Here is a 47,068-nt window from a genome sequence, read left to right as displayed (position 1 = left end):
GGGGCGGGGCCCCCCCCCGGCGGGGGGGGCCCGCCCCCGTCACCCGGCCCCCCCCCCCGCGGGGGCTTCCCCGGGGGGGGGGGCCGCCCCGGCGGGCCCCCCCCCCGCCTCCCGTCTCCCCTGCCCCGATCCCTCCAGGAGAACCCACCCGTGTCCGAGCAGACCACCACCCGGGCGCCGCAGCCGGCGCCCCCGCCCTCCGGCGCGCCGACCGCGCCCGTCCGGGCCTCCGCCGCCGGCGGCCGCAACACCCTGGCCCGGCTGGGCCCGTGGCCGTGGATCGGCCCCTGCGTCGCGCTGATCCTGCTGGTCGTGGTCTGGCCGGTGGTCGAGATGGTGATCACCTCCACCCACAAGATCAGCGGCCTGGGCATCGACGCCGGCTACAACGGCTTCGGCCGCTACCAGAAGCTCTTCGACGACGCCCGGCTCGGCCCGGTGATGGTGTGGACCCTGGTCTGGACCGTCCTGGTCGTCACCTTCACCATGGTGATCTCGCTGGCCCTGGCCCAGCTCTACAACCAGAACTTCCCCGGCCGCCGCCTCACCCGCTGGGCCCTGATCATCCCCTGGGCCTCCTCGGTGATCGTCACCTCGATCGGCTTCCGCTGGATGCTGGACGAGGTCGCCGGCGTGCTCAACCGCGCGATGATCGACCTCGGGCTGATCTCCTCCGCCGAGAACTGGACCGGAGACGCCGCGCACGCCAAGCCCTGGCTGATCCTGGTCGCCGTCTTCGTCTCCCTCCCCTTCACCACCTACACCCTGCTCGCCGGCCTCCAGACCGTCCCCGGCGAGGTCTACGAGGCCTCCAAGGTCGACGGAGCGGGCAAGTGGCAGACCTACTGGCGGATCACCCTGCCGCTGCTGCGCCCCTCCTTCCTGGTCGCCCTGGTGATCAACCTGATCAACGTCTTCAACTCCTTCCCCGTCATCTGGGGCATGACCCAGGGCGGGCCCAACACCGACACCTCGACCTCCACGGTGTTCATGTACATCCTCGGCCAGACCGACGTCGGCGAGGCCGCCGCGATGTCGGTGGTCAACTTCGCCGTCGTGATCGTCATGGTGCTGCTCTTCCTCAAGGTCAGCCGCTTCAACGAGGAGAACTGACGCCATGTCAACTGCCGCTCTCAAGCCCGCCTTCACCGTCAAGAAGGCAGTCGTCACCGCCACCGCCTGGCTGCTCGCCCTGGTCTTCCTGGCCCCCTACCTGGAGATGGTGGTCACCGCCGCCCGCCCCGCCAACGAGCTGCGCGACAACGGCTACCTGCCACACCACTTCGCCTGGAACAACTTCCTGGACGTCTGGTCCAGGACCACCATCGGCACCAACCTGGAGGTCTCCCTCCTGGTCGCCGGCGGCGCCACCCTGCTCACCCTGCTGATCGCGCTGCCCGCCGCCTACTACACCGCCCGCATCCGCTACCGCGGCCGCACCGCCTTCCTGCTGCTCGTCCTGGTCACCCAGATGTTCCAGCCCACCGCCCTCCAGGTCGGCCTGGCCCGCGAGTTCACCTCGCTGAACATGATGGACTCGGACCTCACGCTGATCGTGGCCAACGCCGCCTTCAGCCTTGCCTTCGCCGTCTGGATCCTCTCCGCCTACATCTCCTCCATCCCCGCCGAGTTGGAGGAAGCCGCGATGATCGACGGGACGAGCCGGGTCGGCGCGCTCTTCAAGGTCACTCTTCCGCTCGCCCTGCCCGGCGTCGTGACCTGCGTGATCTTCACCTTCATCACGGCCTGGAACGAGTTCGTGATGGGCCTGATCCTCGTCAACAGCCCGTCCAAGCAACCCCTCACCGTCGGCATCGACTCCATGATCGGCGCCTACCACCCCCAGTGGCACTACATGTTCGCCGCCTCCCTGGTCGCGATCGTCCCGGTCGTCATCCTGTTCGCAGCGATCGAACGCCATGTGGTCTCCGGGCTCACCGCCGGCTCCGTCAAGTAGCGGGGCCGCCGTGACCACCCACACCCGGCGCACCCGGCTGCTGGACATGCTCGGTGACCGCCACCGCATCGACGTGGCCGACGCCGCCCGCCAACTCGGCGTCTCCGCCGCCACCGTCCGGCGCGACCTGCGCGAACTCGCCCACCAGCAGCTGCTCACCCGCACCCACGGCGGAGCCGTCCAGGCCGGCGTCAGCTACGACCTGCCGCTGCGCTACAAGTCCACCCGCCGGGCCGAGGAGAAGCTGCGGATCGCCAAGGCCGCCGCCGCGCTCGTCCCGGCGGGCGCCGTGGTCGGCCTCACCGGCGGCACCACCACCTCCGAGGTGGCCCGCGAACTCGTCACCCGGCCCGACCTGATGACGGAGGACGAGGTCTCGCTGACCATCGTCACCAACGCCATCAACATCGCCGGCGAACTCGCCGTGCGGCCGTACGTGAAGACCGTGGTGACCGGCGGCATCGCCCGGCCCGCCTCCTTCGAACTGGTCGGCCCGCTGGCCGCGCTGGTCCTCGACTCGGTCTCGCTGGACTTCGCGGTGCTGGGCGTCAACGCGCTCGACGCCGTGGTCGGGGCCTCCACCTGTGAGGAGACCGAGGCCGGCATCAACCAGGCGATGGCCCGCCGGGCCCGCACCGTGGTGATCGTCGCCGACTCCAGCAAGCTCGGCCGGCGCGCCTTCGCCACCGTCTGCCCGCCGGAGGGGATCGACGTGCTGGTCACCGACACCGACGCACCCGCACCGCTGGTCGCGGCGCTGCGCGAGCACGGCATCGAGGTGCACTGCGTCTGAGATCCCCTTGCCCCCGTACCGGATCGACCAGCCGGGGCGGGGGTGGCGCACGCCGGGTCGGCGCCCCGCCCGCGCCACGCGCCCTACCGCACGCCTGCGGCCGCGGAGATGATGAGCAGACCGCAAGTGATCCACACGACGGCGCGGGCCGGCCCGCGGCGAAAGGAGTCCACGGTGTTGCTCCTGATCTCCCCGGACAGCGTCGAGGAGGCCCTCGACTGCGCGAAGGCCGCCGAGCACCTGGACATCGTCGACGTGAAGAAGCCGGACGAGGGCTCGCTCGGCGCCAACTACCCGTGGGTGATCCGGGAGATCCGGGAGGCGGTGCCGGCCGACAAGCCGATCTCCGCCACGGTCGGCGACGTGCCGTACAAGCCCGGCACGGTGGCCCAGGCGGCGCTCGGCGCGGCGGTCTCCGGCGCGACCTACATCAAGGTAGGCCTCTACGGCTGCAGCACGCCCGAGCAGGCGATCGAGGTGATGCGCGGCGTGGTGCGGGCCGTCAAGGACTACCGGCCGGACGCCTTCGTGGTCGCCTCCGGCTACGCCGACGCGCACCGGATCGGCTGCGTCAATCCGCTGGCGCTGCCGGACATCGCCGCCCGCTCGGGCTCGGACGCGGCGATGCTGGACACGGCGATCAAGGACGGCAGCCGGCTCTTCGACCACCTGCCGCCCGCGCTCTGTGCGGAGTTCGTCGAGCGGGCCCACCAGGCGCGGCTGCTGGCCGCGTTGGCGGGCAGCGTCAAGGCGGTGGACCTGGCCGAGCTGACCGCGATGGGTACCGACATCGTGGGCGTGCGCGGCGCGGTCTGCAGCGGCGGCGACCGCACGGCGGGCCGGATCCAGCCGCACCTGGTGGCCGCCTTCCGTGCCGAGATGGACCGCCATGCCGCCAACCCGGCAGGCTGACCGCGATCATGACGAAGCGTCACTTCGCCGTGGTCGACCCCGCCACCGGCGAGCCCTTCGCCGAGGCTCCCGACCAGCACCCCGACGAGCTGGATGCGATCGTCGAGCGCAGCCGCCGGGCCTGGCTGGGCTGGCGCGCCGACCCCGGCGCGCGCACCGCCGCGCTGCTGGCGGCGGCCGCGGCGGTGGAGGCGGCCGAGGCCGAGCTCGCCCCGCTGCTCACCCGCGAGCAGGGCAAGCCGCTGGCCGAGTCCCGGGCCGAGGTGGCCCGCACGGCCGCCCGGCTGCGCTACTTCGCCGAGCTCGCGCCCGGCCCGGCCCCGCAGCCGGTCGAGGACGGCCGCCCGGTGCGCAGCGAGCTGCGCTGGCGCCCGCTGGGCCCGGTCGCGGCGATCGTGCCGTGGAACTTCCCGCTGCAGCTGGCCTCGTCGAAGCTCGCGCCCGCCCTGGCAGCGGGCAACACGGTGGTGCTGAAGCCCTCGCCGTTCACCCCGCTGGCCACCCTCCGGCTGGCCTCGGCGCTGGCGGAGGCCCTGCCGCCCGATGTGTTCACGGTGGTCACCGGCCGGGAGCCGCTGGGTGCCCGGATGGCGGCGCACCCGGGGTTCCGGCACGTCACCTTCACCGGTTCGATCCCGACCGGCCGGGCGGTGGCGGCGGGCGCGGCGGCCTCGCTGGCCCGGGTGACCCTGGAGCTGGGCGGCAACGACGCGGCCGTGCTGCTGGACGACGTGGAGGTGCCGGCCGTCGCGGAGCGGTTGTTCTGGGCGGCGTTCCGCAACTGCGGGCAGGTCTGCATGGCGGTCAAGCGGGTCTATGTGCCGGACCGGCTGCACGGCGAAGTGGTGGACGCGCTCGCCGGGTTGGCGAAGGCGGTGGAGGTGGGCCCGGGCCTGGATCCGGCGAGCCGGCTGGGCCCGGTGAACAACGCGCCGCAGCTGGCCCGGGTCGAGGAGGTGACCGCCCGCGCGCTGGCGGACGGCGCCCGGGCGGCGGCGGGCGGCCACCGCCTGGACCGGCCCGGGTACTTCTTCGCGCCGACCGTCCTGACGGAGGTGCCGCCGGACAGTCCGGTGGTGGCCCGGGAGCAGTTCGGCCCGGTGCTGCCGGTGCTCCCCTACCGCGATCTGGAGCAGGCGTTGGCGGCCGCCAACGGCACCGGCTACGGTCTGGGCGGCTCGGTCTGGGGCAGCGACCCGGACCGGGCGCAGGCGGTGGCGGAGCGGCTGGAGTGCGGCACGGCCTGGGTCAACCACCACGCCGAACTGTCGCTGGCCCAGCCGTTCGCGGGCGTCAAGGAGAGCGGTCTGGGCGTCGCCGGCGGCCCGTGGGGGCTGCTGGGCAATCTGCAGCCGTTCGTCCTCCACCGCCCGGAGCGGCCGTGACCGGGCGGCGGTTCGCGGCGGCGGTGCTGCGCTCCTCCGACGGGCCGTTCGCCGTCGAGCAGGTGGAGTTGCGCGAGGGGCCGGGTCCGGGCGAGGTGGTGGTGGAGATCGCGGGCTGCGGGATGTGCCGGACGGATCTCGCGGTGCGCCGCTCGGCGGGGCGCTCGCCGCTGCCGGCGGTGCTCGGGCACGAGGGGTCGGGGGTGGTGGTGGAGACCGGCGGTCCGGGGACGGGGCTGGCGGTGGGCGACCACGTGGTGCTGAGCTTCGACTCCTGCGGCCGGTGCCGCGGCTGCCTGGCGGCTGCTCCCGCCTACTGCGACTCCTTCGCCGAGCTCAACCTGTTCGGCGGCCGGACGGCGGATGCGGGCCGGCTGGTCGACGCGGCCGGGCGGCCGCTGGCGCCGCGCTGGTTCGGCCAGTCCTCCTTCGCCGCATACGCGCTGGTGTCGGCCCGCAACGCCGTCCGGATGGATCCGGCGCTGCCGCTCGATCTGCTGGGTCCGCTCGGCTGCGGCTTCCTGACCGGCGCGGGGGCGGTGGTGAACACCTTCCGGCTGGGGCCCGGTGACACCTTCGCGGTGTTCGGCGCGGGCGCGGTGGGCCTGGCGGCGGTGCTGGCGGCCTCGGCGGCGGGGGCGGTGACGGTGGCGGTGGACCGCCGGCCGGCCCGGCTGGAGCTGGCGGAGCGCTTCGGCGCCGTCCCGCTGCCCGCCGACACGGCCGCACTGGCGGAGCGGATACGGAAGCTGACGGACGGCGGCGCGCGGTTCGCGCTGGACACCACGGCGAGCGTGCCGCTGATCAACGACGCCCTGCGCGCGCTGCGGCCCGCCGGCCAGCTGGCGCTGGCGGCCCGGCTGCCCGGCGAACTGCCGTTGCAGCCGGGCACCTTGGACCGCGGCCGGCGCCTTTCGCACCTGTGCGAGGGCGATGCGGTGCCGGCCCTGCTCGTCCCCCGGCTGGCCGCGCTCTGGCAGGCCGGGCGGTTCCCCTTCGACCAGTTGGTCCGGCGCTATCCGCTGGCCGACATCCGGCAGGCCGAACTCGACTGCGAGGCCGGGCTGGTGGTCAAACCCGTGCTGGTTCCGGAGCGTTGACCGGCCGCTTGGCGGCGAACACCCAGCGGTTGCCGCCGAGCGCGTCGTGCCGTTCGGGCAGCGGGCCGCGCCCGTGCCGGCGGGTGAACTCGAAGGGGGTGTGCACCGAGGTGGTCCAGCCCCGGCCGGCGAGGCTGCCGGCCGAGTCGGGGCGGGCGCCGAGGTCGAAGAGGGTCAGCAGGTCGATGCCGATCTGCCGGGTGGTCTCGGTGTAGATCGGGCTGTCCCGGTAGTCCAGCAGGTTCTTCTCCAGCTTGACCTCGAAGGCCAGTGCGCTGCCCTCGGCGCTCAGCCGGTCCACGGTGTCGATCAGGAAGGTCTCGGCGGCGCTGGTCAGGTAGAAGAGCAGGCCCTCGGCCAGCCAGACGCTGGGGGCCGCCGGGTCGAAGCCGGCGCCGGTGAGCGCCGTGACCCAGTCGGCCCGCAGGTCGACCGGGACGGGGACCCGCCGGGCCCGCGGGGCGGCGTCCAGCCCGGTGAGCACCCGCTCCTTGAAGTCCAGCACGCCGGCCCGGTCGACCTCGTAGACCGCGCAGCCCTCCGGCCAGTCCAGCCGGTACGCGCGCGAGTCCAGTCCGGCGCCGAGCAGGACGACCTGGCGGGCGCCGTCGCCGACCGACCGGAGCAGGAAGTCGTCCAGCACCCGGGTGCGCAGCCCGAAGTAGCGGGCGAACCGGCCCCAGAGCGGGTTGGTGTCGCCGTCCGGCACCTGGTGGATGCGCACCGGCCAGCCGGCGGCGGCCGGTGCGGCGAGCACGAAGTGCTCCGCGAAGTCGTCGCGGGCCAGGCTGTCGTGGCGGTGGGTCTCGATCGCGCGGGCGGCGGCCACCAGCAGCGCCGTCATGCCGACCCCGCCTTCCACGCCGTCCGTGCCGGTGTTGCGATGGGCTGTGCCGACCATCTGTCCTCCGCATTCCCGATCCGATGCCGAACCCGGACGTCCTGAAGCAGGATCCAACCGGTGCCCGGGGGCCGCCCGACCCGCCAGCCGAGTTCACTCGATCGAGTGAACTCGGCCCAACTCGCTTGCCGGATACCGATGATCAGATCCGCCACAGCGCTCCCTCGGCCCGCAGGTCGGCCAGCGCCGGGTAGCCGTCCACCGCCATGATCAGGTCGGCCTCGGCGAGCAGCGTGCGCAGCACGTGCACCACTCCCTCGATGCCCGCCAGCGCCAACCCGTAGGCGTAGGGCCGGCCGACGCCCACCGCCGTGGCCCCGAGCGCGAGCGCCTTGACGGCGTCGGCGCCGCTGCGCACCCCGGAGTCGAAGAGCACCGGCAGCCCGTCGGCGGCCGCCACCACACCGGGCAGCGCCTCCAGCGCGGGCAGCCCGCCGTTGGCCTGCCGCCCGCCGTGGTTGGAGCAGTAGACCGCGTCCACCCCGCCGTCCCTGGCCCGCCGCACGTCCTCCGGGTGGCAGATGCCCTTGAGCACGATCGGCAGCTCGGTGAGCGAGCGCAGCCAGGGCAGGTCCGCCCAGGTCAGCGGGTTGCCGAAGACCCGGACCCACTCCAGCACGGCGGCGCCGGGGTCCTCCTCGGGCGTCTTCGCCAGCCGGGCCCGGAAGACCGGGTCGCTGGTGTAGTTGGCCAGGCAGTGGCCGCGCAGCTGGGGGAAGTTGCCGGCCGCCAGGTCGCGCGGCCGCCAGCCGGTGATCCAGGTGTCCAGGGTCACCACGATGCCCTTGAAGCCGGCCGCCTCGGCCCGGCGCACCAGGCTCTCGGCCAGCGCCCGGTCGGTGGGCGTGTAGAGCTGGAAGAAGCCGGGCGTGTCGCCGAACTCGGCCGCCACCCGCTCCATGGGGTCGACGGTCAGGGTGGAGGCGACCATCGGCACGCCGGTGCGGGCGGCGGCCCGCGCGGTGGCCAGGTCGCCGTGCCCGTCCTGGGCGCAGAGCCCGATCACCCCGACCGGGGCCATGAAGAGCGGGGTGGGCAGCCGCAGGCCGAACAGCTCCACCGAGAGGTCGCGCCGGGTGGCGCCGACCATCATCCGCGGCAGCAGTCCCCAGCGTTCGAAGGCGCTGGTGTTGGCCCGCTGGGTGGTCTCGTCGCCCGCGCCGCCCGCCACATAGGAGAGCACGGAGGGCGGCAGCGCGGCCTGCGCCCGGGCCTCCAGCTCGCTGTGGTTCATCGGCAGGCTCGGCAGCACGCCGGCCAGGCCGTTGAAGTAGATCTCGTTCTGGTAGTCGCCGAACTGTCCCTGCGGCTTCTCGTGCACGGCTCTCTCCGTCGTCTGGTCCGACCGGTGGCAGCCCCAGCCTGCCTCCCGCGCGGCGCGGGAGCCAGGTCCGGGGTGCCCGGGGTCAGGCCAGCAGGGCGGCGCCGAAGGTGTCGGTCGGGCTGCTGACGCCGGGCAGCGCGAAGAAGTAGCCGCCGCCGGTGGGTGAGATGTAGTCGACCAGCGGCTCGCCGGCCAGCCGCTGCTGGACGGCGGCGAACTGGCGCTCCACGTCCTGCTGGTAGCAGCAGAAGATCAGGCCGACGTCCAGGTTGCCGGCCAGGTCGAGTCCGCGCTCGTAGGTGTAGCCGCGGCGCAGGATCTGCGAGTCGGCGCTGTCGGGCGTGCGGGGGTTGGCGAGCCGGATGTGGGCGGTGTTCGGGATGATCAGGCCCAGCTGGTCGCCCTGGTAGTCGGGCAGGTCGGTCTCCTTCGTGCCGGTCAGCGGGGCGCCGGAGTCGCGGCGGCGGCCGATCATCTGCTCCTGCTCGTGCTGCGAGACCCGGTCCCAGAACTCGACCAGCATCCGGATGATCCGGATCACCTGGTAGGAGCCGCCCTCCACCCAGGCGGGCTCGCCGTTCGCGTTGCCGTGGGTCCAGACCAGCGCGTCGGCGGTGGCCTGGCTGGCGGTGTCGGGGTTGGCGATGCCGTCCTTGAAGCCGAGCTGGTTGCGCGGGGTGCCGCTGGGGCGGGGCGCGGCGTGGAAGCCGTCGACCTTCCAGGCGGCCTGCAGCAGGCCGCGGGTGTGCCGGGTGAGGTCGCGCAGCGCGTGCATCACGGTGTCCCGGGAGTCGGCGCAGATCTGCAGCGAGAGGTCGCCGTGCAGCTCGGTGGAGCCGGCCAGGTCGTCGTCCGGGAAGGCGGGCATCGCGGTGAGCTTGGCGGGCTTGCGGTCGGCCAGGCCGTAGCGGTGGTCGAAGAGCGAGGCGCCGACGCCGACGGTGACGGTCAGGCCGTCGGCGGGGATCACCGGGCCCAGGGTGGCGCTGTCGGTGGGCGGCGAGGCCAGGTCGGTGGCGGGCACCGGGCCGCCTGCGGTGAGCACCCGCACCCGGTCGGTGAGCACGGCGAACAGCTGCTTGAGCGCGGCCCTGTCGGGGGCGAGCACGCTGAACGAGACGAAGCTCGCGGCGGCTTGCGGCGGGGTGGTGATGCCGGCCTGGTGCGGTCCGTGGAAGGCGATGGCGCGCCCGGAAGGGTCGGTGTCGGCTGCGGCTCCGGCGGCGGCGAAGGCGCCGGTCAGCGCCCCGGCGCCGAGTGCCGTGCCGAGGCCGGCGCCGCGCAGGAAGGAGCGGCGGTGCAGGCCGCGGGCGAGGGTGGGTTCGGCGGCGCTCATGCGTGGTTCCTCGGGGTCAGCAGGTTGGGCACGGCGGCGAGTTGTTCCAGCAGGGCGCCGACCTGGCCGTCCAGCGCCCGGCGTTGCCCGGCGGGCAGCTGGGCGACCGGCGTCCAGCCGCCGCTGGGCTTCTTGAAGGCGTCCACCGCGTGCTCCAGGACGGGCAGTTGCTGCTGCAGCCGGGTGAGCAGGCCGGGGTCGCGGGGCTGGATCAGCGGGGCGAGCACGCTCAGCACCTCCTCGGTGCCCTGGACGTTGGCCTGCAGGGTGGCCAGGGTGCTGCCGCTGCCGTAGTCGGCGATGCCGCCGAGCTGGAACTGCAGGGCGTTCTCCAGGATTTCGTGGGCGCGCAGCGGCAGGGTGCCGGGGTCGGTGTCCTCGCTGGGGAAGTCCTCGATCAATCCGGCGGCGTCGGTGACGAGTCGCCGGCTGATCGGGCGCAGCTGATCGGGCCGGGCGCCGTGCCAGAGGCCGTGTTCCAGGGCGAAGAAGCCGGTCCAGCCGGGGGTGTCGACGCCTTGGGCGAGGCCGCCGGCCATGCCGTTCATCGCGCTGTCGAAGTCGCCGAAGGAGCCGTAGGCGGCGCCGAGGCGCTCGTAGGCGAGGTGGGCGGTGAGCCAGTCGGCGCGGGCGGCGTCGAGGTCGCCGCGGGCGAGGTCGCCGTCCAGGGTCTGCACGGCGGCGAGCAGTTCGGGCAGTGCGGCGCTGACGTAGGCGCGGTAGGCGGTGACCGGCGCGCTCAGGTCCATGTCGTTCATCGGCAGGTAGCCCCGCACGGCGCCGGCGGCGGTGCCGGTGACGGCGATCGTGCCGGTGGTCTGCACGGGCCCGCTGGAGAAGACGCAGCGCACCGCGTAGGAGCCGCCGGTCAGCGTGGTGGCCAGCGGCAGGGTCCGCTTGGGGCCGAGCCAGGGGATCTCGGCGTAGGCGAGCTTGGCGTCGGCGGAGACGACGTAGACCGAGACGTACACGTCGGAGGTGTTGGTGACACTGAACGAGACCGGCCCGGCCGGGAGTTGTGCGGGTGCCTGGCCGCAGCTCGCGGTGTTGACGCTGAGCGCCGCGCCGGGCGGCTGCGGGGTGGAGGAGCCGGCCGGGGCGGTGGCCAGCAGGGCGGCGGCGGTGCCGATCACCAGCAGCCCGGCGGCGGCGCCCTGCACCGGCCGGCGGCGCAGCAGCGCGAACGGGCGGCGGGTCGGCGCGTCCGGTGCGTCCGGTGCGTCCGGAACGGTGGCGGCGGCGGGCACGTCCTCGGGGGTGGGCGGCTCGGTCATGGCCGGGTGCTGCTCCTTGGCTCGGGCGGACGGCCGCCCGGCCCCGGCGGGTGGACCGGGGTCGGGCGGCCGGACGGGGTGTCAGTTGGTCCCGAGGGCGGGTCAGCCGCCCCAGATGTCGGTGATCGGCGCGGCGGTGGCGCTGCTGCCGACCGCCGCCAGGCCGTACATCTGCTCCAGGGTGGAGAGCACGTTGTAGTGGTTGATGGTCTCGCTGTACCGGCCGTTCAGCACGTGCGCACCGTAGAAGATGGTGGGGATCTGGTTGCTCTCGGTGTAGTCGTCCTCGTCCCAGGTGACGACCAGCAGGCTGTTGTTGGCCTTGGCCCAGGCGGCGTAGGCGGAGAGGTTGTTCTTCAGCCAGGTGTCGCCCTGCGCGATGGTGCCGTCGTGCATGTCGTCGTTCAGGTTCGGGATGACGAACGACACGGTGGGCAGGTTCGCGTAGTTGCTGCTGCTCGGGAACGCGGTGTACGGCTGCTGGTCGGCAGCCGGCACGTTGCTGAAGTTGGCCCACGGGGCGTGCTTGCGGGCGTAGGCGCCGGAGGTGCACTTGGTGGAGCCGGCCGAGGGCAGGCCCTCGGAGTAGCCGACGAAGGTCTTGCCGGCGGCCAGCAGCTCGGAGCCGAGGTTGGCCTTGGTGCCCTCGCTGACCGGGCAGGCGTCGGAGGAGAGGCCGAAGGTGCTGCCGCCGAAGATCGCCATGTAGTTCGGCTCGCTCGGGTGGCTGACGCCGAACGAGGAGGTCATCAGCGCGCCGGTGTTGGCCAGCGTGTTGATGTACGGGGCGTCGGCGGTGTCGCCGATGATGTCGCTGTAGGAGTGGTTCTCCTCGACCACCACGACCACGTGCGAGTAGGCCGGGACGGCCGTCGCGGTGGCGGAGGCGGCGGCGGTGCCGGTGCCGGAGAGGGCGGTGGCGGCGGCGAAGGCGGTGGTCAGGGCGGCGGCGCAGCTGCCGGCCAGGCGCGACCTGGTACGCATGGTGAACTCCTGGGGACCGAGGTGGGACGGACCGCGCGGAGCCGCGCGGCCGCGTACGGGCAGGGAACACTGGTGCGGGGCATGAGCGTATGCGTCCGGCACCGAAAAGAGTTGTCCATGGACCGTCAATTGTATGAACAGTGTCGGGCTGTTGGCGGCCGCGCCGGTTTCGCGCTGCGCCGCGTCTCAGCAGGTGGGCAGTCCGTTTCCGGATGGTCCGGACGCCTCGGCCGGGCGGCGTGCCCGGCGGATGCGGTACCGTCACCGTCTCGACCCGACCCGAAGGCTGACGACCCCTCACCCATGCCGCAGCTCCGCTCCACCCTCGACCGCTACGAATCCACCTGGCGCCGCTGGCTCCCCCGGGTGCTCTGCCTGGCCGCCGTGCTGTTGATGCCGTGGATCGTCACGCTGGGGCTCACCGTCCAGGGCCACTTCGGCAAGCGCAACCTCTCCAACGCCTGGGTCTGGTTGGACGTGCTGGAGGCGGCCGCGCTCCTGCTGCTGGCCGCGCTGGTCGCCCGCCGCCACCGCTCCACCAGTCCGATCGCCTCGGCGACGGCCGTGCTGCTCGGCATGGACGCCTTCTTCGACCTCTGGTCCGCGCACCGCGGCCAGGCCTTCGAGATCGCCGAGCTGATGGCCTACTGCGCCGAACTGCCCAGCGCCGCGCTGCTCGCGGTGCTCTCCTGGTACTCGCTCGACTGGGCTGCCGCGCACCGCGGCTGACTGTCCGAACCGTCCGACCGGAAGGGACCGCCGATGACCGACCCCATGCTCGACCCGTTCACCCCGGCCGTCGAACTCGCCGCGGCGATCCGCCGCCGGGAGCTCAGCCCGGTGGAGGTGGCGGACTGCTACCTGGCCCGGATGGACGCCCTCGACCCGGGCCTGAACGCCTTCTGCCACCGCGACGACGAGGCGGTGCGCACGGCCGCCGCCGCCGCGGCCGACGCGGTGCTGCGGGCCGGCTCGCCGGAGGAGCTGCCGCCCTTCCACGGCGTGCCGCTGCCGGTCAAGGACCTGCTGGAGGTGGCGGGTTGGCCCACCACCTTCGGCTCGGCGGGCGCCGCCAAGGAGCCCTCGCAGGCCTCCGACCCGGTGGTGCGCCGGTTCACCGCGGCGGGCTTCCTGCCACTGGGCAAGACCACCACCTCCGAGTTCGGCACCCTGCCGTTCACCGAGTCCCCGGCGCTGGGCACCACCCGCAACCCGTGGGACCGCGAGCACACCCCCGGCGGCTCCTCCAGCGGCTCGGCGGCGGCCGTGGCGGCGGGGCTCGCGCCGATCGCGCACGCCTCGGACGGCGGCGGCTCGATCCGCATCCCGGCCTCCTGCACCGGACTGGTCGGCCTCAAGCCCACCCGCGGCCTGGTCACCGGCTCGACCATCGCCGTGGAGGGCCTGAGCACCAGCGGCGTGCTCAGCCACACGGTGGCCGACACCGCGGCCGCGCTGGACGTGCTGGCCCGGCACGACCCGGCCGCCTGGTGGTCTCCGCCGACCCGGCGGCCCTCGCTGACCGCCGCGCTGGACGGCCCCGCGCCGACCGGCCTGCGGATCGGCGTGCTGGCCGAGTCCCCGCTCGAGGGCATCACCGTGGACCCGGCCTGCACGGCGGCGGTGGACCGCGCCGTGCGCGCCCTGGAGGCGGCCGGCCACCACGTGGTCGACGGGCCGCTCCCGCTGCCGCCCGGCGGTGAGCTGGCCGCGGCCTTCACCACGATCTGGAACACCGGCGGCGCCTCCTACCCGGTGGCCGACCCGGAGCTGGTCGAGCCGCACAACCGGGCGCTGCGCGAGGCGGCCCGGGCCACCGACTCCTGGGAGTACGTGCAGGCGGTGAAGCGCACCCAGCAGCTCTCCCGCCGGATCGTCGAGGGCTTCACGGCGCACGTCGACCTGCTGGTCACCCCGACCATGGCCTGCCTGCCGCCGCGCCACGGCACGCTGCTGGCCGGCGCCGGGGCCCAGCCGCTGATGCCGCTGCTGAACAGCTACCCGATGGCCGTCTTCACCTCGATCTTCAACGTGACCGGGCAGCCGGCGATCTCGCTGCCGCTGCACCACGACGGGGCGAGCGGACTGCCGGTCGGCGTGCAGCTGGTCGCGGCGCCCTGGCGCGAGGACCTGCTGCTGCGGGTCGCCCGCTCGCTGGAGCTGGCGCTGCCTTGGGCGGGCCGCCACCCGGTGGAACCCTGACGGTCCGCCGGGGTCTCAGGGCGTGACGGCCGGGAACTCCGGGGCTCGCCGCCGACGGTTTCATCCCGGCCCGCGCCGCCTGGGCATGGGGCGACACCGCCGCCCGGTTCGCGGCGGCGGTGTCAGGGGTGGCGGGCCTGGGGGGTGTAGGACTCGGCGGGTGGTCTCCCGTTCTCGGGGCCGGGGCCTTCCTCGCCCGCCGGCCTGGTTCGGGCCCCGTCGGCGGCGATGCCGATGGTCCGAACGGGGGAACCCCGCGCCCCGGGTCAGCCGCCCTTGGCGCGGCGCCGGGCGGCCAGCCAGCCGATCGCCGCGCCGACCAGCAGGGTGACCGCCAGGACCAGCCAGAGCGGCATGGTGACGGTCGGCACCCAGAGCCTGACCTGCACCGAGGCGGTGTTGGCGGCGATGAACCAGATCGCCACCACCGCCAGCAGCAGCATGCCGATCGTGCGCAGCCGCACCTCGCGGCCCCGGATGGTGATGCTCGACCTGCTCTTGTTCTCAGCCATCCACCCACTATCGCGGCGCCGTGACCGGCCCGCCCGGCGGCGGTCCTCAGACCGTGTAGCCGCCGTCCACGGCGATCGCGGTGCCGGTGATGAAGTTGCCGGCCGGGCCCGCCAGGAAGGCGACCGTGGCGGCGATGTCCCCGACGACGCCGTACCGGCCCAGGGCGGTGAGGCCGGCCTGGAAGTCGGCGGTCTCGCCGTCGGCCGGGTTCATGTCGGTGTCGATCGGACCCGGGTCCACGACGTTGGCGGTGATGCCGCGGGAACCCAGCTCCCGGGCCAGGCCCTTGGTCAGGCCGATCAGCGCCGACTTGGCCATCGCCTGCAGCACCAGGCCGTCGCCGGGCACCCGCCCGTTGAAGCAGGAGCCGATGCTGATGATCCGGCCGCCGTCGGCCATCTGCCGGGCCGCGGCCTGGGCGGACAGGAAGACCGAGCGGACGTCGATCGCCAGCACCCGGTCCAGCTCGGCGGTGGTGATCTCGTCCAGCGCGCCGTAGGTGAAGTGGCCCGCGTTGTTCACCAGAATGTCCAGCCGGCCCAGCTCGCCGATGGTCCGGGCCACGGCCGCCTCGGCGTCCCCCGACTCCGCCAGGTCGGCGCGGATAGCCACCGCCGTGCCGCCCTCGGCCTCGATCTGCTTGACCACCTCGCTCGCCCGGTCGGCGGCCTGCACGTAGGTGATCGCCACCGCCGCGCCGGCGGCCGCCAGCCGGCGGGCCACCTCCGCACCGATCCCCCGGCTGCCGCCGGTCACCAGCGCCACCTTGCCGGTCAACTCGCTCATCGTCTGCTCCTCTGTAGTCGGTGCGTCGGGCACACCAGGACTGTAGGAGCTGACACCGGTGTCAGGTTCAACCGCGGCGGAAGAGCCGGCCGAAGCGGCGGCGCCGCTCCTCCTCGACGGCGGGCAGCGCCGGCTGCCCGGGGCTGCCGTCGAGTCCGCGGGCCAGGTCGAGCGCCGGCCGGTCCGCCCAGGGGCAGCAGAGCATCAGGGCGCCGAGCGAGCGGAGGATGGTGACCTCGCGGCGCTGGGCGCTGCGGGCCGCGTCCGCCAGGCGCTCGGCGAGCAGGGTGCCGATGTCCTCGCGGGTCCCGGGGTCGGTCCAGGCGATGGCGACCAGGGCCAGGCCGGCCGCCTCCACCACCCAGTCCTCGGCGCCGAGCAGCAGGTCGGCCAGCACCCGGCGGCGCTCGGACTCCGGCCAGGGCTGGTCGGTGCGGTGGTGGGCCAGGCCGAGGCAGGCGAAGGACTGGACGGCGCGGACCCAGAGCTCGGGCTGGTGGGCGAGCAGCGCGCGGCCCAGCTCGTCCTCGGGCGGCAGCGGCGGGTGGGCCATCGCGCCGAGCAGGTCCGCGACCGGCAGGCCGGCCAGCCGGACCGCGTGGTCGTAGGCGGCCGGCAGGGTGGACCAGCTGACGGCGGCGGTGGCCCGGATCAGCTCGGCGGCCGCCGGGGCCGGCGGGGGCACCGCCGGGGTGGCCGCCAGTCCGTCGAACTGCCAGATCCGGTGGGTGACCTGACGCAGCGTCAGCCGCGGGTCGGGCTCGGGCAGCGAGCCGTAGCCGATGGTGGCGTTCGGGAAGGCCAGCCTCAGGGCCAGCGCGGAGCTGGGCGGCTCCAGTTGGGAGGCGGTGCACTCGAGCTCGTGGTGCCGTTCGGTGCCGGGCGCTTCGAGGAACTGGTGCAGCACGTTGACGGTGGCCTCGCTGGCTCCGTGCACCATGCCCAACCAGGGCTGGCGGCGGCAGAGTTCGGCCAGCAGCTCGGGAGCGTAGCCGTGGTCGGGGTGGGCCCGGTGGTGGTCGTGCAGCGCGAGCAGGTGGGCCCGGTCGCCGTCCGCGCAGTAGCGCAGGCCGTGCCGGGCGGGGGCGGCCTTGGGGTGGGCGGGGTCGGTGGCGAGCGCCCGCTCCAGCCAGGGCAGGCCCTCGGCGGGGCGGCCGGTGGCGCCGTACAGCTCGGCCACGTCCACGGCCAGGTAGCCGTCGAACTCGCGGGCCAGCTCGGTCTCCCAGACCTGCAGCGCCTGGGCGGGGCGGCCGTCGGCCCGCAGCGCGTTGCCGAGCATCACGGCGGCCAGGTGGCCGGCGTCGATCCGCTGGGCCTGCTCGGCCAGCCGGACGGCCTCGGCGGTGTCGCCGAGCCGGCGGACCAGGCCGGAGGCCATGGCCAGCAGCAGCACGTGCTCGGGGTGCCGGGCGGCCAGCGCCCGGGTCAGCTCCTCGAAGGGGCGCAGCACGGTCCGGCGCTCCTCGGGGAGCTGGTCCGGCAGGCCGCTGTTGACCCGGGAGACGGCCTGGGCGAAGGAGTCGGGCTCCAGCCGGTCGACGGTCTCCGGAGCGGTCAGCCAGGCCGCACCGGCCCACGGGCGGCTGTGGTCGAAGCGGATCGCGGAGGCGAGCATCCCCACCGCGTTCTCCAGGTCGCCGGCGGCCGCCTCGACGTGCGCGCGGCAGACCAGGGTGCCGAGGTAGACCTCGCCGTCGAGCGGGAAGAGCGCGCGGGCCTCCGCCGGACCGCCGGCCCGGGCGCAGAGCTGGGCCAGCGCCTCGTGCGCCGCCGGCAGCTGGGGGTCGGCCAGCAGCGCGTCGGCCAGGTGGGCGGCCGCGTGCGAGAGGTTGTCCGAGTGCAGCGCCAGCCGGGCCACCGCCACCTCGCCCTGCGCCGTCAGCCGCCCGTCCCCGCACTCCGGGTGCTCCATGGCCCCGCCCCCCACCGCTCGCTCGTCCAACTCGGCGTTCTCGCAGGCGAGGCTATCCGCCCGCCCGTTCGGGTCTGCGGGTGGGGCTCAGCGGAAGCGGAGGACGGCCACCTGTTCCAGCGTCACCAGCCGGTCGGCGGCGAGCTCGGCGAGCTGCGGCAGGAAGGCGCGCAGGCGCGACTCGGTGTCCACGATCACCACGACCACCGGCAGGCCCTCGTCGAGCGAGAGCAGCCGGGTGGTGTGCACGGCAGCGGAGGCGCCGAAGCCCCGACGCCGTGGAAGACGCTGGCGCCGGCCAGTCCGGCGTCACGGGCACGGTGGACGATCTCGCGGTAGCGCGGGTGGTGGTGCCAGAGGTCGTCGTCGGCGAGGTACACGGTCAGGCGCAGTTGCTGCTCTTGGTCCATCGCCCCAGCGTCGCCGACCGGGCGGGTGCCCAGTCGGCGGCGCGCGGAGGGGGTGGTGGGGGTCAGCCGGTGACCTGGACGGTGGCGGTCTGGCCGGCGGTGACGGAGACCGTGGCGGTGGTGAAGGCGGCGCCGTCGATGGTGGCGGTCGTGACGGGCCGGGCCACCCCGTTGACGGTGATCCCGGTGTGGCTGCCGGGGAACCGGGCGGTCCAGCTGAGGGTGGCGCCGGCGGTGTTGGTGAGGGTGGACCTGGTGGTGCCGTCGTGCCGCAGGGTCACGGTGCTGGCGCCGACCGGGATGGAGCTGAGTTGCAGATAGCCGACGCCGGTGGGCAGTTGGGCGGTGGTGGCGAGCGCGTGGCCGGCCGCGTCGGGCTGCAGGCCGAGCAGGCCCTGCACGGTCTGGCTGAGCAGGGTGTAGGAGACCTCGGGGTAGTCGCCGTTGAGGAAGCCGCCGGAGTGCTCGGTGTTGATCTGGCCGTAGACGTACTGCATCCACTTCCAGCCGGTGGCGCTCATGTTGTGCGCGAAGAAGACGTCGGGCAGGTAGGTGAGGGCTTCCAGGTTGTCCGGCATGCCCGCGCCGGAGGCCTGGGAGTCGATGTAGTCCAGGTACGCGGTCTGGCGGCTGTCGGAGTTCATGATGCCCTTGAGCGGCATGAACCAGGAGTTCTCCTTGCCCCAGTCGGTGTAGGCCCTGCCGCTGGTGTCGTAGGCCCGCACCACGGTGTTCGCGTTGTTCGGGTCGACGCTCCAGGTGGAGTTGTAGTAGCTCTTCAGCCGGGCGGCGGCGTTGGTGTAGGCGGTGGCGCCGGCGGTGTCGCCCTTGGCGGTGGCCAGGGCGGCGGCGGCCAGGCAGGCGGCGTACTGGGAGCCGATGGAGTCGCCGGACTCGGCCAGGGTGGCACCGTTCTCGTTGTAGCTGGCGACGCCGGTGAAGATGCTGCCGCTGTTCGCCTCGGCGATCGGGATGCCGTTGTTGTTGATAGGGCCGGTGTGGCCGGCGATGAACGGGCCGACGGTGTTGGCGACGTAGGCCGACAGGGTCGGGTCGTCGAGGTAGTCGCGGTCGCCGGTCCACTGGTAGGCGTCGCCGACCTTCTGGGCCAGCTCGAACGGTGCGGGCAGCTCGCGCACGAAGCTGGTGGCGGAGCTGTAGTCGACCGAACCGGCGGTGGCGGCGTCGAAGTTGACGGACCAGTAGGGGTCGTAGCCCTGGGCCTGGGTGGCGGAGGCGGCGAACGCCTTCAGCATGGTCTTGTTGTCGGCGTCCAGGCCCAGCAGATGGGCGCCGGCCAGCTGGTGGGCGAAGTCCCGGGAGTAGAAGTCCGAGCGGTACGGGTACCCCGCCCAGTAGGTGTTGCTGTAGACGCCCTGCGAGGTGCCGCCGGTGTGGTTCTCGTCCGCGTTGATCGGGCCGGTCGAACCGGGCTGGCTGACGAAGGAGTTGGCCTTGGTCTTGGCCCAGTCGAAGAGCGCGGTGAGGGTGGCGTTGTCGGTGCTGATCTGCGGGTCGTTGGGGGCCGACCGGGTGACGGTGACGTCGTCGGCGTTCACCCAGCCGCCCGCCGCCGAGCCGATCACCAGCGCGACGGTGTCTCCGGCCTTCACCTGGATGCGCGGCACGGTGTACTGGGCGTAGACGGCCTGGGCGGGCAGGGTGACCGAGCCGGCGGTGCTGCCGTTGACGGCGACGGAGAGCGTGGCGCCGGCCGCGCCGGTGGCGATCCAGGCGCTGAAGTCGTAGCTGCCGGCCACGGGGGCGGTACTGCTCTGGCTGATCGTGTAGCCCGTTCCGGCGTCCAGGTAGGCCAGTTGGCTGCCGCGGTGCGGGTTGTTGGCGGCGGTGCCGGCGTGCGCGCTGAAGGTCCAGCCCGTGCCGCCCTGTTCGAAGCCGGGGTTGGCGAGGACCAGCGGGTCGGCGCGCTTCAGCAGCCACTCCTGGTTGGGTCCGCCGCCGCAGGTGAACTGCTGGATCTGCACGCCGGGGGTGCTCGAGCCGTAGGGCAGGTCCAGGCAGAGCGCGCTGTTCTGCGGGTGGATCACGGTGCTGCCGTCGGCGGCGATGCCGAGGGTGAACTGCTCGTTGGCGCCGCCGTTACAGGCCCACTCGATCAGCGCGGCGCCCGAACCGGTGGAGCCGCCGCTGACGTTGAGGCAGGAGTCGGCGTTGGCGCGGTCGGCGATGGTGTAGCCGCCGCTGCCGTTGGCGGTCAGCTGCCAGCGCTGGTTGAGCAGGCCCTGGCAGGGCTGCTGCACCACGGGGGTGAGGTTGGCGGTGCCGGCCCACTGCCCGCCCAGGCAGAGGCCGGAGGCCGCGGAGGCCAGGGTGTAGGAGCCGCCGGAGACCACGGCGTCGCTCGCGGCGCGGGCCGCGCCGGCCGGCAGCAGGGTGAACGCGCCGGCGGCCAGCGAGACCAGGCCCAGGTGGGCGTGGGGCCTGCGGCTCTTGAGGTAGGACATGGGGATCCTCCTGGGGGGTGGGGGACGCGCCGGCGTGCGGGGGTGGGGTGCCGCCGGTCGCGGTGAGGGTGCGCCGGAGCGCCGCTCAGTCGAGCGGGCGCCGGTCGTGGTGGGGGGCGGTCGTGCCGCGCACGACCACCTCGGGTTGGAACATCAGCTCGCCGGTGGGTACCTGACGCTCCGTCATCAGCTGCGCCAGGCCCCGGGCGACGGCGGCGGCAAGCCGGTCGACGGGCTGGCGGACGGTGGTCAGCGGCGGGTCGGTGAACTCCATCAGCGGGCCGTCGTCGTAGCCGATGACGGAGACGTCCTCGGGCACGGCCAGGCCCTGGCGGCGGGCGGCCCGGATCGCGCCGAGCGCCATCTGGTCACTACAGGCGACGATCGCGGTGGCGCCGCCGGCGATCAGCTGGTCGGCCGCGAACCGGCCGCCCTCCACCGTGTAGCTCTGCCGGACCACCAGGTCGGTCCCGCCGAGGCCGAGGGCGGCCATCGCGGCCCGGTAGCCGGCCACCCGCCGGTCGGCGGGCCGGTTGCCGGCCGGGCCGGCCGCCATACCGATCCGGCGGTGGCCCAGCTGGTGCAGGTGGCGCACCGACAGCTCGGCCGCGTAGCCGTCGTCGGTCGAGTAGGCGATCGAATGACCGCCCGCCAGCCGGCCGTTGATGCAGACATAGGGCACGCCGCGGCTCTCCAGCAGCTGGAGCACCTCGGGCTCGACCACGTCCAGGGTGTTGCTCGCGGAGCAGAAGACGATGCCCACGGCGCCCAGGTCGAGCAGCGACCTGAGGTAGTCGCGCTCCTGCACCCCGCCGGGCAGCGACGGGCAGATCACGGCCCGCAGGCCGTGCGGGGCCAGCGCGATCCCGATCTTCTCGGCGAGCACGCCGAAGATCGGTATCGACAGCCCCGGGGTGATCACCCCGACGATGCCGCCGGTGGTGACGCCGCGTTCGTAGCCGAGCGCGTCCAGCGCCTGCTCGACCACCTGGCGGGTCTTCTGCGAGACACCGTTCTTCCGGTTCAGCACCCGGCTGACGGTGGCCACGCTGACGCCCGCGCGCTCGGCCACCTCGGTGATCCCGACCTTCTCCTGCTGCACCGCAACCCCCTGGTCGTGGTCGTCCTGTGTGGTGGGTCAGACCTCGGTGAGGCGGCCGAGGCCGCCGGGGGGCACCGGGAGGCGGTGGACCCCTTCGCCGAGCGTGAGGGTGACTGCCGGCTGCGGGCGGCCGGCGGCGTCCCACCGGTCCAGCCGCAGGATGCGGTCCGGGCCGGTCAGTTCGGCGAGCAGCCGGTCGGCGGCGGTGGCGTTGACCAGGGTCAGGCCGGGCAGTTCCGCGCTCGCCGCCGCCAGCGGGCGGTCGGTGAAGGCGGTGATCACCTGCCGGTCGCCGTGCCGGGCGGTGATCTGCGGGTAGAGCTCGTCGGGGCGGCCGGGCTCGTAGTGGCCGCCGAGCAGGACCTCGCGCAGTTCGCGCCAGGTGGCCAGCCAGAAGGCCAGCGTCTGCCGGTGCGGCTGGGACATCTCGCTGAGCCTGGCCGAGACCTGCGGCACGGCGTGGAAGGCGCCGAGCAGCTGGCGGGCGACCGTCTCCGGCTCCGCCCGCGGGTCCCACATCATCGGGTCCGAGTGCACCGCGCCACCGGGGGCGAGCAGCGCGATGTCCAGGGTGCGGACCCGGTTGGCCACCGTGTCGGCGGGGCAGTCGTTGGCGCGCAGCTGGTTGCCGAACGCCGCCATCGCCGGGCCGGTGTAGGGCTGGCGAAGCTCGATGACGAACTCGTCCCCGCGCAGCGCGTGCAGCTCCTCGCGCAGCCGGGTGAGCAGCGCGGCCATCGCCTCGCCGACGTCGTGGACGTAGCCCGGGCCGGCGTCCGCGGGGGCGGGTGCGCCGGTGTACGCGGCGGCGGCCTCGTCCAGGAAGTCGACCTTGAGACCGTCCAACCCGTAGTCGGCGACGGCGGCGCAGCAGGTCCGCACGAGGTGCTCGCGCACCTCGGCGTGCCGGGGGTCGAGGATGCGGCAGTCCAGGGTTCGGCTGTAGTGGGGCGCGAGGTGCGCCAGCTCGCCGTGGGCGGCGGAGCGTTCGCCGAGCAGCAGCGGGGCGATCCAGGCGGTGTAGCGCAGGCCCAGCGCCCGGACGGCGGCAACGTGGGCGGCCAGGTCGGGGAACTTGGCCGGGTCGGCGCGCCAGTCGCCGCAGCCGGAGTAGCCGCGGCCGCTGCCGTGCAGCTGCCAGCCGTCGTCCAGGTAGAGCTGGCCGAAGCCGAGTTCGGCGGCCAGCCCGGCCTCGCGCTCGACCTCGGCCTCGTTGACGTCCTGGGTGAACGCGTACCAGGTCGAGTAGACCGGGGTGCGGCCGAACTCCGGTGTGGGCAGCGGGGTGAAGCCGGACCGGGTGCCGTACCAGTCGCGCAGTTCGCGCAGCGCGGCGGCGTGCGACCGGCCGGGGGCGGCCAGGCGCAGGCGCAGCGGGGTGTCCGGGGTGAGGCGGCAGCGCAGCCAGACGCCGAACCGCTTGTGCTCCTCGGAGACGCCGAACCGCACGGCGGTCTGCCGGACGGTGCGGTCGGCCGCGAAGGCCAGCAGCGCCGACCCGTGGCTGTCGTAGAGCACTCCGGCCGGGGCCGAGTCGATCAGCGAGACCGCGCGCCACGGGGACCAGTCGGCGGGGAGCGTGCGTGCCCAGCCGGCGTCGGGGTGCCAGTAGCCGGCCGCGTCGCCGAGCGGCACGTCCAGCCGGACGGTCACCTCGGTCGGGGCGGCCGCCGTCAGCAGGGCCGTTGAGCCGTCCGCCGTCAACTCGACCGTTCCGCCGGTCTGCACGGTGACGCAGGTGCCGTGCAGCTCCAGGCTCGCGGCACCGGGGTGCCAGTGGTCGGGGGTGAAGGTGGGCAGGGCGGCGGTGTCGATGGAGCCGGTCTCCACTGGAGGCCTTTCTGCGGGGATGGGTTCCCAGGTCACTGCTTGACGGCGCCGGCCAGCATGCCGGAGACGAAGTGCTTCTGGAGGAAGAGGAACAGCACGGCCATCGGGATGGCTCCGGCGGCGGTGCCGGTGAGGAGCTGGCCGTAGTCCACGTCGGAGCTGCCGGTCAGCGAGGCCAGCGAGACGGGGATGGTGTACGAGCTGGGGTCGCGCAGCACGACCAGCGGCCAGAGGAAGTCGTTCCACTGGAACAGGAAGAGGAACATCGCCAGCGCGGCGAGGTTGGGCCGCATGGTGGGCAGCGCGACCTTGAAGAAGAGCCGCAGCTCGCCGCAGCCGTCGATCCGCCCGGCCTGCAGCAACTCGTCCGGCAGCGACTTCATCGACTGGCGCATCAGGAAGATCCCGAACGGCAGCGCCAGGTTGGGCAGCAGGACGGCCTGGTAGGTGTTGAGCCAGCCCAGGTTCACCATCATCTTGAACAGCGGCACGATCGTCAGCTGCGAAGGCACGACGAGGGCGAGCAGCAGGACCGAGAAGAGGAAGCCGCGGCCGCGGAACCTGTACTTGGCGAAGCCGTAGCCGGCCAGCGTGCAGACGATGCCGCCCAGCAGGGTGTAGGCACCGGCGATCAGCACCGAGTTGAGCACCACCCGGCCGAAGCCCACCGAGGCCTGGAGGTGGGACAGGTTGGCGCCGAGCTGGTCGCCGGGCAGCAGCTTGGGCGGGCGGGTGAAGATCTGCTGGGAGCTGTGGGTGCTGGCGACGACCAGCCAGTACAGCGGGGCCGCGGTCAGCGCGAGCAGCACCAGCAGGGCCGCGGTGAGCAGGACTTGGCCGCGGGCGGTGGCGCGGAAGGCGGGGCCGGTCAGGGCCATCTCAGTCCTCCTCCTTGGCGAGCTTGATCTGGACGAGACCGAAGACGGAGATGATCAGGACCATGGCGTAGCCGATCGCACTGGCGTAGCCGAAGTCGAAGTAGCGGAAGCCGGTCTGGTAGAGGTAGACGCCGATGGTGGTGGTGGCGTTGTCGGGTCCGCCGCCGGTCATGATGAACGGCTCGTCGAACAGTTGCAGCGTGCCGATCGTCGACAGCACCGTGGTCAGCACGAGCGCGGGGCGCAGGCCCGGCAGGGTGATGTGCCAGAACCGGCGCCAGGCGCTCGCGCCGTCCACCGCGGCGGCCTCGTACTGCTCGTCCGGGATGCCCTGGAGGCGGGCCAGGTAGATGACCGCGTTGTAGCCGGTGTAGTGCCAGGTCAGCGCGAGCATCACGGAGACCTTGGCCCAGAACGGGTCGGTCAGCCAGTGCACTTCGGGCAGTCCGAGGGTGTGCAGCAGCCAGTTGACGGCGCCCGAGTCGGGGTTGAGCAGGGCGCCCATCATCAGGCCGTAGGTGACCAGGCCGGTCACCACGGGCAGGAAGAACCCGAGCCGGAACAGCGGCTTCCAGCGCAGCAGCGCCGAGTTGAGCGCCACGCCCAGCCCGAGGGCGAGGACGAGCATGACCGGGACCTGGATGACCAGGATCTCCAGGGTGTTGCCCAGTGCCTTCCAGAACAGCGGGTCGTGCACCAGCCGTTGGTAGTTCCCGAGCCCTGCCCAGCTCTGTGCCATCCCCTCCGTGTGGTACAGGCTGAGCAGGAACGACCAGCCGATCGGATACAGCCGGAACGCCGCGAACAGGGCCAGCGCGGGGAGGACGAACAGGTACGGTGCCGCCTTGGCGCCGTTCCAGCGCGGCCCGCGCGCGGCCTTCGGCTCGGCCGGACCGCCGGGCGCGCCCGGCCGCTTCGGCCGCTTCGGCCGCAACGAGTCGATCACGGTGCCGCTCACGCCTGCGACCTCTTGGTCTGCTGGGCGAGCTGGTTGGCGGCGTCCTTGAGCACGGTGGCCGGGTCGGCGCCCTGGAGCAGGACCTTGGTCTGGGCGTCGTCGACGAGCTTCAGCGCGCGCGGGTAGTCGGAGGTGTAGTTGGTGGGGGCGGAGGGCTGGGTGAGCTCCTGGATGAACACCTCGGCGTACTTCTGGCCGCCGAAGAAGGGCTCGGGCTGGTGGAAGACCGGGTCGTCGTAGGCCTTGAGCAGGGCGGGGAAGATGCCCTTGTCCTTGAAGATCTGCACCTGGGACTCGGGCCGGGTGAGCGCGAACTCGGCGAAGGCGAAGGCGGCCCGCTGGTTCTTGCTGGTCCCGGCCACGGCCAGGTGGGTGGAGTTGACGATCGCCGAGCGCGAGCCGCCCGCGGTGACCGCCGGCGGCAGCATGACCCGCCAGTCCCCGCTGCTGTCGTTGGCGAAGGTCGCCATGTAGCCGCCGTACCAGGCCGGGTCGGGGCAGAGCGCGACCTTGCCGGCCTTCACGGCGGCGTCGTAGGTGGAGGTGCCGGGCGAGCCCTGCACGTCGACCACCAGGCCGGCGTCGTTCAGCTCCTTGATCAGGGTCAGCGCCCGCACCGCCTCGGGCGAGTTGACGGTGATCTTGCCGTCCAGGTTGAACAGGAAGGTGCCCTGCAGCTGCATCAGCAGCTGGAGCAGGTTGGCGGAGTCGGCGGCGGAGGCGGACTTGTCGATGGCGACCAGGCCGGTGCCGGTGGCGGTCTTGACCTTCTTGCCGGCGGCGATCACGTCGTCCCAGGTGCCCAGCGTCGCGGGGTCCACGCCGGCCTTCTTGAAGAGGTCGTCGCGGTAGTAGAACCCGGCCGCGTTGGCCTCCCAGGGCAGGGCGTAGACCTTGTCGCCGCGCGAGACGGTCTGCCACATGCCGGGCGCGAAGGCGTTGGCGTACTGGCTCGCGCCGAGCTTGGAGAGGTCGGCCAGGCCGCCGGGGAACTTCTCGATGTAGTTGGGCAGGTAGTCCACGCCCAGGTGCAGCACATCGCCCAGGCCCTGGCCGCCGGCCTCCATCCCGATGGTGATCTTGTCCCAGATCGCCGGGTTGCCGATGTCCTGGACGGTGACCTTCACCTTGGGGTGCACGGCGTTGAACCCTGGTACCAGTGACCGCAGTTCGGCCGCCGGGTTCTTCCAGCTCCAGACCGTGACCGAACCCGACAGCTCACCCGAGCCGCCCGAGTCGCCACCGGTGTTGCTGGAACCGCTGCAGGCCGCGAGAACCGAGGACCCGCCGGCGAGCACCGCCGCGGCGCCCAGGCCCTTCAGGAACCCCCGACGGCTCGGCTCGCCCGCGATTCTCTTCACCATGTCCGGTCTTCCTTCCTTGGAGCGCGGAGCCCCGCCGCACTACGGGGCCGGGGGACGCGCCTGGTCCAGTCGGCGCCGCTCGGCAGCCGCTGCGCCGCCTGGATGCCCGGCGACTGATGAGGAAGGTAGTCATCCGCACAGAAGTAAACAAGAGGTTTCGTCAGATTTTCGTCGCATCATGCGAAAACGTTACGGATAGCACGTCAGATTCTGACTGGTCAGACATCACCCCACCGCGCTGAGCTTGCGAAACGCGTGAGGTCCAGGTGACAGCAGGCCGCCCTCGGACACCCGTAGTGAGCGTTCAGTTCTGATGAGTTGTGTTCAGTTCGCCGCGGCGCAGGCCGGCATGGAGCCCGGCACAGCACCCAGCACGGCACGGCCGGCGGCCGAGGCGGCGGCGCCGTCGGGATCGGTGCAGACCGCGTCGACCTCCTCCAGCGCGGCGAACTGCGCCAGCGAGCAGGTGCCGAAGGCCGCCGGTTCGGCGAGCAGCACCCGCCGCCGGGCGGCCCGGAAGAGGTGGTGGCGCAGCTCGGCGTCGTCGAGGTCACGGACCGTCAGCCCGGCCGCGGGCTCGGCGCCGACGCAGTCCACGTACGCGGCGTCCAGCCGCACGGTGTCCACCGCGGCGACCGCGAGCGGTCCGACCAGCAGGTCGCCGGGGCCGCGCTGGCCGCCGGTGATGATCACATCGGGCGCGCCGCGCCGCCGGTCCAGGATCGCGGCGATCCGCAGCGAGTTGGTGATCACGGTCAGCCCCTCACGGCCGACCAGCTCCTCGGCCAGTGCCTCGGCGAGCGGGCCGCCGGTGAGGCCGACGGCGCTGTCGGGCCGCACGGTGGCCGCGGCTTCGGCCGCGATCGCCCGCACGCCGGGGAGTGCCGTGGCCTGCGCCGGGCGGGGCGGCGGCTCGGCGCCGACCGCCCCGCCGTGCACCCGCAGCGCGCACCCCTCGGCCTCCAGCACGGCCAGGTCACGCCGCACGGTGACCGGGGAGACCGCCCAGTGCCGGCTCACCTCGCCGGTGCGGACCATGCCGCGCCGGCGCAGCTCGGCCCGGATCCAGTCCCGCCGCTCGCAGCCGAAGACGGCATCGGCCTCCGAGACCGCCGAGACCGCCGATTCGCGCCCAGCGCGGTCGGGGTAACGGTCGGGGTAGCGGTCGGGGTTGCGTGCTCCGCCGGCTGGCGAGTCGGCCATGACCGGCCCCTCCTCTTTCGGCCTGGCGCGGTGGACGCGCCTGAACAGCTGTCAAGGAAGGTAGTGAAGCGCACAGACCAGGACAAGTCCTTTCACGCACTTTTCGCTGTGCAGAGCGAAAATCATGGTCGGATCCGGCTCGCCCGCCCCTCCAGGTAGCGCCGCTCGGCGAGGCTGGCGGTGGCCTTGGCGGCCTGCCGGTACTGCTCGTGGGCGCCGGCCAGGTCGCCGGTGCGCTCCAGCAGGTGCGCCCGGACGGCGGGCAGCCGGTGGTTCCCGGCCATCCGGGTGTCGCCGTCCAGGGCGGCCAGCAGGGCGAGCCCGGCCGCGGGGCCGGCGGTCTCGGCCAGCGCGATCGCCCGGTTGAGGGTGACCACCGGGTTGGGCGCGATCCGTTCCAGGATCAGGTAGAGCGCGTGCACCTGGGCCCAGTCGGTCTCCTCCGCCTCGGCGGCGTCGGCATGGGTGGCGGCGATGGCGGCCTGCAGCACGTAGGGCCCCAGCGCGGGGCCGGCCAGCGCGGCCTTGACCAGCGCCATGCCCTCCGCGATCAGCGCGCCGTCCCACTGCCCGCGGTCCTGCTCGGCCAGCGGCACCAGGTCGCCGGCCGGGGTGGTCCGGGCCGCCCGGCGGGCGTGGGTGAGCAGCATCAGCGCCAGCAGCCCGGTCACCTCGTCGTCCTCGGGCAGTCGGGCCTGCACCGCCCGGGCCAGCCGGATCGCCTCCCGGGCCAGGTCGGCCCGCTCCAGCGCGCTGCCGGAACTGGCGGTGTAGCCCTCGTTGAAGATCAGGTAGAGCACGTGCAGCACCACCCGCAGCCGGGCCTGCCGCTCCTCCCCCGCAGGAAGCACGAACTCGCTGCCCGCGGCGCGGATCCGCTGCTTGGCGCGGCTGATCCGGGCGGCCATGGTCGCCTCGGGGACCAGGAACGCGCGGGCGATCTCGGCGGTGGTCAGGCCGCCGACGGCACGCAGGGTGAGCGCGGTCTGCGAGGCGGGGGTGAGCACCGGGTGGCAGCAGAGCAGGAGCAGCACCACGGTGTCGTCGGTGTCCGGCACCTCCTCGGGCGGCACCTCCAGGGCGGTCGCGGTCTCCCGCTCCCGGCGGGCCCGGTCGCTGCGCAGCTGGTCGACCAGTCGCCGGGTGGCGACCGTCAGCAGCCAGCCGCGCGGATTCTCCGGCAGGCCCTCGCCCGGCCACTGCAGGGCGGCGGCGAGCACGGCCTCCTGCACCGCGTCCTCGCAGCTCTCGAACTGCCCGTGCCGGCGGACCAGGGTCCCGAGGACCTGCGGCGAGAGCTCCCGCAGCAGGTCCTCGACGGTCGGCGTGATGGTCATGCCTCCAGGTTGCCGCACTGGAACATCACCTGGCGCAGTTCCACGCCCAGTCCCTCGATCGCGGCGTCGGGGATCTTCGCGGCCAACTCGACCGCCCGGTCCCGGTCCTCGCAGTCGATCAGGTAGAAGCCGCCCAGGTGCTCCTTGGCCTCCAGGAACGGCCCGTCGGTCACCACCGTCCTGCCGTCCCGCACGCTGACCACGGCGGACCGCGAGGGGTCGGCCAGCGCCTGGGTGGTGACCAGTTCGCCGGAGGCCTTCAGCTCCTCCAGGAAGGCCGCGTGGCCGGCGCCGACCGCCGCCTTCTCCTCGTCGGTGAGCGCGTCCAGCACGGCCGGGTTGATGTGCAGGCCGATCAGGAACTGCATGGCGTCCTCCTGGTTCTCGCGGGCTCCGGTCGGTGCCCTTTCGGCGGTGGGTCGGAGCCGACGGCGCGGTCTTGACATCCCCGGCACGGGTTTCGCGGAAAGTTCCCGCCGCCCCTCCGGTAGCGTGGCCGCGTGTCCCGGCCGGATCGGCCGGGGGCCGGTCGAGTGACGGTCGTGCAACGTGTTGCGTTCCCGGTCCCGGCACGGCGTCCATTCAGCGAGTACACATCTGGACTCCCCCGGTTGGCCACCTCGATGCCAGCCGGAGCGGCGAGAAATCAGGCGCCAGGCATTCCACCTGCCGCACGCCCCCGCCGGAGGACTCCGCCATGACCGTAACTCCGCTGCGCCCGGCTCCCGCCTCCGTGGCGCCACCCCGCTACGAACTCGCCTTCGCCAAGGACCTCGACGACGTGCGCGGCGCCCAGCGCCTGCGCCACCAGGTCTTCGCCGAGGAGATGGGCGCCGTCCTCGACAGCCCGCTGCCCGGCCTGGACATCGACCCGTTCGACGACTTCTGCGACCACCTGCTGGTCCGCGACCTGGAGACCGAGACGGTGGTCGGCACCTACCGGCTGCTCCGCCCGTCCCAGGCCGCGCTGGCCGGCCGGCTCTACTCGGACAGCGAGTTCGACCTCTCCCGGCTCGCCGGCCTGCGCCCCGACCTGGTCGAGGTCGGCCGCTCCTGCATCGCCCCCGAGCACCGCGGCAACGGCGCGGTGATCAACCTGATGTGGGCCGGCATCGCCCGCTACCTGGTGGACACCGGCCACGAGTGGGTGGCCGGCTGCTGCTCGGTCCCGCTCGACGACGGCGGCGCCTCGGCGGCCACCGTCTGGGACACCGTCTCGGCCAAGTACCTGGCGCCGGAGGAGTACCGGGTGACGCCGCTGCGCCCCTGGGACCCGGCCGGCCGGGCCCGCGCGCCCCGCACCCCGGTGCCCGCGCTGCTCCGCGGCTACCTGCGGCTGGGCGCCTGGGTCTGCGGCACGCCCGCGCACGACCCGGACTTCAACGTCGCCGACCTGTACGTGCTGCTCTCGCTGCGCCGGACCGACCCGCGCTACCTGCGGCACTTCCTGGGCGAGGCGTGAACGCGCGGCGGCTGACCGGGCCGGGCGCGGAGGGCCGATGAGTGCCTGGATGCCGACCGCACCGTGCACGCCCGAGGACTGCGTGGAGCGGCCGGCGGCCGCCGTGGGACCGCTCCGCCGGGCCGTGCGGATCGCGGCGTTCGCCGGGTCGCTGGTCGGCGGCCTGGCGCTGGTGCCGGTCGGCCGGTGGATCCCGGCGCGGCTGCGGGACCGGCTGATCCGGTCCTGGTGCCGGCTGCTGCTCGGCTCGCTCGGGGTGCGGGTGCGCACCGGCGGCGCGGTGGACCGCGGGCCGGGGCTGCTGGTGGCCAATCACATCTCCTGGCTGGACATCCTGTTGATCGCCGCGGTGGCGCCGGGCCGGATGCTGGCCAAGACCGAGGTCGGGCACTGGCCGGTGCTCGGTCCGCTGATCGGCCGGGGCGGCACGCTCTTCATCGACCGGGAGCGGCTGCGCTCCCTGCCGGGCACGGTGGCCGAGATCGCGGCGGCGCTGCGGCGGGGCGAGCGGGTGGTGGTCTTCCCCGAGGGCAGCACCTGGTGCGGCCGGGCGGGCGGGCGGTTCCGGCCGGCGCTCTTCCAGGCCGCGATCGACGCGGACGCGCCGGTCCGTCCGATGACACTGCGCTACCGACTGGCGGACGGCGGCCCGACCACCACGCCCGCCTTCGTGGGCGACGACGCGCTGGGCCCGTCGATCTGGCGGGTGCTCGCCCTGCGCGGACTGGTGGCGGAGGCGGTCTTCGAGCAGCCGCTGCCGGCCGGCGCCTGGCAGGGCGGTTTCCGCGCCCAGGGCCGGCGCGAACTGGCCCGGGCCGCCCAGGCCGTGGTGGACCGCCACCGCGACGGCGTGGTCCGGCCGGCTGACCGGGACTCAGGAACCTACGCGGGAAACAGCGCAGGAAACACCGCAGAAAACAGTGAAGGCAAGCGACTCGAACCCATCGCTTGCCACTCCTAACGTATACCGCACCGGGGGCCTTGCCGCAAGGCCCCCCGTCTCCCGCACAATCGCTCTCCTGACCCGGTACCGGCGGATGTGGGAGAGGCACGACGTGCGCGAGGAAGCGACCACCAGCGAAGCGGCGAGCAGCGCCTTCGACCTGCCCGAGCGGCTGGCCGCCAAGGCCGATCCGGCGCTGATCGCGGCCGACGAGCGGCAGTTCGAGGCCATCGCGGCCGCCCTGGCGCGGACCGTCGCCGAGCTGTCGGAGCAGCTGGAGACGGTGCTCCGCGCGCCCGGCGGCGCGGGCCGCGCGGCGATGGACCGGGACGCCGAGGTGCACCGGCTGACCGGCCGGCTGCGGGCGCTGCGCCGGTTCGGCCTGGACCTGTGCCTGGGTCACATCGCGGGCGCGGACGGCGCGGAGCCGCTGTACATCGGCCGGCTCGGGCTGACCGACGCCGACGGGCGCCGGCTGCTGGTGGACTGGCGCTCCCCCGCCGCCGAGCCGTTCTTCGCGGCCACCCACGCCAACCCGATGGGCCTGGCCAGCCGGCGCCGCTACCGCTGGACCGACGGCCGGGTGACCGACTTCTGGGACGAGGTGTTCACCCCCGAGGGCCTGACCGCGCGGGCCGCGCTGGACGACCAGTCGGCCTTCATCGCCGGCCTGGGCGCCAACCGCTCGGAGCGGATGCGGGACGTGCTGGCCACCATCCAGGCCGACCAGGACGCGATCATCCGGGCCTCCTCGCGCGGCGCGCTGGTGGTGGACGGCGGCCCGGGCACCGGCAAGACCGTGGTGGCGCTGCACCGCACCGCCTACCTGCTGCACGCCGACCCGCGGCTCGGGCAGCGCCGCGGCGGGGTGCTCTTCGTCGGCCCGCACCAGCCCTACCTGGACTACGTCGCCGATGTGCTGCCCAGCCTGGGCGAGGACGGCGTGCGCACCTGCACCGTGCGCGACCTGGTGCCCGAGGGCGCGACGGCGCCCGAGGAGCCCGACCCGGAGGTGGCCCGGCTGAAGGCCTCGGCCGGCTGGGTGCAGGCGGTCGACCGGGCGGTGCGGATCTACGAGGAGCCGCCGACCGAGCCGCTGACGGCGTCGACGGACTGGGTCGACGTCCGGGTCACCGCCGCGGACTGGGCCGAGGCCTTCGAGGCCCGCGACCCGTCCGTCCCGCACAACGAGGCCCGCGAGCAGGTGCTGGACGAGCTGCTGTCGATCCTGGTGGAGCAGTACGAGGACGACGAGGAGGTGCCGCCGGAGCTGCTGCGCCGCGCGCTGCGCCGGGACCCGGAGCTGGTCGGCGCGCTGCACAAGGCCTGGCCGCTGCTGGAGCCGGCCGACCTGGTCGGCGACCTCTGGACGGTCCCCGCCTACCTGCGGCTCTGCGCGCCCTGGCTCTCCGCCGAGCAGGTGCGCGCGCTGCAGCGCCCGGACGCCCAGGCCTGGACGGCCGCCGACCTGCCGCTGCTGGACGCGGCCCGGCGGCGGCTCGGCGATCCGGGCGCGGCCCGCCGGCAGCAGCGCAGGCGGGCGGCCGAGGCCGCCGAGCGGGACCGGATGGCGGACGTGATCGCCGACCTGGTGGCGGCCGACCCGGACGGCGAGGGCGCGGTGACCATGCTGCTGCACCAGGACCTCAAGGACACCCTGGTGGACGACACGGCGCTGCCGGGCGCCGAACACGACCGGCTGGCCGGCCCGTTCGCGCACATCGTGGTGGACGAGGCGCAGGAGCTGACCGACGCCGAGTGGCAGATGCTGCTGCAGCGCTGCCCGTCGCGCAGCTTCACCGTCGTCGGCGACCGGGCGCAGGCCCGGCAGGGCTTCGCCGAGTCCTGGCGGGAGCGGCTGGCCCGGGTCGGCCTGGACCGGGTGGAGGTGGCCCCGCTGGCCGTCAACTACCGCACCCCGGCAGAGGTGATGGCGGAGGCGGAGAAGGAGATCCGGGCCGCGCTGCCGGACGCCAACGTGCCGGTCTCGATCCGCACCGACGGCCTGCCGGTGCGCCACGGCGCGGCGGCCGATCGGGACGCGGTGCTCGGCGAGTGGCTGGCCGCCCACCCGGAGGGGGTGGCCTGCGTGATCGGCGACCCGTCCTTCGCCGGGCTGCCCCGGGTCCGCTCGCTCACTCCGCAGCTGGCCAAGGGGCTGGAGTTCGACCTGGTCCTGGTGGTGGAACCGGCGGCCTTCGGCGAGGGCGTGGCGGGTGCGGTGGACCGCTACGTCGCGACGACCAGGGCGACCCGGCAGCTGGTGCTGCTCGGCTGACCGCCCGACCCGCACTCACCCGTTCCGTCCAACGGCCTTGCGGCGCTAGCGGCCTGATCGATCGTCGGCTCGGAGCAGCGACCGCAGCAGGACCGCCACGGCCAGCCCCCCGAGCAGCAGTAGGGTGCCGGTCAGTCCTCCTCGGGCTCCTCGGCGTCCCACTGCTCGTTGTTGCGCTGCGCGGTCTCCAGCGCCCGGGAGGCCTGCTCCGGCGAGTCGAACGGCCCCAGCCGCTCGCGCGCCGGGCAGTGCCGGCCGCGCTCCACCCGGTGGTGCTCGAGGCAGTAGTACCACTGCTGCGGCAGACCGGTCTCGCCGTCGATCTCGATGCCCGCGGACATCGCACCTCCCGTGCTCGCTGACGCTGCTCCCTGCGCCGATCCTGCGTCAGGGCGGGCCGGGGCGCCCGCCGCACTGCGCCGAACCGGGCGGCGGGGCGGGTGCCGGACCCGTCAGCGCTGCGCCGTGATCAGTCCGGCCGCGGATGCGCACCAGCACCTCGGTATCGGCGGGCACCTGTCGAACGGTCATCGATCCTCCTGATCGGTCGTCACCACCCTGCACCGCCGGCGGCCCCCCTGCCGAGGGCCGAAGGTCCCGGATCGCGGGCGACCGAAGTCCCGCCGCCCGCCCGGATTTCCGCACCGCGGGCGAAAGGGGAATTCCCGATCCCGTTTCGGTGCATTCCGTGACCATAGATCGATACGCCACTCGAATCCGGCCGGAAATCGACCTTCCCCGCAGGGAGCCGACGGAATGTCAGATCGGCTGTTCCCTTTCTCTGAACGGTCGTCTACTATCGATCCACGGGCCGGAAACGCCGACTGCTGCCGTCTATTCGAGGTGGAGGTGGTGAGGATGGGATACCAGCGCCGACTCCGGCGGGACCCATTCGAATACCTCAGCGAACTCCGTGAGCAGTATCCCGACGGAATGCTCCGGCTGCCCTGGGGCGGCTGGTGCGTCAGCGATCCCGGGGCCGCCGAGGAACTGCTGCGCGGCCCGGAGTTCAACGGGGGCCGGTCCGGCTTCTTCGGCGACCTGCTGCCGACCAGGGAGTCCCAGGTCGCCGTGGGCCACGCGGTCCGTGACGAGCTGCGCTCCCGGCTGCCGGAGTACCGCGCCGCGCTGGCCCGGGAGGCGGCACTGCTGCCGGCCCGCAGCCGGTGGCCGGAAGCGGCGACCGACCTGGTGCACCACGCGCTCGCCGATCTGCTGCTGCGCCCGGACTCCCCCGCGCAGCTGCGTGCGTTGATGAACAAGGCGGTGCACGGCGGGGTGCTCTTCCAGGCGCCGGGCGTCTGGCAGCGGGCCTGGGCGGAAATCCTCCGGGCCCGCTTCATCGAGGCACTGACCGAGCACATCGGTCAGCGTCACAAGGATCGTTCGACCAGGAACCGTGATGTGTTGGACGCGGTGCTCGGCTCCGTTCCCGAGGGGCTGGCGGACCGGACCGCGGCCGAGGTCTTCCTGCTGGTGTTCCGCTCGGTGGTGGCGCCGGTCAGCGCCTCGCTGGCCTGGGCCGTGCTCCTGGCCGCCACCCGCCAGGAGGGCGGCGGGCCGCTGCCCTGGCCGGCCGACCAGGTGGTGCGGGAGGCGCTGCGGCACCGGCCGATGGTCTGGATGGTCGGCCGCAGCTGCCCGCACGCCGCCGAGCTGGCCGGGCGGACGATCCCGGCGGGCGAGGTGGTCTCGGTCAGCCCCTACCTGCTGCACCACGACGAGCGGGTCTGGCCGGACCCGCAGGAGTTCCGCCCCGAGCGCTGGTCCGGGCCGCACCGGCCCGGACCCTACCTCCCCTTCGGGGCGGGCCCGTTCACCTGCGCGGGCGCGGCGGTGGCGCAGGAGTTGATGGCCGCGGCGCTCGGCGCGCTGACCGGTGGCGGTGCCCGGATCACCGTCACCGGCGGCGACCTGCGCCCGGCCATGGTGGAGGGCGCCGTGCCGCGGCCCTTCACGCTCCACCGCACCGCCCCGTAGGCCCCTGCGAGACCGGAAGGAGGTGACCGTGATGGCTGCCGTGCTGCACCGCGTCCTCAACCGCAAGCCCGCCCGCATCTGGTGGTGGCCGTAGCAGGCCCTCGGCCGGGCCCGTCCGCCCCGGGCGGGCGGGCCCGCTCCCGTGCTGTCGTGGTGTCTCCTCGCATCCCGGCCGCGGCTGCGGCAGAGTGCCCGCAGGACCACACCACCGCGGAGGACAGCCCCTTGCTCTCGACCGACTTCGCCCTCGGCGCCCCGAACTGGATCGACCTCGGCACCCCCGACACCGGGGCCGCCGCGGCCTTCTACGGCGCGGTGCTCGGCTGGGAGTTCCGGTCGGCCGGCCCCGAGGCAGGCGGCTACGGCTTCTTCACCGCCGACGGCCTGACGCTCGCCGCCGCCGGCCCGCCGGCCGAGCCGGGCGCCGCCTCCGCCTGGACCGTCTACTTCCACTCGGCCGACGCGAACGCCACCGCCGCGGCCGTCGAGCGGGCCGGCGGCCGGGTCCGGGTGGCCCCGGCGGACGTCTTCGAGGCCGGCCGGATGGCCCGGTTCACCGACCCGACCGGCGCCGACTTCGCCGTCTGGCAGCCGCGCGGGACGGCCGGCCTGGACGCCGTGAACCGGCCGGGCGCGCTCTGCTGGACCGAGCTCTACACCACCGACGGCGCGGCGGCCCGGGAGTTCTACCACGCGGTCTTCGCCTGGACCCACCAGGAGCAGCGGATCGGCGAGGAGCTGGTCTACACCCGGCTCTCCCCGGCCGGCGCCGCACCGGGCGGCGAGCTGGGCGGGCTGCTGCAGCTGCAGCAGGTCCACCTGGACGCGGGCTCCACCTCCGAGTGGCACCCCTACTTCGCGGTGACGGCCTGCGAGGAGGCCTACGCCACGGCGCTGGAGCGCGGCGCGACGGTGCTGATCCCGCCGATGGACGTGCCGGGGATGGGCCGGATGGCGATGGTCACCGATCCGTTCGGGGCGCCCTTCGCGCTGCTGGAGTCCGCGGCGGTCTGAGCGCACCGGCCCGCATAGGATGCCGATCATCACCGTCCGACCGACAGCACGGGGGAACTGATGACCGGTCAGTGGCAGGAGCTGGGCACGCCCGGCGGCATCGAGGCGTACGTCCACCGCCCGGCGGGCGAGGTGCGCGGGGCCGTGGTGGTCTGCTCGGAGCTCTACGGGGTGAACGGGTACGTGCGCGGGATCTGCGCCGAGCTGGCCGGGCTCGGCTACGCGGCCGTCGCGCCGGACTTCTACTGGCGCGACGCCCGGCGCACCGAGCTGGGCTACTCCGCCGAGGAGCGCGAGGCCGGGCTGGTGCTGATGCGGGCGCTGGACCGGGACCGGCTGGTGGCGGACTCGGCCGAGGCGCTGCACCTGGCCCGGGCCGAGGCGCGGGGCCGCGGGGTGGCGTTCCTCGGGCTGAGCATGGGCGGCCACATCGCGGTGCGGGCGGCGACGGCGCTGCGGTTCGAGCTGGCCGCCGTCTTCTACCCGGGCTGGCTGCTCAACTCGGGCATGCCGCTGGTGGGTCCGGTGCCGCCGCTGGAGAGCGCGGAGCGGATCGCCGCCAACGGGGTGTACCTGCTGGGCTTCTGCGGGGAGCTGGACCACATCCTGCCGCCGGCCGAGTGGCAGGCCGCCGAGCAGCGGCTGGCGGAGGCCGGGGTCTCGCACGAGCTGGTCACCTACCCGGACGCCCGGCACGGCTTCGCCTGCACCGACCGGCCCGCCGACCACCACCCGGCGGCCGCCGCGGACGCCTGGCAGCGGGTGCACCGGGCGCTGGGCGAACTGCTCTGACGCACCGTCAGGCCCGGCGGAACCGGCGGTTGGTCAGGTAGAGCGCGGCCATCGCGCCGATGGTGAGCAGGCCGCCGCCGGTGACGGCCCCGCCGGTGCCGACGACGGCGGCCGCCGCGCCGTGGGCGAAGCCGGCCAGCCGGGGCCCGCCGGCCGCGATCACGGTGTCCGCGCCTTGCAGGCGGCCGCGCAGGTCGTCGGTGGCGGCGGTCTGCAGCAGCGTCTTGCGGAAGACGCCGAGCGCGACCAGCGCTCCCCCGGCCAGCGCCAGCAGGGCCAGCGCGGGGGCCGGAGAGCGGGTGAGGCCGAAGCCGGCGATCGCCGCGCCCCAGAGGCAGACGGCGGCCGCCAGCGCAGCGCCGGGGCGGCGGGCCCTGGTGAAGGTGCCGGAGCAGAGGCCGGCCAGCACGCCGCCGATCGGCAGGGCCGCGTAGAGCGGGCCCAGGGTGCCGGGCCCGTAGGTCTCGCGGGCGAGCTGCGGGAGAAGGGCGTGCGGCAGGCCGAGGAAGAGGGCGGCGAAGTCGGCGAGGTAGGCGACCCGCAGCACGCCGTTGCCGGCCACCGCGCGGAACCCCTCGGCGATCTGCCGCAGGCCGACCCGGCGCACCCGCCGGCGCTGCGTCGGGGGTAGCGGGGGCAGCTTCCGGACCGCCCAGAGGGTCGCGCAGAGCGCGGCCGCGTCCGCCAGGTAGAGGGTGCGCACCCCGGCCACGGGCAGCAGCAGCCCGGCCAGCAGCGGCCCGGCGATCCCGGCGCTCCAGGAGGCGGTGGACTGCAGCGCGTTGGCGGCGGGCAGCACGGCGGCCGGCACCAGGCGCGGGGTGACGGCGCCGGAGGCGGCGGCGTTGGCCCCGAAGAGCGCCTGCTGCACCGCGACCAGCGCCAGCAGCGCCGGCACCGAGCCCGGTAGCAGGCAGGACTGCAGCCAGAGCAGTACCGAGACCGCCCCGATGCCGCCGTTGGTGACCAGCAGCATCCGCCGCCGGTCCACCGCGTCGGCGACCGCCCCGCCCCAGAGCGCCGCCACCGCCATCGGCCCGAAACCGACCAGCGCGGCCAGGCCCACCTGGGCCGAGGAGCCGGTGAGCGCGTAGATCCGCACGGGGATGCTGACCGCCGTCAGCTGCGCCCCGACCGCCGTGACCGCCCCCGCGCCCCAGACCCGCGCGAACTCCCGGTGCCGCAGCGGCGCCAGGTCCATCAGTAGCCGCATGCCCGATCGCCCCGTCCCGTTCCGTCGATGACCGGGCCGATGCTGGGGCTTGCCCCGGGGGGAAGGTCAATCAGGCCGGGCGGCGGGCCACCGTGATGATCTCGCGGCTGGCGGCGTCGACCGGCCCGCGTGCCCAGTCGCCGTAGCGGGCCTCGATCTCGAAGCCGGCCGCGGTGAGGTGGGCGTCGAGCGCGTCCGGGGCGAGGAAGCGCAGGTCCTCGGTGAGGACGCGCAGTACGGTGCCGTCGGGCAGGGCGACGGTACCGGTGATGCTGACGATCTCGCCGTCGACGCCGCTGACGTCGTGCCAGTAGCGCAGGGTGCGGCCGGAGGGCTCGGTGACCTCGCTGTGGTCGTCCGGGTTGGCCCTGCTCCAGCCTTCCCAGGCGCGGGCCTGGGGGTGGCGGGTCTCGAAGGCGAACCGGCCGCCCGGGCGCAGGGCGGCGCGGACGGCGGTGAGCGAGTCGTGCACGGCCCGGTCGGTGAGCAGGTTCTGGAAGGCGTGGCCGGTCATGGTGGCCAGCTCGAAGCCGGCGCCGGGCTGGGCCCGGTCGGCGGTGGCCTCGATCCAGTCGATGTCGGTGCGGCGGCGGGCCCGGTCCAGGGCGGCCCGGTCGGGGTCCAGTCCGGCGAGCCGGCCGGTGTGGCCGCGCTCCCGGGCCAGCCGGAGCATGGTGCCGGTGCCGCAGCCGAGGTCCAGCACCGACCGGGCGGCCATCACCAGGGGGAAGTAGAAGGCGTCCTCGGGACGGCTTTCCGGGTCCCAGGGGTTCAGCAGGTCGTAGAGGGCGGCCGCGTCGGCGTCGGAGAACATCGCGTCAGTTTCGGGCCCGGCAGGGCCGTTGGCAACGGGTTTCCCGGGGTCAGCCGGCCTCCGCCAGGGCCCGGTCCAGGCGGCGGGCGCCCTCGGCGAGCTGGTCGGTGCTCTCGGCGTAGGCGTAGCTGAGCCGCAGGCAGGGGCCGGGCGGCTCGGCGGTGAAGTACGGTCCGCCGGCCGTCACGGCGACCCCGGCGCGCAGCGCGGCGGCGGTCACCGATTCGGGGGTGAGCGCGTCGGGCAGCCGCAGCCACAGCTGGTAGCCGCCGTAGGGCAGCTGAGCGGGCATCAGCTCGGGCCGCAGCCCGGTGAGCGCGCCGGCCAGCGCGGTGCGGCGCTCGCGCAGGGCGGCGGTCAGGGCGCGCAGGTGCTGGGGCCAGGCGGGGGCGGCGACCAGTTCGAGCGCGGCCTCCTGGAGCGGGCGGGGCACGAAGAAGGCGTCGACCACCTGGACGGCGCGCAGCCGGGCCAGCGCCGGGCCGCGGGCGGCGAGCGCGGCGACCCGCAGGTTGGGCGAGGTGGCCTTGGTGAGCGAGCGGATGTGCACCACGACGCCGTCCGGGTCGTCGGCGGCCAGCGGCGCGGGCAGTGCGGGGGCGTCGGCGTGCACCAGGCGGCGGGCGAAGTCGTCCTCGACCACGAAGGCGCCGGCCGCGCGGGCGATCCGCAGGACCTCCAGGCGGCGTTCGGGGGCGAGCACGGCGCCGGTGGGGTTCTGGAAGAGCGGCTGGCAGACCAGCAGCCGGGCGCCGCTGGCGGCGAAGGCCTCGGCGAGCAGATCGGTGCGCAGCCCGTCGGCGTCCATCGGCACCGGGACGGGCCGCAGGCCGGCGGCCCGGGCGATGGCCAGGATGCCGGGATAGGTGGGCGATTCGACCAGCACGGGCGCGCCGGGCGGGGCGAGCGAGCGCAGTGCGGCGCTGAGCGCGCTCTGGCCGCCGGCCGCGATCAGCACGTCGGAGGCGGTGAGGCCGTCGGCGATGTCGCGGGCGAACCAGGCGCGCAGTTCGGGCAGGCCCTCCAGCGGCGGCCGGCTCCAGGCGCCGGGGCGCCGGCCGGCCCGTGCCAGCGCTCCGGCCAGGGCGCGTTCGGGCTGGAGCGAGGGGTGCAGGTAGCCGCTGTTGAGGTCGATCACCTCGGGCGGGGCCAGCCGCAGGCTGGCGAGCACGCCGCTGGCGTCGGTGCTGCGGACGGGCGGGGCGCCGGCCTCGGCGCTGAGCGCGACCTCCTGCCAGGAGGTGTCGCCGGCGGGGGCGGCCGTGCTCCGGCTGCCGGCCCGGAAGACGCCGGCGCCGGGGCGGGAGACCACCAGGCCCTCGGCGACCAGGGCGGCGATCGCCCGGGAGACCGTCACGGGGCTGACCTGGTGCTGCTGGACCAGGTCACGGCTGGACGGCAGCTTCTCTCCGGGAGAGTAGCGGTGGAGGTCGCGGCGCAGTGCGGCGGCGAGCTCGATGGCGGTGGTCCGGGACATGGTCAGCCCTGCTGCCGACTGCTACGCTTTTTCATGACAGCAAATGATAGCGCTATCTCCACGCGATCGATAGCGGTCGGCGGCACCTCGGTGGCGGCTCTGGCCGTGCTGCTCTTCTCCTTCAGCTTCCCGGCGACGGCCTGGGCGCTGGACGGCTTCGGCCCGTGGACGACCACCGGCCTGCGCGGGCTGCTCGCGGCCCTGCCGGCCGGCGCCTGCCTGGCCGTCAGCCGGGCGCCGTGGCCCGCGCGTTCGGATTGGCCGGGGCTGCTGGTGGTGGCGGGCGGCTGCGTGGTCGGGTTCCCGCTGCTCACCACGCTGGCCCTGCGGGCCTCCTCCACCGCGCACTCGGCGGTGGTGATCGGCCTGCTGCCGCTCTGCACGGCGGCGGTCGCGGCGCTGCGCACCCGGGTCCGGCAGCGCCGGGCGTTCTGGTGGGCGGCGCTGGCGGGCGCGGCGGCGGTGCTGGGCTTCACGCTGCAGCAGAGCGCCGGGCGGCCGGGGCCGGCCGACGCCCTGCTGGGCGCGTCGCTGCTGGTCTGCGCGGCGGGGTACGCCGAGGGCGGGCGCCTGGCGCGGCGGATGCCCGGCTGGCAGGTGATCGCCTGGGCGGTCGTGCTGGCGCTGCCCGCCACCGCGCTGACCTGCGCGCTGGCACTGCCGGCCGAGCCGGTCCGGCTGACGGCGCACGGCCTGGCCGGGCTCGGCTACCTGGCGATCGTCTCGCAGTTCGGCGCGTTCGTGCTCTGGTACCGGGGCATGGCCGCGATCGGGGTGCCGAAGGCCAGTCAGCTCCAGCTGGCGCAGCCGCTGCTGACGCTCTGCTGGGCGGTGCTGGTGCTGGGTGAGCGGCTGCCGGCGGCGGCGGCGGTGACGGCGGTGCTGGTGGTGGCCTGCATCGCCGTCACCCAGCGGCGCTAGACGTAGTAGCTCTCGATCGGCACCCGGGCCTCCTCGAGGAGCGCCGGGCCGTCCTGCGCCACCACCGGCCAGTCGCCGGCCGCCGGGTGCAGCTCGACCAGCTGCTCGGTGGCCAGCGCGTACACCACCCGGCCGAGGCCGGAGCGGACCAGCGCGCCCGCGCACATGCCGCAGGGCTGGCAGCTGGTGTACATGGTGGTGCGGGCGGCCGTCTCGGGGTCGAGCTCGCGGGCCGCCCAGCGGGCCAGCTTCAGCTCGGGGTGGGCGGTGATGTCGTTGTCGCGGCGCACCGTGTTGTGGTCCTCGGCGAGCACGGTGCCGTCGGGTGCGGCCAGCAGCGAGCCGAACGGCGCGTCGCCGAGGGTGACGGCGCGGGCGGCCAGGCCGATGGCGCGGCGCAGCAGCTCCTGGTCGGCGGGGGTGATCACGGTCGGGTCCTCCGGTGGTGGGCGACGACGGTGGCGAGGTCCTGCCAGGCCTGCTGCGGCCGGCGGGTCTCCTCGGGATCGCCGTGGTACGGGTCGAAGACGACGGCTTCCGCGCCGAGCGACCGCAGCTGGTCGAGGTCGGCCAGGACCTGCTCCAGGGTGCCGACCCCGGCGGGCCGGTCGGCGACGGTGACCGGCGTGTCGGTCAGCCGCAGCGCGATCCGGGGTGCGAAGCCGGGCGGCCGGTGCTCCGCCAGCACGGTGCACATGGCGTCCATGGTCAGCCGCAGCGGGTGCCAGGCGTCGCCGAACTCGGCGGTGCGGCGCAGCGCCGCCGGGCTGCTGCCGCCGACCCAGACCGGGATCCGCGCGGGCCCGGTGGGCAGCTCCTCGCGCAGCACCCGCAGGCACTCGTCGGTGAGCCGCCCGCGCGCGGCGAACGGCACGCCGAGCACGGCGTACTCCTGCCGGGCCCAGCCGACGCCCACGCCGAGCACCAGCCGCCCGCCGCTCAGCTGCTGCAGGTTGGCGGCCATCCGGGCCACCGCCCACGGGTGCCGGTAGGGCAGCACCAGCACGGTGGTGCCCAGCCGCACCCGGCTGGTCTGGCCGGCCAGCCAGGAGAGCGCGGTGAAGGGTTCGAAGAACGGCTCGGGGTAGCGCTCGGCCACGTCCGGGGTGACCGCGAGGTGGTCGGAGACCATCAGCAGGTCGAAGCCGAGGCCCTCGATGACCCTTGCCCAGTCGCGGAGCACCCCGGGATCGGTGCCGGGGCCGAAGTTCGGTACGTTGACGCCCAATTCCATGCATCGAGACTATCCCGGTGATCATGGCGGTGGGAACGGGATCTTCCCGGTCCGGGCGCCGGTTCGCCGTGGATCTGCCGGTAGGGTCCCGCCATGACCGTGAACCTCGACGACACCGACTGGGCCATCATCGGGCAGCTGCAGCAGGAGGCCCGGATCTCGCTGAGCGAGCTGGGGCGGCGGGTGAACCTCAGCGCCTCCGCGACCTCCGAGCGGGTGCGCCATCTGGAGGCGCTGGGCGTGATCACCGGCTACCACGCGGCGGTGGACCTGGCGAAGGCCGGCTACCCGGTGCTGGCGGTGGTGCGGCTGAAGTACCCCGGCAACCGTCACCAGCCGCTGCACCGGCTGCTGACGGAGCGCCGGGAGATCCTGGAGTGCCTGCGCACCACCGGCGACGACTGCTACACGCTCAAGGTGGCGGCGACCTCGATGGAGCACCTGGAGCTGCTGATGGACGAGCTGGCGGGGCTGGGCAGCACCACGACCAGCGTGGTCTACCGGCAGACCCTGCCGCTGCGGGGGCCGGCCCGACCCTGACCCGGGGGTGACCACGGGCGCGGGGATCAGTAGAGTGCTCGGCAGCACCTCGGGAAAGCGCTTACCCATCACCTCGCTCTCCCCACCGCCGCGATCGGAGCCGCATGTTCCTGACCACCACCGCCGACGGCTTCCTGCGCGACGGCCGCCCGCACCGGATCGTCTCCGCCGCCGTGCACTACTTCCGTATCCACCCCGACCTCTGGCACGACCGGCTGGCCCGGCTGCGCGCCATGGGCGTCAACACGGTGGAGACCTACGTGGCCTGGAACGCCCACGAGCGCGAGCGCGGCCGCTTCGACTTCAGCGGCTGGCAGGACGTGGCCCGCTTCGTCCGGCTCGCCGGCGAGCTGGGCCTGGACGTGATCGTCCGCCCCGGTCCGTACATCTGCGCCGAGTGGGACGCGGGAGGCCTGCCCGCCTGGCTGCTCGCCGAGCCGGGCGTGCGGCTGCGCCGCACCAACGCGCCCTACCTGGCCGCCGTGGACGCCTGGTTCGACGCCCTGCTGCCCCAGCTCACCCCGCTGCTGGCCGAGGCCGGCGGCCCGATCGTGGCGATGGCGGTGGAGAACGAGTACGGCAGCTACGGCAACGACACCGCCCACCTGCGCCACCTGCACGACGGCCTGCTGGCCCGGGGCGCCGGCTGCCTGCTCTTCACGGCCGACGGCGCCGAGGACTGGTTCCAGCTCGGCGGCCGGCTGCCCGGCCTGCTCAGCACCGCCACCTTCGGCTCCCGCCCCGACGAGGCGCTGGCCTGCCTGCGCCGCCACCAGCCCACCGGCCCGCTGGTCGCGATGGAGTACTGGCACGCCTGGTTCGACAGCTGGGGCGAGCCGCACCGGGTCCGCGACGCGGCCGAGGCCGCCCGGGTGCTGGACGAACTGCTCTCGGCCGGCGCCTCGGTCAACCTCTACATGGGCCACGGCGGCACCAACTTCGGCTGGTGGAACGGCGCCAACCTCTACGACGGCCGCTACCTGCCGATCGCCACCAGCTACGACTACGACGCGCCGATCGGCGAGGCCGGCGAGCCGGGCCCGAAGTTCCACGCCTTCCGCGCCGTGATCGAGCGCCACCTCGGCCCGGCCGCCCACCAGTTGCCGCCCGCACCGCCCCGGCTCGCCCCGCAGCGGGTGGCGCCGACCGGCGCGGTGGCGCTGCTGGAATGCCTCGAGTTGCTGGGCACCGCCGAGGAGCGACTGGAGCCCGGCACCATGGAGGAGCTGGGCCAGTCCTTCGGCCTCATCCACTACCGCACCCGGCTGCGCGGCCCGCTGGCCACCACCGAGCTGCGGATCGACGGCCTCGGGGACCGCGCCCAGGTCTTCCTGGACGGCCGGGAGGCGGGCACCCTGCACCGCAACGAGCCGGACCAGTGCGTCCCGCTGGCCGTGCCGGCCGAGGGCCTGCGGCTCGACCTGCTGGTGGAGAACCAGGGCCGGATCAACTACGGCCCCCAGCTGGCCGACCGCAAGGGCATCACCGGCGGGGTCCGGCTGGACCGGCAGTACCACTTCGGCTGGCAGGTCCGCCCGCTGCCGCTCGACCCGCTGCCCGCGGAACTGCCGTTCGCCGCGGGTGCCGTCCGGGGCCCGGCCTTCCACCGCTTCGAGCTCGAGGTCCCCGAGCCCGCCGACGGCTTCCTCGCGCTGCCCGGCTGGACCAAGGGCGCGGTCTGGCTGAACGGCTTCCACCTCGGCCGCTACTGGTCGGCCGGCCCGCAGCGCACCCTCTACGCCCCCGCCCCGCTCTGGCGGGCCGGGCGCAACGAGCTGGTGGTGCTGGAGCTGCACTCCCCCGGCGCGGCCCTGGAGCTGCGCGCGGAGGCCGACCTCGGGGGGACCAGCGAGGCACCGGAAGGGTTCTGACGGCCCGTCAGGGGGTGGCGCGCTCGACCGGTTCGAGCAGCGCCGCCAGAGCGCGGCGGCCAGGAAGTGCCGGCGGTTCAGCTGGGCGCGCTCGCGGGCCGGCAGGATCCGGTGGTCGGCGGGATCCGGGGCCGTTGACCCGGCGGGTGGCCCGCACCTCGATCCCCGTCGGCATCGCCGCGGGCCGCGCCCGACGACCCCCGTCCGGCGCGGTCGGGTGACTGCGCCGGACGGGGCCCTGCCGACGAGCCTTCGCCGGGGCCGCGGGCAGGGCAGGTACACAGGTGCCGTCCCAGTGGTTTGCACACTTACCGGAAGGCGGCCTGCCGTGACGACGAACACCAAGCCGAACCAGCAGTTCCTCGCCGACGTGGCGAGCCTCAGCACGCCCGAGGTCTTCGGCCGGAACCTGCTCCGCGACATCCTCCAGGTGGCGGCGAAGCACCCCGACCCGACCAAGCCGATCGAGTTCCCCGCGACCATCCGCGTCTTCCCGACCAGCGAGTCCATCGTCGACCACGGGAACGAGGTGTGCGTCGGCCAGTTGCTGGACTCCGGGACCTTCGTCGGGGTCTGCTACTCGCACGAGCTGAAGATGTAGCCGGCGGCCGCGCGCTTCGCGGACGCGCGCGGCCCCCCTTGCCATCGTGCGAGTCCGAACCATTCGTCACCAGCAGTTGCGGAGAGGCCACCGGGGGCAAGCACGAGTTCAAGTTCGTCGTGACCGGAGTCGAGCTGAGCGAGGCTCAGCAGGCCGCCATCGGCCAGGCCGTGGCCCAGGCCGGCACCCTGGCGCCGGGGGACGCCGCCCCGCCGCAGGCCGTGACGCTCGCCCTCGATCCCCATGTCTTCTGGCGGGGCGACCCGCCGGACGTGCTGCGCGGCCAGCTCCAGGAGTTCGCCACCGCCGAGGTCCAGTAGGGCCCGGCGGAGCGCGCCCGTGACCGAGAACGAGAGGCGCCGGCAGGCCGGCCCCGGCGCCCGGACCTGCCCCAGCGGTGCCTGCGGCCGTGACGGCGCGGCCGTGCTGGGCATGATGACCGGGTCCGGACGGCTGGCCTACCTGCCGGTCCCGGTGCCGGTCGACCCGGCCTTCGCCGCCCGGCTGATGGCCGGCGGCCGGCCGGAGTCCCGGTTCCGCTTCTCGCAGCCCTGTGCCGAGAACGGCTGCCCGCAGTGGACCGGCGAGGGCTGCGGCGTCATCGACCACCTGGTGGAGGACGGCGCCGCGGCCGAGGGCCCGGCCGACGGCGCTACCGCGCTCCCGCTCTGCGGCATCCGTGCGAGCTGCCGCTGGTTCTCCCAGCGGGGCGCCGCCGCCTGCTCCGTCTGCCCCTCCGTCGTGGCCGACATCGGCGGCTCCGCGACCTACCGGTCGACGCACCCGTAGCCGCGCTTCCCCCGGGACCGCCGTCAGAGCGTGGCCGGGAACCCGAACCGGGTGGCCAGTGCCGGGTCGCCGAAGGCGCGGACGGCGCGCAGCAGGTGTTCCAGGGCGCCGCCGTCGGCCTCCACCTCCAAGCGACCGCTCTCTCCTGACCGCTGACGGCACCGGCCGGCCCCCGCGCTCGACGGGGGCCGGTTCCAGGTGTTCTCACCC

44 protein-coding genes and 1 pseudogene (1 of these 45 running past the window's edge) are annotated in these 47,068 nt (G+C 74.3%); 20 read left to right on the top strand and 25 right to left on the bottom strand.

The window, feature by feature from the left end; genetic code table 11:
- The first annotated feature begins 150 nt into the window (after positions 1-150).
- The 6 genes from ACFYNO_RS18145 to ACFYNO_RS18120 all read left to right on the top strand — a co-directional run bounded on the left by ACFYNO_RS18145 (position 151) and on the right by ACFYNO_RS18120 (position 6,147).
- On the top strand, positions 151-1,113 hold the full coding sequence (locus tag ACFYNO_RS18145) for a carbohydrate ABC transporter permease (RefSeq protein ID WP_388012575.1): 963 nt from the start codon (positions 151-153) through the stop codon (positions 1,111-1,113).
- 4 nt (positions 1,114-1,117) lie between these two features.
- On the top strand, positions 1,118-1,957 hold the full coding sequence (locus ACFYNO_RS18140) for a carbohydrate ABC transporter permease (RefSeq protein WP_388012572.1): 840 nt from the start codon (positions 1,118-1,120) through the stop codon (positions 1,955-1,957).
- A 10-nt stretch (positions 1,958-1,967) separates the two neighbouring features.
- A complete protein-coding gene (locus ACFYNO_RS18135; RefSeq protein WP_388012569.1) occupies positions 1,968-2,750 on the top strand; it encodes a DeoR/GlpR family DNA-binding transcription regulator in 783 nt (260 codons plus the stop codon).
- A gap of 174 nt (positions 2,751-2,924) precedes the next feature.
- Positions 2,925-3,662 carry a (5-formylfuran-3-yl)methyl phosphate synthase gene (locus tag ACFYNO_RS18130; RefSeq protein WP_388012566.1) on the top strand — a complete coding sequence of 246 codons (738 nt, stop codon included), beginning with the start codon at positions 2,925-2,927 and terminating at the stop codon, positions 3,660-3,662.
- An 8-nt stretch (positions 3,663-3,670) separates the two neighbouring features.
- Positions 3,671-5,047, top strand: coding sequence for an aldehyde dehydrogenase family protein (locus ACFYNO_RS18125; protein ID WP_388012563.1), 1,377 nt, complete (start codon positions 3,671-3,673; stop codon positions 5,045-5,047).
- Positions 5,044-6,147, top strand: a complete 1,104-nt coding sequence (locus ACFYNO_RS18120) for an alcohol dehydrogenase catalytic domain-containing protein (protein WP_388012560.1) — start codon at positions 5,044-5,046, stop codon at positions 6,145-6,147. The genes ACFYNO_RS18125 and ACFYNO_RS18120 overlap by 4 nt, the downstream gene beginning before the upstream one ends.
- Here the strand turns inward: ACFYNO_RS18120 and ACFYNO_RS18115 are convergent.
- The 5 genes from ACFYNO_RS18115 to ACFYNO_RS18095 form a co-directional block, all read right to left on the bottom strand.
- The gene (locus tag ACFYNO_RS18115; protein WP_388012557.1) at positions 6,119-7,048 is read right to left on the bottom strand and encodes a class I SAM-dependent methyltransferase; all 930 of its coding nucleotides are present in this window, start codon (positions 7,046-7,048) and stop codon (positions 6,119-6,121) included. The two genes, ACFYNO_RS18120 and ACFYNO_RS18115, sit on opposite strands and share 29 nt — an antisense overlap.
- A 142-nt stretch (positions 7,049-7,190) precedes the next feature.
- Complete coding sequence (locus ACFYNO_RS18110; RefSeq protein ID WP_388012554.1) at positions 7,191-8,369, bottom strand: alpha-hydroxy-acid oxidizing protein; 1,179 nt, start codon at positions 8,367-8,369, stop codon at positions 7,191-7,193.
- An 85-nt stretch (positions 8,370-8,454) separates the two neighbouring features.
- Complete coding sequence (efeB, locus tag ACFYNO_RS18105) at positions 8,455-9,708, bottom strand: iron uptake transporter deferrochelatase/peroxidase subunit (RefSeq protein WP_388012551.1); 1,254 nt, start codon at positions 9,706-9,708, stop codon at positions 8,455-8,457.
- The gene (locus ACFYNO_RS18100) at positions 9,705-10,982 is read right to left on the bottom strand and encodes an EfeM/EfeO family lipoprotein (RefSeq protein ID WP_388012548.1); all 1,278 of its coding nucleotides are present in this window, start codon (positions 10,980-10,982) and stop codon (positions 9,705-9,707) included. Before ACFYNO_RS18100 ends, efeB begins: the two co-directional genes overlap by 4 nt.
- A 102-nt stretch (positions 10,983-11,084) precedes the next feature.
- The gene (locus tag ACFYNO_RS18095) at positions 11,085-11,966 is read right to left on the bottom strand and encodes an alkaline phosphatase family protein (protein WP_388012545.1); all 882 of its coding nucleotides are present in this window, start codon (positions 11,964-11,966) and stop codon (positions 11,085-11,087) included.
- A gap of 303 nt (positions 11,967-12,269) precedes the next feature.
- Between ACFYNO_RS18095 and ACFYNO_RS18090 the strand changes: the two genes are divergently transcribed.
- Together ACFYNO_RS18090 and ACFYNO_RS18085 are read left to right on the top strand one after the other, a co-directional pair.
- On the top strand, positions 12,270-12,695 hold the full coding sequence (locus ACFYNO_RS18090; protein ID WP_388012542.1) for a hypothetical protein: 426 nt from the start codon (positions 12,270-12,272) through the stop codon (positions 12,693-12,695).
- Positions 12,696-12,728: 33 nt separating this feature from the next.
- Positions 12,729-14,168, top strand: a complete 1,440-nt coding sequence (locus ACFYNO_RS18085) for an amidase (RefSeq protein WP_388012539.1) — start codon at positions 12,729-12,731, stop codon at positions 14,166-14,168.
- Positions 14,169-14,434: 266 nt separating this feature from the next.
- Here ACFYNO_RS18085 and ACFYNO_RS18080 read toward each other — a convergent pair whose 3' ends face one another.
- The 13 genes and pseudogenes from ACFYNO_RS18080 to ACFYNO_RS18020 all read right to left on the bottom strand — a co-directional run bounded on the left by ACFYNO_RS18080 (position 14,435) and on the right by ACFYNO_RS18020 (position 29,297).
- Positions 14,435-14,680, bottom strand: a complete 246-nt coding sequence (locus ACFYNO_RS18080) for a LapA family protein (RefSeq protein ID WP_388012536.1) — start codon at positions 14,678-14,680, stop codon at positions 14,435-14,437.
- A 46-nt stretch (positions 14,681-14,726) separates the two neighbouring features.
- On the bottom strand, positions 14,727-15,467 hold the full coding sequence (locus ACFYNO_RS18075; protein WP_388012533.1) for an SDR family NAD(P)-dependent oxidoreductase: 741 nt from the start codon (positions 15,465-15,467) through the stop codon (positions 14,727-14,729).
- 67 nt (positions 15,468-15,534) lie between these two features.
- Entirely contained in the window at positions 15,535-17,382 is a 1,848-nt protein-coding gene (locus tag ACFYNO_RS18070) for a tetratricopeptide repeat protein (RefSeq protein ID WP_388012530.1), read from the bottom strand.
- 87 nt (positions 17,383-17,469) lie between these two features.
- Positions 17,470-17,792, bottom strand: a pseudogene (locus ACFYNO_RS18065) (DUF190 domain-containing protein).
- Between the two features lie 62 nt (positions 17,793-17,854).
- Positions 17,855-20,257, bottom strand: a complete 2,403-nt coding sequence (locus ACFYNO_RS18060) for an RICIN domain-containing protein (RefSeq protein WP_388012527.1) — start codon at positions 20,255-20,257, stop codon at positions 17,855-17,857.
- An 85-nt stretch (positions 20,258-20,342) separates the two neighbouring features.
- Complete coding sequence (locus tag ACFYNO_RS18055; RefSeq protein WP_388012524.1) at positions 20,343-21,359, bottom strand: LacI family DNA-binding transcriptional regulator; 1,017 nt, start codon at positions 21,357-21,359, stop codon at positions 20,343-20,345.
- A gap of 36 nt (positions 21,360-21,395) precedes the next feature.
- Positions 21,396-23,189 carry a glycoside hydrolase family 36 protein gene (locus ACFYNO_RS18050; protein ID WP_388012521.1) on the bottom strand — a complete coding sequence of 598 codons (1,794 nt, stop codon included), beginning with the start codon at positions 23,187-23,189 and terminating at the stop codon, positions 21,396-21,398.
- 32 nt (positions 23,190-23,221) lie between these two features.
- Complete coding sequence (locus tag ACFYNO_RS18045; RefSeq protein WP_388012518.1) at positions 23,222-24,067, bottom strand: carbohydrate ABC transporter permease; 846 nt, start codon at positions 24,065-24,067, stop codon at positions 23,222-23,224.
- Between the two features lies 1 nt (position 24,068).
- A complete protein-coding gene (locus ACFYNO_RS18040) occupies positions 24,069-25,025 on the bottom strand; it encodes a carbohydrate ABC transporter permease (protein ID WP_388012515.1) in 957 nt (318 codons plus the stop codon).
- Entirely contained in the window at positions 25,022-26,389 is a 1,368-nt protein-coding gene (locus ACFYNO_RS18035; protein ID WP_388012512.1) for an ABC transporter substrate-binding protein, read from the bottom strand. Before ACFYNO_RS18035 ends, ACFYNO_RS18040 begins: the two co-directional genes overlap by 4 nt.
- A 324-nt stretch (positions 26,390-26,713) precedes the next feature.
- On the bottom strand, positions 26,714-27,592 hold the full coding sequence (locus ACFYNO_RS18030) for a DeoR/GlpR family DNA-binding transcription regulator (protein WP_388012509.1): 879 nt from the start codon (positions 27,590-27,592) through the stop codon (positions 26,714-26,716).
- A gap of 122 nt (positions 27,593-27,714) precedes the next feature.
- Positions 27,715-28,929 carry an RNA polymerase sigma factor gene (locus ACFYNO_RS18025; RefSeq protein WP_388012506.1) on the bottom strand — a complete coding sequence of 405 codons (1,215 nt, stop codon included), beginning with the start codon at positions 28,927-28,929 and terminating at the stop codon, positions 27,715-27,717.
- A complete protein-coding gene (locus tag ACFYNO_RS18020; protein WP_388012503.1) occupies positions 28,926-29,297 on the bottom strand; it encodes a YciI family protein in 372 nt (123 codons plus the stop codon). Before ACFYNO_RS18020 ends, ACFYNO_RS18025 begins: the two co-directional genes overlap by 4 nt.
- Positions 29,298-29,626: 329 nt before the next feature.
- Here ACFYNO_RS18020 and ACFYNO_RS18015 point away from each other — a divergent pair, with 329 nt between their 5' ends.
- The 3 genes from ACFYNO_RS18015 (at position 29,627) to helR (ending at position 33,612) form a co-directional block, all read left to right on the top strand.
- The gene (locus ACFYNO_RS18015; protein WP_388012500.1) at positions 29,627-30,391 is read left to right on the top strand and encodes a GNAT family N-acetyltransferase; all 765 of its coding nucleotides are present in this window, start codon (positions 29,627-29,629) and stop codon (positions 30,389-30,391) included.
- 49 nt (positions 30,392-30,440) lie between these two features.
- Positions 30,441-31,352, top strand: coding sequence for a lysophospholipid acyltransferase family protein (locus tag ACFYNO_RS18010; RefSeq protein WP_388012497.1), 912 nt, complete (start codon positions 30,441-30,443; stop codon positions 31,350-31,352).
- Between the two features lie 94 nt (positions 31,353-31,446).
- Positions 31,447-33,612: an RNA polymerase recycling motor ATPase HelR gene (gene helR / locus ACFYNO_RS18005; protein WP_388012494.1), complete on the top strand. Its 2,166-nt coding sequence runs from the start codon at positions 31,447-31,449 to the stop codon at positions 33,610-33,612.
- Positions 33,613-33,743: 131 nt separating this feature from the next.
- Here helR and ACFYNO_RS18000 read toward each other — a convergent pair whose 3' ends face one another.
- Positions 33,744-33,953 carry a hypothetical protein gene (locus tag ACFYNO_RS18000; RefSeq protein WP_388012491.1) on the bottom strand — a complete coding sequence of 70 codons (210 nt, stop codon included), beginning with the start codon at positions 33,951-33,953 and terminating at the stop codon, positions 33,744-33,746.
- A gap of 592 nt (positions 33,954-34,545) precedes the next feature.
- On the opposite strand from ACFYNO_RS18000, the gene ACFYNO_RS17995 reads away from it, so the two are divergent.
- The 3 genes from ACFYNO_RS17995 to ACFYNO_RS17985 all read left to right on the top strand — a co-directional run bounded on the left by ACFYNO_RS17995 (position 34,546) and on the right by ACFYNO_RS17985 (position 37,398).
- Positions 34,546-35,592, top strand: a complete 1,047-nt coding sequence (locus ACFYNO_RS17995; protein ID WP_388012488.1) for a cytochrome P450 — start codon at positions 34,546-34,548, stop codon at positions 35,590-35,592.
- A gap of 225 nt (positions 35,593-35,817) precedes the next feature.
- Positions 35,818-36,606, top strand: coding sequence for a VOC family protein (locus tag ACFYNO_RS17990; RefSeq protein ID WP_388012485.1), 789 nt, complete (start codon positions 35,818-35,820; stop codon positions 36,604-36,606).
- Positions 36,607-36,666: 60 nt separating this feature from the next.
- Positions 36,667-37,398 (top strand): dienelactone hydrolase family protein, encoded by a 732-nt coding sequence (locus ACFYNO_RS17985; RefSeq protein WP_388012482.1) that lies wholly within the window; start codon positions 36,667-36,669, stop codon positions 37,396-37,398.
- Between the two features lie 7 nt (positions 37,399-37,405).
- On the opposite strand, the gene ACFYNO_RS17980 is transcribed toward ACFYNO_RS17985, so the two are convergent.
- From ACFYNO_RS17980 to ACFYNO_RS17970, 3 genes are all read right to left on the bottom strand, one after another.
- A complete protein-coding gene (locus tag ACFYNO_RS17980; RefSeq protein WP_388012479.1) occupies positions 37,406-38,611 on the bottom strand; it encodes an MFS transporter in 1,206 nt (401 codons plus the stop codon).
- Positions 38,612-38,681: 70 nt separating this feature from the next.
- The gene (locus ACFYNO_RS17975) at positions 38,682-39,425 is read right to left on the bottom strand and encodes a class I SAM-dependent methyltransferase (RefSeq protein ID WP_388012476.1); all 744 of its coding nucleotides are present in this window, start codon (positions 39,423-39,425) and stop codon (positions 38,682-38,684) included.
- Positions 39,426-39,474: 49 nt separating this feature from the next.
- Positions 39,475-40,902: a PLP-dependent aminotransferase family protein gene (locus tag ACFYNO_RS17970; protein WP_388012473.1), complete on the bottom strand. Its 1,428-nt coding sequence runs from the start codon at positions 40,900-40,902 to the stop codon at positions 39,475-39,477.
- A gap of 33 nt (positions 40,903-40,935) precedes the next feature.
- On the opposite strand from ACFYNO_RS17970, the gene ACFYNO_RS17965 reads away from it, so the two are divergent.
- Entirely contained in the window at positions 40,936-41,823 is an 888-nt protein-coding gene (locus ACFYNO_RS17965) for a DMT family transporter (protein ID WP_388012470.1), read from the top strand.
- Here ACFYNO_RS17965 and ACFYNO_RS17960 read toward each other — a convergent pair.
- Positions 41,820-42,251, bottom strand: coding sequence for a nucleoside deaminase (locus tag ACFYNO_RS17960; RefSeq protein ID WP_388012467.1), 432 nt, complete (start codon positions 42,249-42,251; stop codon positions 41,820-41,822). The genes ACFYNO_RS17965 and ACFYNO_RS17960 overlap by 4 nt on opposite strands.
- Positions 42,248-43,057: an LLM class flavin-dependent oxidoreductase gene (locus tag ACFYNO_RS17955; RefSeq protein ID WP_388012464.1), complete on the bottom strand. Its 810-nt coding sequence runs from the start codon at positions 43,055-43,057 to the stop codon at positions 42,248-42,250. Before ACFYNO_RS17955 ends, ACFYNO_RS17960 begins: the two co-directional genes overlap by 4 nt.
- Positions 43,058-43,150: 93 nt before the next feature.
- Between ACFYNO_RS17955 and ACFYNO_RS17950 the strand changes: the two genes are divergently transcribed.
- The 5 genes from ACFYNO_RS17950 (at position 43,151) to ACFYNO_RS17930 (ending at position 46,858) form a co-directional block, all read left to right on the top strand.
- Entirely contained in the window at positions 43,151-43,597 is a 447-nt protein-coding gene (locus ACFYNO_RS17950) for an Lrp/AsnC family transcriptional regulator (RefSeq protein ID WP_388012461.1), read from the top strand.
- A 104-nt stretch (positions 43,598-43,701) separates the two neighbouring features.
- Positions 43,702-45,468: a beta-galactosidase family protein gene (locus tag ACFYNO_RS17945; protein WP_388012458.1), complete on the top strand. Its 1,767-nt coding sequence runs from the start codon at positions 43,702-43,704 to the stop codon at positions 45,466-45,468.
- Between the two features lie 328 nt (positions 45,469-45,796).
- On the top strand, positions 45,797-46,069 hold the full coding sequence (locus ACFYNO_RS17940; RefSeq protein ID WP_388012455.1) for a hypothetical protein: 273 nt from the start codon (positions 45,797-45,799) through the stop codon (positions 46,067-46,069).
- Positions 46,070-46,188: 119 nt separating this feature from the next.
- On the top strand, positions 46,189-46,389 hold the full coding sequence (locus ACFYNO_RS17935; RefSeq protein WP_388012452.1) for a hypothetical protein: 201 nt from the start codon (positions 46,189-46,191) through the stop codon (positions 46,387-46,389).
- 19 nt (positions 46,390-46,408) lie between these two features.
- Positions 46,409-46,858 carry a hypothetical protein gene (locus ACFYNO_RS17930; RefSeq protein WP_388012449.1) on the top strand — a complete coding sequence of 150 codons (450 nt, stop codon included), beginning with the start codon at positions 46,409-46,411 and terminating at the stop codon, positions 46,856-46,858.
- A 204-nt stretch (positions 46,859-47,062) separates the two neighbouring features.
- Here the strand turns inward: ACFYNO_RS17930 and ACFYNO_RS17925 are convergent, their stop codons facing one another.
- On the bottom strand, positions 47,063-47,068 hold the 3' portion of the coding sequence (locus ACFYNO_RS17925) for a hypothetical protein (RefSeq protein WP_388012446.1). The gene runs 468 nt beyond the window's last position; the window shows 6 of its 474 coding nt (coding positions 469-474); its start codon lies beyond the right edge, outside the window; its stop codon occupies positions 47,063-47,065.

Source organism: Kitasatospora sp. NPDC006697, from assembly GCF_042869935.1.
Lineage (GTDB): Bacteria > Actinomycetota > Actinomycetes > Streptomycetales > Streptomycetaceae > Kitasatospora.
The sequence above is the reverse complement of the archived record's forward strand: the minus strand, read 5'-3'. Positions and strand labels throughout refer to the sequence as shown.

Coding starts and splice junctions, on each gene's coding strand:
- ACFYNO_RS18080 (WP_388012536.1), bottom strand. CDS start 14,680: ATGGCTGAGAACAAGAGCAGGTCGAGCATCACCATCCGGGGCCGCGAG.
- ACFYNO_RS18090 (WP_388012542.1), top strand. CDS start 12,270: ATGCCGCAGCTCCGCTCCACCCTCGACCGCTACGAATCCACCTGGCGC.
- ACFYNO_RS18030 (WP_388012509.1), bottom strand. CDS start 27,592: ATGGCCGACTCGCCAGCCGGCGGAGCACGCAACCCCGACCGCTACCCC.
- ACFYNO_RS17995 (WP_388012488.1), top strand. CDS start 34,546: ATGCTCCGGCTGCCCTGGGGCGGCTGGTGCGTCAGCGATCCCGGGGCC.
- ACFYNO_RS18060 (WP_388012527.1), bottom strand. CDS start 20,257: ATGTCCTACCTCAAGAGCCGCAGGCCCCACGCCCACCTGGGCCTGGTC.
- ACFYNO_RS18140 (WP_388012572.1), top strand. CDS start 1,118: ATGTCAACTGCCGCTCTCAAGCCCGCCTTCACCGTCAAGAAGGCAGTC.
- ACFYNO_RS18085 (WP_388012539.1), top strand. CDS start 12,729: ATGACCGACCCCATGCTCGACCCGTTCACCCCGGCCGTCGAACTCGCC.
- efeB (WP_388012551.1), bottom strand. CDS start 9,708: ATGAGCGCCGCCGAACCCACCCTCGCCCGCGGCCTGCACCGCCGCTCC.
- ACFYNO_RS17980 (WP_388012479.1), bottom strand. CDS start 38,611: ATGCGGCTACTGATGGACCTGGCGCCGCTGCGGCACCGGGAGTTCGCG.
- ACFYNO_RS18010 (WP_388012497.1), top strand. CDS start 30,441: ATGCCGACCGCACCGTGCACGCCCGAGGACTGCGTGGAGCGGCCGGCG.
- ACFYNO_RS17970 (WP_388012473.1), bottom strand. CDS start 40,902: ATGTCCCGGACCACCGCCATCGAGCTCGCCGCCGCACTGCGCCGCGAC.
- ACFYNO_RS18035 (WP_388012512.1), bottom strand. CDS start 26,389: ATGGTGAAGAGAATCGCGGGCGAGCCGAGCCGTCGGGGGTTCCTGAAG.
- ACFYNO_RS18125 (WP_388012563.1), top strand. CDS start 3,671: ATGACGAAGCGTCACTTCGCCGTGGTCGACCCCGCCACCGGCGAGCCC.
- ACFYNO_RS18075 (WP_388012533.1), bottom strand. CDS start 15,467: ATGAGCGAGTTGACCGGCAAGGTGGCGCTGGTGACCGGCGGCAGCCGG.
- ACFYNO_RS17950 (WP_388012461.1), top strand. CDS start 43,151: ATGACCGTGAACCTCGACGACACCGACTGGGCCATCATCGGGCAGCTG.
- ACFYNO_RS18115 (WP_388012557.1), bottom strand. CDS start 7,048: ATGGTCGGCACAGCCCATCGCAACACCGGCACGGACGGCGTGGAAGGC.
- ACFYNO_RS18070 (WP_388012530.1), bottom strand. CDS start 17,382: ATGGAGCACCCGGAGTGCGGGGACGGGCGGCTGACGGCGCAGGGCGAG.
- ACFYNO_RS18095 (WP_388012545.1), bottom strand. CDS start 11,966: ATGCGTACCAGGTCGCGCCTGGCCGGCAGCTGCGCCGCCGCCCTGACC.
- ACFYNO_RS18025 (WP_388012506.1), bottom strand. CDS start 28,929: ATGACCATCACGCCGACCGTCGAGGACCTGCTGCGGGAGCTCTCGCCG.
- ACFYNO_RS18000 (WP_388012491.1), bottom strand. CDS start 33,953: ATGTCCGCGGGCATCGAGATCGACGGCGAGACCGGTCTGCCGCAGCAG.
- ACFYNO_RS17975 (WP_388012476.1), bottom strand. CDS start 39,425: ATGTTCTCCGACGCCGACGCGGCCGCCCTCTACGACCTGCTGAACCCC.
- ACFYNO_RS18020 (WP_388012503.1), bottom strand. CDS start 29,297: ATGCAGTTCCTGATCGGCCTGCACATCAACCCGGCCGTGCTGGACGCG.
- ACFYNO_RS18100 (WP_388012548.1), bottom strand. CDS start 10,982: ATGACCGAGCCGCCCACCCCCGAGGACGTGCCCGCCGCCGCCACCGTT.
- ACFYNO_RS17955 (WP_388012464.1), bottom strand. CDS start 43,057: ATGGAATTGGGCGTCAACGTACCGAACTTCGGCCCCGGCACCGATCCC.
- ACFYNO_RS17985 (WP_388012482.1), top strand. CDS start 36,667: ATGACCGGTCAGTGGCAGGAGCTGGGCACGCCCGGCGGCATCGAGGCG.
- ACFYNO_RS18015 (WP_388012500.1), top strand. CDS start 29,627: ATGACCGTAACTCCGCTGCGCCCGGCTCCCGCCTCCGTGGCGCCACCC.
- ACFYNO_RS17965 (WP_388012470.1), top strand. CDS start 40,936: ATGACAGCAAATGATAGCGCTATCTCCACGCGATCGATAGCGGTCGGC.
- ACFYNO_RS18045 (WP_388012518.1), bottom strand. CDS start 24,067: ATGGCCCTGACCGGCCCCGCCTTCCGCGCCACCGCCCGCGGCCAAGTC.
- ACFYNO_RS17945 (WP_388012458.1), top strand. CDS start 43,702: ATGTTCCTGACCACCACCGCCGACGGCTTCCTGCGCGACGGCCGCCCG.